Origin of the sequence: Pseudarthrobacter sp. 902506025, assembly GCF_040702325.1 — a bacterium.
Classification (GTDB): domain Bacteria; phylum Actinomycetota; class Actinomycetes; order Actinomycetales; family Micrococcaceae; genus Arthrobacter.
On the sequence record NZ_JBFBKW010000002.1, the window covers coordinates 675043 to 731597 of the forward strand.

The 56555-nt window shown below is 60.3% G+C and carries 46 protein-coding genes and 1 pseudogene (1 of these 47 running past the window's edge); 25 read left to right on the top strand and 22 right to left on the bottom strand.

Features of this window, described 5'->3' with window-relative positions; all coding sequences use genetic code 11:
• The 5 genes from AB0280_RS07015 to AB0280_RS07035 form a co-directional block, all read right to left on the bottom strand.
• Positions 1–315 carry the 5' end (the start) of an alpha/beta fold hydrolase gene (locus tag AB0280_RS07015; RefSeq protein WP_366366579.1) on the bottom strand. It extends 507 nt beyond the left edge of the window, so the window shows 315 of its 822 coding nt (coding positions 1–315); its start codon is at positions 313–315; its stop codon lies beyond the left edge, outside the window.
• Positions 316–434: 119 nt separating this feature from the next.
• The gene (locus AB0280_RS07020; RefSeq protein ID WP_366366580.1) at positions 435–1445 is read right to left on the bottom strand and encodes a sensor histidine kinase; all 1011 of its coding nucleotides are present in this window, start codon (positions 1443–1445) and stop codon (positions 435–437) included.
• Positions 1442–2131: a response regulator transcription factor gene (locus AB0280_RS07025; RefSeq protein ID WP_366366581.1), complete on the bottom strand. Its 690-nt coding sequence runs from the start codon at positions 2129–2131 to the stop codon at positions 1442–1444. The genes AB0280_RS07020 and AB0280_RS07025 overlap by 4 nt, the downstream gene beginning before the upstream one ends.
• A 5-nt stretch (positions 2132–2136) precedes the next feature.
• Positions 2137–2826, bottom strand: coding sequence for a DedA family protein (locus tag AB0280_RS07030; RefSeq protein ID WP_366366582.1), 690 nt, complete (start codon positions 2824–2826; stop codon positions 2137–2139).
• A 9-nt stretch (positions 2827–2835) separates the two neighbouring features.
• Positions 2836–3597 (bottom strand): phosphatase PAP2 family protein, encoded by a 762-nt coding sequence (locus tag AB0280_RS07035; protein WP_366366584.1) that lies wholly within the window; start codon positions 3595–3597, stop codon positions 2836–2838.
• A gap of 234 nt (positions 3598–3831) precedes the next feature.
• Here AB0280_RS07035 and AB0280_RS07040 point away from each other — a divergent pair, with 234 nt between their 5' ends.
• From AB0280_RS07040 to AB0280_RS07070, 7 genes are all read left to right on the top strand, one after another.
• A complete protein-coding gene (locus AB0280_RS07040) occupies positions 3832–4068 on the top strand; it encodes a hypothetical protein (protein ID WP_159633144.1) in 237 nt (78 codons plus the stop codon).
• A gap of 435 nt (positions 4069–4503) precedes the next feature.
• Positions 4504–5496, top strand: a complete 993-nt coding sequence (paaA, locus tag AB0280_RS07045) for a 1,2-phenylacetyl-CoA epoxidase subunit PaaA (RefSeq protein WP_159630929.1) — start codon at positions 4504–4506, stop codon at positions 5494–5496.
• Positions 5493–5870: a 1,2-phenylacetyl-CoA epoxidase subunit PaaB gene (gene paaB, locus AB0280_RS07050; RefSeq protein WP_366366586.1), complete on the top strand. Its 378-nt coding sequence runs from the start codon at positions 5493–5495 to the stop codon at positions 5868–5870. The genes paaA and paaB overlap by 4 nt, the downstream gene beginning before the upstream one ends.
• On the top strand, positions 5867–6727 hold the full coding sequence (paaC, locus tag AB0280_RS07055) for a 1,2-phenylacetyl-CoA epoxidase subunit PaaC (RefSeq protein ID WP_366366587.1): 861 nt from the start codon (positions 5867–5869) through the stop codon (positions 6725–6727). The genes paaB and paaC overlap by 4 nt, the downstream gene beginning before the upstream one ends.
• 5 nt (positions 6728–6732) lie before the next feature.
• Positions 6733–7254 carry a 1,2-phenylacetyl-CoA epoxidase subunit PaaD gene (gene paaD, locus AB0280_RS07060; RefSeq protein WP_275179827.1) on the top strand — a complete coding sequence of 174 codons (522 nt, stop codon included), beginning with the start codon at positions 6733–6735 and terminating at the stop codon, positions 7252–7254.
• Between the two features lie 10 nt (positions 7255–7264).
• Positions 7265–8491 carry a 1,2-phenylacetyl-CoA epoxidase subunit PaaE gene (gene paaE, locus AB0280_RS07065; protein WP_366366590.1) on the top strand — a complete coding sequence of 409 codons (1227 nt, stop codon included), beginning with the start codon at positions 7265–7267 and terminating at the stop codon, positions 8489–8491.
• 24 nt (positions 8492–8515) lie between these two features.
• Positions 8516–9304 carry an enoyl-CoA hydratase/isomerase family protein gene (locus AB0280_RS07070; protein ID WP_366366591.1) on the top strand — a complete coding sequence of 263 codons (789 nt, stop codon included), beginning with the start codon at positions 8516–8518 and terminating at the stop codon, positions 9302–9304.
• Between the two features lie 99 nt (positions 9305–9403).
• On the opposite strand, the gene AB0280_RS07075 is transcribed toward AB0280_RS07070, so the two are convergent.
• Both AB0280_RS07075 and AB0280_RS07080 read right to left on the bottom strand, forming a co-directional pair.
• Positions 9404–9865 carry an adenylyltransferase/cytidyltransferase family protein gene (locus tag AB0280_RS07075; protein ID WP_366366593.1) on the bottom strand — a complete coding sequence of 154 codons (462 nt, stop codon included), beginning with the start codon at positions 9863–9865 and terminating at the stop codon, positions 9404–9406.
• A 53-nt stretch (positions 9866–9918) separates the two neighbouring features.
• Positions 9919–11433: a sugar transferase gene (locus AB0280_RS07080; protein WP_366366595.1), complete on the bottom strand. Its 1515-nt coding sequence runs from the start codon at positions 11431–11433 to the stop codon at positions 9919–9921.
• Positions 11434–12643: 1210 nt separating this feature from the next.
• Here AB0280_RS07080 and AB0280_RS07085 point away from each other — a divergent pair.
• The 4 genes from AB0280_RS07085 to AB0280_RS07100 all read left to right on the top strand — a co-directional run bounded on the left by AB0280_RS07085 (position 12644) and on the right by AB0280_RS07100 (position 19045).
• Positions 12644–15418: a fibrinogen-like YCDxxxxGGGW domain-containing protein gene (locus AB0280_RS07085; RefSeq protein WP_366366668.1), complete on the top strand. Its 2775-nt coding sequence runs from the start codon at positions 12644–12646 to the stop codon at positions 15416–15418.
• A 245-nt stretch (positions 15419–15663) separates the two neighbouring features.
• Positions 15664–16254: a CDP-alcohol phosphatidyltransferase family protein gene (locus AB0280_RS07090; protein ID WP_366366596.1), complete on the top strand. Its 591-nt coding sequence runs from the start codon at positions 15664–15666 to the stop codon at positions 16252–16254.
• Complete coding sequence (locus AB0280_RS07095) at positions 16251–17531, top strand: O-antigen ligase family protein (RefSeq protein WP_366366598.1); 1281 nt, start codon at positions 16251–16253, stop codon at positions 17529–17531. Before AB0280_RS07090 ends, AB0280_RS07095 begins: the two co-directional genes overlap by 4 nt.
• Positions 17528–19045, top strand: a complete 1518-nt coding sequence (locus AB0280_RS07100) for a lipopolysaccharide biosynthesis protein (RefSeq protein WP_366366599.1) — start codon at positions 17528–17530, stop codon at positions 19043–19045. The genes AB0280_RS07095 and AB0280_RS07100 overlap by 4 nt, the downstream gene beginning before the upstream one ends.
• Before the next feature lie 100 nt (positions 19046–19145).
• Here the strand turns inward: AB0280_RS07100 and AB0280_RS07105 are convergent, their stop codons facing one another.
• The 6 genes from AB0280_RS07105 to AB0280_RS07130 all read right to left on the bottom strand — a co-directional run bounded on the left by AB0280_RS07105 (position 19146) and on the right by AB0280_RS07130 (position 28418).
• Positions 19146–19727 (bottom strand): glycosyltransferase, encoded by a 582-nt coding sequence (locus AB0280_RS07105; RefSeq protein WP_366366601.1) that lies wholly within the window; start codon positions 19725–19727, stop codon positions 19146–19148.
• Entirely contained in the window at positions 19724–20173 is a 450-nt protein-coding gene (pssD, locus tag AB0280_RS07110) for a PssD/Cps14F family polysaccharide biosynthesis glycosyltransferase (protein ID WP_366366602.1), read from the bottom strand. Before pssD ends, AB0280_RS07105 begins: the two co-directional genes overlap by 4 nt.
• Positions 20170–21522 carry a YveK family protein gene (locus tag AB0280_RS07115; protein ID WP_366366603.1) on the bottom strand — a complete coding sequence of 451 codons (1353 nt, stop codon included), beginning with the start codon at positions 21520–21522 and terminating at the stop codon, positions 20170–20172. The genes pssD and AB0280_RS07115 overlap by 4 nt, the downstream gene beginning before the upstream one ends.
• Positions 21506–22453, bottom strand: coding sequence for an NAD-dependent epimerase/dehydratase family protein (locus AB0280_RS07120; protein WP_366366604.1), 948 nt, complete (start codon positions 22451–22453; stop codon positions 21506–21508). The genes AB0280_RS07115 and AB0280_RS07120 overlap by 17 nt, the downstream gene beginning before the upstream one ends.
• A 106-nt stretch (positions 22454–22559) precedes the next feature.
• Positions 22560–25220: a helix-turn-helix transcriptional regulator gene (locus AB0280_RS07125; protein ID WP_366366606.1), complete on the bottom strand. Its 2661-nt coding sequence runs from the start codon at positions 25218–25220 to the stop codon at positions 22560–22562.
• A gap of 3 nt (positions 25221–25223) precedes the next feature.
• Positions 25224–28418, bottom strand: coding sequence for a LuxR C-terminal-related transcriptional regulator (locus AB0280_RS07130; protein WP_366366608.1), 3195 nt, complete (start codon positions 28416–28418; stop codon positions 25224–25226).
• A 313-nt stretch (positions 28419–28731) separates the two neighbouring features.
• On the opposite strand from AB0280_RS07130, the gene AB0280_RS07135 reads away from it, so the two are divergent.
• Genes AB0280_RS07135 through galU form a run of 6 tightly spaced genes read left to right on the top strand, consistent with a single transcriptional unit; the run spans position 28732 to position 34295 of the window.
• Positions 28732–29337, top strand: coding sequence for a hypothetical protein (locus AB0280_RS07135; RefSeq protein ID WP_366366610.1), 606 nt, complete (start codon positions 28732–28734; stop codon positions 29335–29337).
• 2 nt (positions 29338–29339) lie between these two features.
• A complete protein-coding gene (locus tag AB0280_RS07140) occupies positions 29340–29621 on the top strand; it encodes a PqqD family protein (RefSeq protein ID WP_366366611.1) in 282 nt (93 codons plus the stop codon).
• Between the two features lie 4 nt (positions 29622–29625).
• Positions 29626–30864, top strand: a complete 1239-nt coding sequence (locus tag AB0280_RS07145) for a PqqD family protein (RefSeq protein ID WP_366366612.1) — start codon at positions 29626–29628, stop codon at positions 30862–30864.
• A gap of 15 nt (positions 30865–30879) precedes the next feature.
• Positions 30880–32445 (top strand): polysaccharide biosynthesis tyrosine autokinase, encoded by a 1566-nt coding sequence (locus tag AB0280_RS07150; protein WP_366366613.1) that lies wholly within the window; start codon positions 30880–30882, stop codon positions 32443–32445.
• Between the two features lie 7 nt (positions 32446–32452).
• A complete protein-coding gene (locus AB0280_RS07155; RefSeq protein ID WP_366366615.1) occupies positions 32453–33355 on the top strand; it encodes a nucleotidyltransferase family protein in 903 nt (300 codons plus the stop codon).
• Positions 33356–33404: 49 nt separating this feature from the next.
• On the top strand, positions 33405–34295 hold the full coding sequence (galU, locus tag AB0280_RS07160; protein WP_366366616.1) for a UTP--glucose-1-phosphate uridylyltransferase GalU: 891 nt from the start codon (positions 33405–33407) through the stop codon (positions 34293–34295).
• Between the two features lie 10 nt (positions 34296–34305).
• On the opposite strand, the gene AB0280_RS07165 is transcribed toward galU, so the two are convergent.
• The 9 genes from AB0280_RS07165 to AB0280_RS07205 all read right to left on the bottom strand — a co-directional run bounded on the left by AB0280_RS07165 (position 34306) and on the right by AB0280_RS07205 (position 45571).
• Positions 34306–34719, bottom strand: a complete 414-nt coding sequence (locus tag AB0280_RS07165; protein ID WP_366366618.1) for a VanZ family protein — start codon at positions 34717–34719, stop codon at positions 34306–34308.
• A gap of 287 nt (positions 34720–35006) precedes the next feature.
• Positions 35007–35603 carry an LPXTG cell wall anchor domain-containing protein gene (locus AB0280_RS07170; RefSeq protein ID WP_366366620.1) on the bottom strand — a complete coding sequence of 199 codons (597 nt, stop codon included), beginning with the start codon at positions 35601–35603 and terminating at the stop codon, positions 35007–35009.
• 171 nt (positions 35604–35774) lie between these two features.
• On the bottom strand, positions 35775–37544 hold the full coding sequence (locus tag AB0280_RS07175) for a DUF4012 domain-containing protein (protein ID WP_366366622.1): 1770 nt from the start codon (positions 37542–37544) through the stop codon (positions 35775–35777).
• A gap of 107 nt (positions 37545–37651) precedes the next feature.
• On the bottom strand, positions 37652–38965 hold the full coding sequence (locus AB0280_RS07180) for a UDP-glucose dehydrogenase family protein (protein ID WP_366366624.1): 1314 nt from the start codon (positions 38963–38965) through the stop codon (positions 37652–37654).
• Positions 38966–39005: 40 nt separating this feature from the next.
• Complete coding sequence (locus AB0280_RS07185; RefSeq protein WP_366366626.1) at positions 39006–40442, bottom strand: sugar transferase; 1437 nt, start codon at positions 40440–40442, stop codon at positions 39006–39008.
• Positions 40443–40488: 46 nt separating this feature from the next.
• On the bottom strand, positions 40489–41463 hold the full coding sequence (locus AB0280_RS07190) for a GDP-L-fucose synthase family protein (RefSeq protein ID WP_366366628.1): 975 nt from the start codon (positions 41461–41463) through the stop codon (positions 40489–40491).
• Positions 41463–42491, bottom strand: a complete 1029-nt coding sequence (gene gmd, locus AB0280_RS07195) for a GDP-mannose 4,6-dehydratase (RefSeq protein ID WP_366366630.1) — start codon at positions 42489–42491, stop codon at positions 41463–41465. Before gmd ends, AB0280_RS07190 begins: the two co-directional genes overlap by 1 nt.
• Positions 42492–42534: 43 nt before the next feature.
• Complete coding sequence (locus tag AB0280_RS07200; protein ID WP_366366632.1) at positions 42535–43782, bottom strand: glycosyltransferase; 1248 nt, start codon at positions 43780–43782, stop codon at positions 42535–42537.
• Between the two features lie 649 nt (positions 43783–44431).
• On the bottom strand, positions 44432–45571 hold the full coding sequence (locus AB0280_RS07205) for a glycosyltransferase family 4 protein (protein ID WP_366366634.1): 1140 nt from the start codon (positions 45569–45571) through the stop codon (positions 44432–44434).
• A 263-nt stretch (positions 45572–45834) separates the two neighbouring features.
• Here AB0280_RS07205 and AB0280_RS07210 point away from each other — a divergent pair, with 263 nt between their 5' ends.
• From AB0280_RS07210 to AB0280_RS07245, 8 genes and pseudogenes are all read left to right on the top strand, one after another.
• A complete protein-coding gene (locus AB0280_RS07210; protein ID WP_366366636.1) occupies positions 45835–46713 on the top strand; it encodes a glycosyltransferase family 2 protein in 879 nt (292 codons plus the stop codon).
• Positions 46714–47054: 341 nt separating this feature from the next.
• The gene (locus AB0280_RS07215; RefSeq protein WP_366366638.1) at positions 47055–47897 is read left to right on the top strand and encodes a glycosyltransferase family 4 protein; all 843 of its coding nucleotides are present in this window, start codon (positions 47055–47057) and stop codon (positions 47895–47897) included.
• Between the two features lie 216 nt (positions 47898–48113).
• Positions 48114–49532, top strand: coding sequence for an O-antigen ligase family protein (locus tag AB0280_RS07220; RefSeq protein ID WP_366366640.1), 1419 nt, complete (start codon positions 48114–48116; stop codon positions 49530–49532).
• A 9-nt stretch (positions 49533–49541) separates the two neighbouring features.
• Positions 49542–49976: pseudogene (locus AB0280_RS07225) on the top strand (glycosyltransferase); the annotation flags it as partial.
• A gap of 27 nt (positions 49977–50003) precedes the next feature.
• On the top strand, positions 50004–50594 hold the full coding sequence (locus AB0280_RS07230; protein WP_366366670.1) for a glycosyltransferase family 4 protein: 591 nt from the start codon (positions 50004–50006) through the stop codon (positions 50592–50594).
• A 164-nt stretch (positions 50595–50758) separates the two neighbouring features.
• Entirely contained in the window at positions 50759–51928 is a 1170-nt protein-coding gene (locus tag AB0280_RS07235) for a hypothetical protein (RefSeq protein WP_366366642.1), read from the top strand.
• 257 nt (positions 51929–52185) lie between these two features.
• Positions 52186–53676, top strand: coding sequence for a polysaccharide biosynthesis tyrosine autokinase (locus tag AB0280_RS07240; RefSeq protein ID WP_366366644.1), 1491 nt, complete (start codon positions 52186–52188; stop codon positions 53674–53676).
• Positions 53677–55062: 1386 nt separating this feature from the next.
• Positions 55063–55908, top strand: a complete 846-nt coding sequence (locus AB0280_RS07245; RefSeq protein ID WP_366366646.1) for an MBL fold metallo-hydrolase — start codon at positions 55063–55065, stop codon at positions 55906–55908.
• Positions 55909–56555: the final 647 nt, after the last annotated feature.

The window sequence follows — 56555 nt, forward strand, 5'->3', positions numbered from 1 at the left end:
GCCTGAGGAAATCCCGTATACGTAGGGGTTGCCGCCGGCTTCGTTCAGTACCGCCTGGAGGTCCTCGATCTCCCGTTCCGTGGCGTAGGGCATGGTCTCGCCGCTGTCCCCGCGCCCCCGCCGGTCGTAAAAGTAGACGGTGAAGGAATCCCTTAGTTCATTCGCCAGCGCACGTGAGGGCCCGAAGTTCCGGCCGCAGAAGGCCCCGTCCACCAGGACCAGGCTGGGTCCGGTACCCATCCGCTCGACGCTGAGGGAGGTGCCGTCGGGCGACACTACGGCGGACACGGTGCCTGTTTCCTGGGTCTTGGTCATCGCAGTGCTCCATTCAGTGGCGGGCCAAGGGGCAGCCCAGCTTCTCGGGTCCAGCGTGCCGAGTCAAGGGTTTCGCGCCAGGATGGTGGAAAAGCGGGTCAGTCCGCACGTAGAGGGCGTCAGTCCCGGGCCAGGGGAAGCGTCAGCTGCATGGTGGTTCCGTCCGGTCCGGTGCGGACCACCTTCACGGTGCCGCCTGCCGCGGAGGCAATCTCGCGGACCAGGGCCAGGCCGATCCCGAAGCTCCGCCGGCCCTGCGCGTCGCCGGTCCGGCCGGCACGGACAAACCGGTCGAAGATCCGGTCCGGGTCCACGCCGCTGATGCCGGATCCGGTGTCGGAAACCCGGACCAGCGCGCGGGAACCCTCAACCGCGGCGGAGATGGTGATGCTTCCGCCCGCCGGCGTGTGCCCCAGCGCGTTGTCCGCCAGGGCCAGCACGGCCCGCCGGAACGAACTTGGGTCGATCCGCACCAAAGCCCGCCCGCCGCCGTCGAACATTATCTGGACGCCCTGTTGGCGGGCAAGGTCCTGAAGGCTGCCGGCCACGGACCGGGCAGCCAAAGCCACATCCACTGGCGCAAGGTCCGGTCCGGGTTCGGCCGCGGTCGCCGCCAGGAGCAGCTCGTTTACGATCCCGGTCAGCGTGGACGCGTCCTCCCGGATCTTCGCCAGGGCCTGCGCCGGTTCGGATCCGGGTTCGGCTTTGCGCTGGGCCAGCTGGATGCGGGTGTCAAGGATGGCCAAGGGGGTCCGCAGCTCGTGGCTGGCATCCTGGACGAACCGCCGTTGCCGGGCCAGCGCTTCCCCCAGGGGCCGGATGGCGCTGCGCGCGCTGAGCCAACCCACCACACCGGCCAGCACCACGCCGCCCAGGCCGGCAAGGATCATCCCCTCGATCAGGTCCCTGGAATCGAGGTAGGTGTACGGTTTGCCGGGTTCAGAAGCGGGAAGGACCGGATGGGCCAGCTTGTACATCAGGAAGGCGGTGGCCGCGGCCAGGAGGATGAGCACCAGCGCGGCAACCCCGGCGCTGATCCGCAGTGCCACCTTCAGCGACGCGCGGCGCAGGATATCCCGGTCCGGGTCGCCGGCGGCAGGAGGCGGGGTGCCTGGTCCGGGAGCAGTCATGAGGGGTTGCCGATCTGGTAGCCAACGCCGTGGACGGTGCGGATCACGGTCCTGTCGATCTTGCGGCGCAGGTGGTGGACATAGGTATCGATCACGCCGGGCTGGTCCGTCCCCTGGAAGTGCGCGGCGAGCAGTTCGTCCCTGGTGAACACCCGGTCCGGCTCCGCCGCCAGCGCGGCCAGCACCTCGGCTTCCTTTGCGGTCAGCGAGACGGTGTCGCCGTACATGGAGCGGACAGCGCGCGACGCCGGGTGGAATTCCCAGGTGCCGATGCTCACCTGCCCTGCGGGCGGGCCCTGTCCCGGGGGCGGACCGTAGCTGCGCGTCAGTGCGCGCAGGCGTGCAGCCAGCTCGCCGCCGTCGAACGGTTTTGTCAGGTAGTCGTTGGCGCCGGCGTCCAGGCCGCGGACTTTTTCGTTGGTGTCGCCCAGTGCGGTGAGGATCAGGATGGGGGTGCCGATGCCCTTGGCCCGCAGGGTGGTGATGAGGCTGATCCCGTCCATGACAGGCAGGCCGCGGTCGATCACCATCGCGTCCCACGGCTGCGTCAGCCCCAGGTGCAGGCCCTCCTGCCCGTTCGCCGCCAGCCGGACGGTGAAGTCGGGCTCCAGCAGCTCGGCAATCAGCGGACCCAGGACGGGATCGTCCTCCACCAGCAGCAGGGCCAGCCCCTCACCAGTTGTCATGCCGCCTATTCTTCCGCAGCGGCTTCCAGAGTTTCGTCAGTGGGCTGTTCGGCCAGCCGGTTCTTCCGGCGGCGCTTCAGGTACTCCACGATCCACGGCACCACGGAGACCAGGACCATCACCACGGCAATGACGTCGATGTTCTTGGCGATGATCTCGTAGTGTCCCAGCCAGGTGCCCAGGAGGGTCACGGACGTCGCCCAGGCCAGGGCGCCCACGATGTTCCAGAGCGTGAACGCCTTGTATTCGTAGCGGGCAATGCCGGCGGTGACCGGCGCGAAGGTCCGCACCATGGGCACAAAGCGGGCCAGGATGACGGCGGCGCCTCCATGGCGGCGGAAGAACTCTTCCGTGACGGTCAGGTGGGAGGTTTTGAGGATGCGGGCATCGTCCTTGAACCAGCGTCGGCCGAATTTGCGCCCCAGCAGGTACCCCACCTGGTCGCCGCCGACCGCGGCCGCGGTGATCACGCCGATCAGCAGGGGCAGTGCCAGGTTCAGTTGCTGGTGCAGGAGGCCGGCGGTGAAGAGGAGGGAGTCGCCGGGCAGGAAGGGGAACAGGACGCCGGATTCGATGAACACCATCGCGGCGATGACGCCCAGCGCGGCCGGGCCGAAGCCCTCCAGCAGGCCGGCGGGGTCAAGCAGCGACGGCGGGCCCGCAGCTGCTGCCAGGGAGGTCAAGAGGCTGTGCATGGCTGCTCCTTACGCCCGGCGGGAGGGGTGGAGGATCCTGGCGGGAACGCGTTCCACCAGGGCGGGGGCAAAGCGGTTCCAAAGCCCGGCGAGCAGGACGGCGGCGGCGCTGGCGGCGAAGAAGGAGGCCGCGACGTCAGTGGGGTAGTGGACCCCCACGTACAGCCTGGACCAGGCGACGATCAGCGCCACGGCGGCCCCGGCCACGGCAACGGGCTTGGCCCACCGGGTCCTGCGGGCCAGGAAGTAGAGGGCGAAGGCCAGTGCCACCGCGAAGCTGACGTGCCCGCTGGGGAAGCTGTTGGATCCGGTTTCCGGTGCCAGGGGGTCGAACAGCAGCGCCGGGTTGGGCCGCTGCCGGGCGAACAGGAGCTTGAAGGTCTCGCTCGCCACCCAGCCCGAGCATGCGGTGAGCCCGAAGGCAGCGGCGGTCACCAGGTCGCGTCGGAAGAGCCAGATGGCCAGGGCTGTGACCGCGATTAGGAGCAGGCCCACCACCGGGCCGAACAGCAGGTTGATCCCCATCGCCACCGCGGTCAGCACGGCAACGTGGTGCAGGCTGAGGTTTTGGTCAACGCCCAGTTCTGCGGTGGTGTCGCCGGGGACGAGTTGCACGGCAAGGCCCAGCACCACGACGGCGGCGCACAGCATTACGCCCACAGGCAGCCAGTGCCGGGGCTGGGGGAGTGCCCTGAACTGGGTGCCGACGGCCGGGGGTGCCGTGGGCGCGGTGTGCTGGTTCAGGCGGTCATCGTGGGCTGATCGGTGCATTTTTTCCTTGGGGAGGCGTGGCGTGGGGCGCTGTCCGGCCCGTCCTTCCACTCTCCCCCTTGGGTTTTAAGAAAGGCTTAAGAAGTGCCGGCCTCCGTGATGAACGTCCGCTTCGAATTGGCGCGGGCCGGCCCCATTCAGGGCTTTCAGCCCTAAGCTGCCGTGGCTGGCCGCCGCACACTGTTTCCAAGGGCCCGATCAGTCGGGATCGGCCCAGGCTCGGGAGGGATTCTGATGGACGTTCGGGTCGTGGAGTCGCTGGTTATGGCGGAGATCGGGGACGGCGTGCTGACCGCCCTGTACCCGGTGGAGCATTGCGCACGGTGGGAGTTCGGTCCCTGGGCTCCGCTGATGGGCTGGTTCAAGCAACGCCCGGGCCTGACCCGGATGCTTGGTGTGGCGCAGGTGGCCGGTGCCCTGGCTGTGGCCGCCACGTTGTCCAAGACCCCGGGGCGGGCCTGGAAGAAATAATCCCGGAGCTCCGGGCTTTCGCGCAGGCCGGAGCTTGAGGGCCCGGCCCGGCTCATCCTTCCTGGGTAATTGACTCCCCGAAGGCACCGCACCTTTCCGCTGCGCAGACTCATTCACGCACCCCATATTTGCCGGCGTGGGCGAGTATCGGCGTCAGTGATGAGTTTCCGCATCGACAGCCCGACAACTCAGGGGGCCGCGGGTGAGGTGGGGGAATGTACGACGTCGGTCCGCGCCTTTCGCGCGCAACGTGATGGGGCGTTGGTGGAAAGAGGGCGGGAGGTGATGGGGCGTTGGCTGAAGGTGGGCGGGAGGTGATGGGGCGTTGGCGGAAAGGGGGACACGCTTGACGCCTCCGCACGCTCCCGCATATCCTGAACGAACGGTCGGTAAATAATTCCGAGACGCCCGACAGGTCTTTGCATAGGAGCAACCATGGCAGCGCAGAACTTGCAGTCAGTGCCGGCTGAGCTAACCCCGGAAGAGGACGCCGCAGGCCAGGCCCACTTCGACCGGATCATCGCCGAGGACTCGCGCATCGAGCCCCGCGACTGGATGCCGGCGGCCTACCGCAAGACGCTCCTGCGCCAGGTCTCCCAGCACGCGCACTCCGAGATCATCGGCATGCAGCCGGAGGCCAACTGGATCTCCCGCGCCCCCAGCCTGAAGCGCAAGGCCATCCTTATGGCCAAGGTGCAGGACGAGGCAGGCCACGGTCTCTACCTCTACTCGGCAGCGGAAACCCTGGGCCAGTCCCGGGACAAGATGATGGACGACCTCATCGCCGGCAAGGCCCGCTACTCCAGCATCTTCAACTACCCGGCCCGTACCTGGGCTGACATGGGCGCCATCGGCTGGCTGGTGGACGGCGCAGCCATCTGCAACCAGGTCCCGCTGTGCCGGGCATCGTACGGCCCCTACGGCCGCGCCATGGTGCGCGTCTGCAAGGAAGAGTCCTTCCACCAGCGCCAGGGCTTCGAGATCCTCCTTGAACTCTCCAACGGCACCCCGGCGCAGAAGCAGATGGCCCAGGACGCCGTGAACCGCTGGTACGCCCCGGCCCTGATGATGTTCGGCCCGCCGGATGACGATTCCCCCAACTCCAAGCAGTCCATGGCCTGGAACATCAAGCGGTTCAGCAATGACGAGCTCCGAAGCCGGTTCGTGGGCATGATGGTGGAGCAGGTCAAGGTCCTGGGCCTCACCCTCCCGGATGACCAGATCCGCTTCAACGAGGACACCAAGAAGTGGGAGCACGGTCCGCTGGACTGGGACGAGTTCCACGAAGTCCTGGCCGGCCGCGGCCCCTGCAACGCCCAGCGCCTTGAGCGCCGGCGGGCAGCGCACGACGACGGCGCCTGGGTCCGCGAGGCAGCAGCCGCCTACGCAGCAAAACAGTCAAAGAAGACGAAGGAATACGCAGCATGAGCCCCCACGGCAACCCGGAAACCCCTGCAAGCGGCGCAGTCGAGATCAACCGCGAAGCCCCCAAGGCCAGCTCCTCACCGGATCACCACGACCGCTCCACCTGGGGCCTCTGGGAGGTCTTCGTCCGGTCAAGCCGCGGCCTGAGCCACGTCCACGCCGGCTCCCTGCACGCCCCGGACGCCGCCATGGCCCTCCGCAACGCACGTGACCTCTACACCCGCCGCAACGAGGGCGTTTCCATCTGGGTGGTCCCCGCTGACGCCATCGCCGCCAGCGACCCCGACTCCAAGGGCTCCTTCTTCGAGTCGCCGCAGGGCAAGGACTACCGGCATGCCACCTACTACACCAAGAGCGAAGGGGTGAAGCACCTGTGAGCGAAGCCAACGCCTCCGCCACCCGGATCACCCCCGGCAACGCCCTCCGCCCGGAGGACATCGCGCTCGAGGTCAAGACCGGCCTGGCCAAGCCCACCGAAGACGTCGCGGAGTACGCCCTCCGCCTGGGCGACGACGCCCTGATCCTCGCGCAGCGCCTGGGCCACTGGATCTCCCGGGCACCGGAGCTGGAAGAGGACATCGCCCTGGGCAATATCGCCCTGGACCAGCTGGGCCACGCCCGCAGCTTCCTCACCTACGCCGGCGCCGGCCTGCCCACCGAGGACGGCACGGCCAAGTCAGAAGATGACCTGGCCTACTTCCGCCGCGAGCACGAGTTCCGCTCCGTGCAGCTGTTCGAGCAGCCCAACGGGGACTTCGCCGCCACCATCGCCCGCCAGTTCGTGGTGAGCTACTACCAGTACGAGCTCTACCGCCGCCTCACCGATTCCACGGACGCCACCCTGGCCGCCATCGCCGCCAAGGCGGTGAAGGAAGTGGACTACCACCGCGACCACAGCACCCAGTGGGTCCTGCGCCTGGCCGGCGGCACTGACGAATCCCGCCGGCGGATGATCCACGGCCTGCGCACCATGTGGCCGTACGTCAACGAACTGTTCCAGGACGATGACCTGACGCAACGCCTCGCTGAGGCGGGTGCCGCCGTCGCGCCTTCCAGCCTGCGGGAAGACTTTGCCCGCCTGGTGGCGGACGTCCTGAACGAAGCGGAGCTGGAGGTCCCGGACGTGCCCGCAGCCCCGGGCGGCGGCCGGTACGGCAAGCACTCCGAGTACTTGGGCTACATCCTCGCGGAGATGCAGGTTCTGGCCCGCGAGCATCCCGGGGCCAGCTGGTGACTGCCGTGTACATCTCGGATTTCGAATCCCGGACCCGCACCCCGGAGCAGAAGGCCTGGGACATCGCGGCCACCGTGGTGGACCCGGAGATCCCGGTGCTCAGCATCGCGGACCTGGGCATCCTCCGGAAGGTGGACGTGGCGGGCGGCGAGGTCACCGTTACCATTACGCCAACGTACTCGGGCTGCCCGGCCATGGACGCCATCCGTGACGATCTCTACACCGCCTTCAAGAAGGAAGGCTACGGGGACGTGCACGTGGACCTGGTCCTGGCCCCGGCGTGGACCACGGACTGGATGACCGAGGCCGGCAAGCAGAAGCTGCAGGAATACGGCATCGCCCCGCCCAGCGGCAACTCCCGGGCCGGCGGCCACTCCGGCCCCATCCGGCTGAGCCTGGCCGTGAAGTGCCCGCAGTGCAACAGTCTCAATACCAAGGAACTCACCCGCTTCGGTTCCACGTCCTGCAAGGCGCTGTATGTGTGCCAGGACTGCAAGGAACCGTTCGACTACTTCAAAGTCCTGTAAGGAAGCCCCCATGCCTGTTGTCCGCCAGACCGCCGCCGAAGAGGCTGAGGTGACCGGCCGCCGTCGTCCGTCCTTCCATTCCCTTGCGGTGAAGGAGGTGCGCCGGCTCACCGACGATGCCATCGAGGTCAGCTTCCACGTGCCGGCCGAGCTCGCCGGCAAGTTCGACTACCTGCCCGGCCAGTACGTGGCCCTGCGCACCACGCTGCCGGATGAGAGCGGCGAGCCGAAGGAGATCCGCCGCAGCTACTCCATCTGCGCCGAGCCGCGCAGCTTCGCGGACGGCACCAGCGAGATCCGCGTGGCCATCAAGAAGGACCTGGGCGGGCTGTTCTCCACGTGGGCCAACGCCGAGCTGAAGGCCGGGGACACCCTGGACGTGATGAGCCCCATGGGCGCGTTCGTGTCCAAGCACGGCCGGGACGGGCAGGCCGTGGAGCAGAACGTCATGAACTCCATGAACCACCCGGAGGACCTGGCAGGGGAGGCGGGGAACTTCGTGGCCATCGCCGCCGGGTCCGGCATCACTCCGGTGATCGCCATCGCCCGGACGCTGCTGGCCGCCAACCCGGACACCCGGTTCGACCTGATCTACGCCAACAAGGCCGCCATGGACGTGATGTTCCTGGAGGAGCTGGCGGACCTGAAGGACAAGTACCCGCAGCGGCTGGCCATCCACCACGTGCTGAGCCGTGAGCAGCGGATCGCGCCGCTGCTCTCCGGCCGGATCGATTCGGAGAAGCTGCAGCAGCTGCTGGGCACCGCCCTGCACGCGGACGATGTGGACGAGTGGTTCCTGTGCGGGCCGTTCGAGCTGGTCCAGCTGTGCCGGGACACCCTGGCCGAGCGCGGGGTGAAGCCGGAGAACGTCCGGTTCGAGCTGTTCACCTCCGGCAAGCCGGACCGCCCGGAGGGCCACGCCGGCCGTCCGGTGGTGGTGGACGAGTCCAAGGAGACGTACAAGATTACGTTCAAGCTGGATGGCCTGCAGGGCGAGGTGGCCAGCCCCACGCACGCCCGCGAGTCGATCCTGAACGCGGCGCTGCGGGTGCGCCCGGACGTGCCGTTCGCGTGCGCCGGGGGAGTGTGCGGCACCTGCCGGGCCAAGGTGGTCACCGGCACCGTGACCATGGACGAGAATTACGCGCTGGAGCAGGATGAGCTGGACAAGGGCTACGTCCTGACCTGCCAGAGCCACCCCACCAGCAAGGAAGTCACGGTCGACTTCGACGTCTAATCCGTTTTCACCAGAAGGAGCCCCATGATTTCCCTTTCCATCAGCAACGGCATCGCCGAGGTAGTGCTGGACGCGCCCCACAAGCTGAACTCACTGGATGAGCAGGCGCTGCGGGATTTAGCACAGGCGTACGACGACGCTGCTGCCGCCGCCTCACGCGGTGAGGTACGGGCGCTGCTGCTGAGGGGAGAGGGCCGGGCCTTCTGCGCGGGCCGGGACATCGCCGGGGTCACCCCGGAGAATGACGACGCCGCCGCGTACCTGGGCGGGCTGGTGGAGCCTTTGCTGCAGAAGATGGCCGCATTCCCGGCACCGACGTTCGCTGCGGCGCAGGGCGCCTGCCTGGGAGTGGGGCTGGGGCTGCTGCTGGCCACGGACGTGGTGTACGTGGCCGAGAACGCGAAGTTCGGTTCGCCGTTCGCCAAGCTGGGGGCCACGCTGGATTCGGGCGGCCACTGGTACTTCACGGAGCGGCTGGGCATGCACCGGACGCTGGACCTGATCTACACCGCGGACCTGATCTCCGGCGCCGAGGCGGTGGCTCAGGGCATGTTCAGCCGGGCCATGCCTGCCGATTCCCTGCTGGAGTCGACGCGGGAGATTGTCTCGCGGGTGGCTGCCGGCGCCACGGGCGCCTTTGTTGCCTCCAAGGAGCTGGTGGCGCACATCCGCGACCAGCGGCTGGGCCTGTGGCAGGCCATGCAGGAGGAGAACGAGGAGCAGGCGCGGCTCTGCAAGACCGAGGACTACGCAGAGGGCTTCCGGGCGTTCCAGGAGAAGCGCGAGCCGAAGTTCACCGGCGGCGGCCGCTAAGCAACCCATCTGTAAATTATCGGATTTTTATAACTTCGGTGACTTTCACTGCTGCAACATCGCCACCTTTGATGACCCCAGTGGACCAGGTGCCCTGGATCAACCGATGCCGAACGACGGCTCCCTCCCGGCCTCAGGTGATCGTGTCAAAGCATCAAGAGCGCGTCGAAGCAAACTGCTCGACGTCTGGAGGCTGTAAGGAAAGTAGACAACTTCAACGCCTACCTCTCCGAAGCGCCGTTCGAGGTTCATTCCTTGGGGAGTACCTTTCCAGTCGTCGCCTTTGAAAAATACGTGGAACCCAACCTCTCGCCACGTATCAATCTTGTCCTGGAGGACTTCAGCCCTTGCTTCATCCACAAACTTGATACTGCCGACAATTTCCAAACGTTCTGCCAACGGAATTACGGGACGCTTACCCTTCGCCAGTTCAACGAGATCGTCGTCCACAACGCCGGCTATGAGGTAATCACACTGGCCTCGAGCATGCTTCAGGAGGTTAAGGTGCCCAATGTGGAAGAGGTCATAAGCTCCGGCTGCGTACCCAACTTTCAACGACATGGGTGGATCCCTTTCTGGTGGCTGGCCTTCGATGTGGCTCGGTGAATTTGGTGCTAGTACGCGCCGTGAGGCTTTAGGAGCACCCTTACGGTTTGAAGCATGATCAGCAGATCGCCGAGGAGGGACCAGTTCTCCACGTAGTAGAGATCCAGACGAATACTCTCCTTCCAGCTCAGGTCTGAACGTCCGTTCACCTGCCACAGCCCTGTTAGCCCGGGCTTGACCTTGAGCCTGCGGTGCAAAGCCTCCTCATATTCCGCAACCTCTGATGGGAGGGGCGGCCGGGGTCCGACGAGGCTCATGTCCCCCCTCAGGACGTTCCAAAGTTGCGGCAGCTCATCGAGGGAAAGGCGCCTGAGCCAATGACCTACCCGGGTCACCCTGGGATCGTTTCGCATCTTGAAGAGCAGACCGGCGCCTTCGTTGTGCCCTGCAAGTCCAACCAGCTCAGACTCGGCCGTCTGCACCATAGAGCGAAACTTGTACATCGTGAAGGTTCGTTCTCCGCACCCCACGCGCTCCTGCCGAAAGAACGCCGGTCCAGGGCTGTCCATGACGACCAGGACTGCCAAAATGACGAAGACAGGAGCCAGTATCACAAGGGCGCAGCTGGAGAGCACCACATCAACGATGCGCTTAACCACGTGCTTGCAGCCCCTGTACCGGGGCAGCTGCACATGAAAGAGGGATAGACCCGGGGCCGGGCAGGCATTGATTCGGTTTGCCGCTATGGTTGTGGGCCCGCTGGCAAGAATGAGGTGAACGCCGGTTTTTTCCAGGCTCCACGCCAAATCCCGTACAAATTCGTTGCCTCCGGGGACCGGGCCCGCGACGAAGACGATATCTGGCTCAGTGGCATCCAGAAACGGAGCCAACGATTTCACATCGGTGACCACGGGAACCTGCTGTCCGTCGACCACCATTGGGCCGTTGGCGTTCCGGGAGACGAGGGCTGCGCCGACGATGAGATACGGGCTCGCGGGCTTCGTTCGAATTTTTCCCATCATCTCCTCCACCTCGTTCCTCTCGCCGAGAACCACCACTCGGGACAGGCATCTGCCCGTGATCCTTTGCCTGGCCAGCCAGCTCCGGATCACAAAGCGGCCGCTGAGCACGCCGCCCAGCCCGAGGGCATAGGCAAGTGAAAAGAAGCCATGCTCCAAACCGTGCAGGGGCACTTCTGCGATCAAAGAGACTGCCCCAAAGGTTATGAACGAGGCACCCAGGACACGCTTGGACTCCTCAGAGGCGGATGCCGCAAGCCTCGGGTCCCGGCTTCTGTAGGCGTAGAGGCCCAGAAGCCAAAGGAGAGCGACTAAGGCGCAAGCGTAGCCGGCTAGGGGATGTGGGAAAGCTGCGGCCGCAAACCCGGTCGCTGCAGCAATGAAGCCAAGATCCGCAAGGGTGAGGATGGCGCGAAGTTTCCGTTCCCAACTACGGCCTGGGGTTCCGGTCGTGTCCCGCACTTCCTTTAACTGGAGGCCTTTGCCCAGATTCCATACGGAAGCTGCCCAGCCTTGAGCTACGCTCTCGCCAACCTTGGGAGTATTGGTGGGCATCGCTGTCATGACTAACCTTTCCCTCGAGGCGCATCGGTTCCGCTCTAGCTGGAACCAATGCCACCAACGTAGGGAGCGGGAATACGGGCGTCACGAGTAGGACCAACGCAATCGGCCACTTCCCGTACGTGAAAAATCGGCGTCGTCTACTCGCAAGCCTGAGCGGCTACTTGCTCACCGAGGCCTGCATACCCGTCTTTTTTATCCAGCCACGGGACATCGCTCAAATGCACAAAAGTCTGTTGATCGGCGCCCTCCCACGCGCCTAGCGTGACCAGATGGCGTTAGCCGAAGGACTACCAAACGGCCGGAAGGTGCTGAAATGAAACGTCGATCATCAGGGACACCGCGGAAACCTGCTCCCGGTGCACGGCCGCGAGGCAACAGCGCCCGGACAGTCACCATTGGCGCCCTTGGAGCGGTCGCGGCGGGAGCCCTCTTCGCGGGGCTGGCAGTGAGCGCACCGTCTGCTCCGTCTACACCACAGGCACCGGATTCGCAGCCTGCCGCGAGCACCGAGCTCGGGGCGGGAGTCCTTCTTGGCGGTAACGGTACCCAGACTGCGGTCAACACACCATTGGCGCCCAACGCGGCGGCGCAACAAGTGGCGCCGGCGCCCAACGCGGCAGCGCCACAACTGGCGCAGCAACAACCAGCAGCCCCAGGAGCGTCCGCTGCGCCTATCGCGGAACTTCAGCGGGCTCGGGCTGCCTTTCAAACGGCTTCGGCAAAGGCCTCGGCCCCAGGTCCCCGCCCCGACCTTGACCCTGACTCACGCCCCCCCATGCCGGACTTCACGGGTGCAGCCGTTGGCTCAGCCCTGGGCGAACTGCAGGGGAGATTCGATGAGTTCGCCCAAAACCAATGGGTTCAAACGGGTTCGGTCAAAGTCACAGGCTCTGAGCGGGTAGAAGTGGTCAAGATAGCAGGTGTTCCCACCCAACGGTTCTCCACCTGCATCGACTCAAGTGCGATTGAAATACGGGACGTAGCAGGAAGCGTTGTCCTCGCGGCTGCGCCGGCCGGGACGCGCACCGCTCTGAACATGTACGACATTCAGCAGCAGAAGGGGACATGGGTAGTGGTGGCCCATAGCTTCCCCAACTCGGCTGCGTGCTGAGCTGTCAGGAAAGGCAACATTATGAATATCCACAGCTTCCGGCCCGTGAGAAAGCACATCAAGCTCGCCGCGGCCGCGATAACGGCGGCGGTGCTCCCCATGACAGTAGTTTCGTCCCTGGCTCCGGCCGCAGCAGCGGACCAGGTCATAGTCCGTGACGGAACAACCCAGCTTCAGGCGGCAGCTTCCTGCTGGGAAATCAAGCAGACAACACCAGCCGCTCCCTCGGGGAGCTACTGGCTGCTAACCCCGCAAATGCAGGCACCTGAACAGTTCTATTGTGACCAAGAGACCGATGGCGGAGGCTGGGTCCTGATTGGCCGTGGCCGCGAGGGCTGGAAGGAGTTCTACCAGGGGGTGGGAACAACTGCGCAGGTCCGCTCCGCTGTGACAGGAACCGCCGCCTTCCAGCCGCGTCAACTTTCCTCCACCGTCATCGACGGACTCCTCAACGGGAAGTCCCCGGAACTTCTCCCTGACGGAATCCGGCTGCGCCGTGCCACCTCTACAGATGGCCTCAAGTGGCAGGAGACGAGGTTCAAAGTGACCAAGTTGCCCCGCTGGGTTTGGACAATGAGTGCTGAACGCCCCGTCAGCTCCTATACCTTCGGCGCGGGGACCTTCAGCGGTGGCTTGAACAGCAGCTTCGGTACGGACCAGAACTTGAATCGAGTGGTAACTTCCGAGGCCGCAGCGCAGCTTTACACGCAGGGATGGGCGTTTGGAAGCAACATACTTGGCTCCTCTGACGCATCCAGCTACCTTTGGTCCGCAAATGCCAGTACCGGCAACGCACGTCCCTTCACGCAGATGTATCTACGGCCCAAGCTCACCCAGGCCGACTTCACTTTTACTCCGGTTGGAGACAACGGTTACCCCGGCTATACCCAGCGCCCGTTGCCCCAGAACGGCGCTGAGTCCACAGTCTGGGGAGTCACGGGTTTGGCGAACGGACGCAGCGGGGAACTCAACACCGAGGTGCAGGACTTTGCCCAAGTGGGCAACACTATGTATGTCGCGGGAAACTTCCAGTACGTCCAGCGCAACGCGCAGGGCCTCGACAGAGTGGAACAGTCATACCTGGCCGGGTTCAATGTCGATACCGGCGAATGGCTGGGTTCTTTCCGCCCCGTGCTTAATGGCCAAGTCAAGTCCCTCGCTGTTTTGCCCAACGGCAAGCTCGTCGCCGGAGGTGAATTCAGCACGGCCAACGGCTCGCCGGCAGCAGGGATCGTAGCGTTGGACCCCACGAGCGGCGCAATCGACCCAACGTGGCGACTGCAACTCGAAAACCGCCTCACTGGCGGTGTTGTTCAAGTGCGGGGACTATCGATAAGGAACGACTGGCTGTACTTGGGAGGAGCCTTCACCCACCTGACCGGTGGTACAGCTACCAACCCAATCTACGCCCGCTCGGGCGCCAGGGTTCGTGTGTCGGACGGGACACCTGACGCGAACTGGAACCCCGCCTTCAACGGCACCGTGGCCGCAGTGGACGCAGCGGCGGACGGTCAACGGCTGTATGCGGCCGGCTACTTCACGGCCTCGAATGGTGCGGATGCCAACCGTGCGGCTGCAGTCCAAACAATTGCGGGTGCACCCTTGGCAACGCCGGCGTGGACCTGGACCCCTTCCGCTACACCGAGCTACCAGCAGGCCATCAAGGAGGTAGGCAGCAGGATCTGGTTGGGGGGCTCGCAACATAGCCTTTTCAGCTTTGACCCACAAACCTTTGCCCGGCTTTCCGGCAACATCACCAAGGCGGGCGGGGACTTCCAGCGACTTGCCACAGGAGACGGCGTCTTCTATGGGTCATGCCACTGCGGGAACTGGAATTACTCCAATGCCTTCACGTACAGCAACATCGGTACTCAGTGGACGTCCGCTGACCGTATCAACCTTGTCGGGGCCTGGGACTCCACGTCCGGGTCGTACATCCCCGACTTCAACCCAGTCATTAAGGGCCGGGCCGGCCATGGAGGCTGGGCGATGCTCGTGGACAGCCGGGGCAAGGTCTGGACCGGAGGCGATTTCGAGTCCTCCGTGACCACAAGCGGCTCCGGCCAATGGTCTGGGGGGTATGTTGTATTCGCGCCTCGTGACACCGCCGCCCCGGATACTCCGTCCGGCCTGACGGTCAACACCGATGGTGTCACGGACACGCTCACCTGGACCGCCGGGGCCGGGGACACCAGCGTCTACCACGTCATCCGCGGCGACCGCGTTATAGCCACCACCTCTCAAACCACCGCCAAGGTGCCTGCGCTCGCAGGTGGGCGCTACTCCGTCAGGGCAGCCGACGCCGCATCAAACTATTCGGCCAGCACACCCGTTGTAGTTGCACCCAAAGCGGCAACCACCCAGGAGCTGATCAAGGCCGGCTCGGACTGGAAGTACCGCTTTGCCACGGACGCCCCCGACCCTGCCTGGATAACTACGGGATTCGATGATTCCACATGGAGTTCCGGCACCGCTCCCTTAGGTTGGGGCAGCACAGGGATCGCCACGGAACTCACCTACACGGGAACGACCCGCCCATTGTCGAGCCACTACCGGAAGAGCTTTACGGTAGATGATCCGAGCAAGGTAACTGAAGTGAATATCGTGACGCGGGCGGATGACGGTGTGGTGCTCTACATGAATGGCAAAGAACTGACACGGGTCAATATGCCGACGGGGGCCATCACCAACAACACCTATGCGACGGCGGCACCCCGGACGAGTTACGCCATCTCCAATCCGGTTAAGGTGACGGTGCCGGCGTCCGCCCTGGCAGTGGGGGTCAATGTCATCACGGCTGAAGTCCACTCCGATTACAGAGCCACACCGGATCACAGCTTTGAGCTGTCGGCCACGGCGGTGTTGGCGCAGTGACCGCCCACAGCAACGCTGACAGGGGCAGGGGCTCGCGCAGGGACACTGTGGGGACGGGAGCCTTACCCCCTGTCATTGCGTTCCACCCACCACGGTCGAGGCTTTCATACGGGCAGGCTCTGGCTTTGCTTGACGGGGCCCAAAAGCCTGGCCACGGAGTTCCGGCCTATACCCGATGGGTTAACAGGCGGCTGGCGCGGTTCGCCGCGGCGGCTGCCGCAAGCCGGGGACTGTCGGCGAACGCCGTGACAATGGCCAGTGCCGCCTTTTCAGCCGCTGCCATTGTCTGCGTGGCGACGGCGCCCCGGCAGGCGTGGCTCGGCGTCCTCATCGCAGTGCTTTTGGCCATCGGATACATCCTCGATTCCGCGGACGGCCAAGTGGCACGGCTCACCGGTATGAGCAGCCTTGCGGGGGAGTGGCTGGACCACGTGGTGGACTCGGTAAGGGTGCCGGCAATCCACCTCGCAGTACTTGTGGGGATACTGCAGGCAGACATCCTGCCCAGGTGGACGATCCTGCTTCCACTGGCCTACACGCTTACCAGCGCAGGGCATTTCATGAGTCAAATCCTTGCTGAACAGCTGCGCCGGGGTCGGCTTGATGGCGACAACAGTAGCCCGAAAGCCGCGGGGACGTTGCGGTCGTGGCTGGTCCTGCCAACGGATATGGGCACCCTTTGCTGGGTGTTCATACTGTGGGGCATTCCACAAGTGTTCATTGCAGCTTATGGAAGCCTGTTCCTGGTGCAGCTGGTGGTGGTCGTCGCCTCCGTCAGGAGAAAATACCTGGCCCTCATGCCGATCCCGGTTGAGCAACGGGGACGGGGCGTGTGAGTCTGCAGGAGCAGGCAGGGCTTCAAGCAATCCGCCATCGAGGCCCCGCCGACGCTCCCCTTCCTGCTTGGCCGATGTACGTATTGCTGGCTGGGTTCCCGGTGTGGTGGAGCTTGGGTGCCGCCCCGTTTGCACCCCTGGTGGTGGCCCTGTTGATGGCCACCTTGATGGTGGTCAGGCGGCGTCTTGATCTCGTCCCCGGCGTAATGCCGTGGTTTGCCTTCCTGTTCTGGGCCGGCGGGACAGCTGTCAACCTGCCAACGGCCATCAGCGTGGTGGGCTTTGTCCAGCGCTACGGCAACCTTGTGGCCGTAGGCATCTTCATGCTGTATTACATCAACGCCCGCGAATCACTTAATCCCCGGAAGATCATCAACGGCGTTCTATTCCTTTGGGCGACTGTGGTGGTTTTGGGCCTGATTGCCACTCAGGTACCAGAGTTCCGGCTGACCACGCCGGTTGGTGCCCTACTGCCTAGAGCACTGACCTCGAATCCTCTCGTTTACGACCTGGTCTTCCCTCCCATGGCTGAAATACAGCAGCCGTGGGGGGCGCCGGAGCCGTTCGAGCGGCCGGCTGCGCCATTTCCTTTCAGTAACAGCTGGGGAGTGGCATTCGTGGTCATGACACCAGTCGCTGTCGCGTCGGTGGGCATTGTCCGGTCAAAGTGGATGCGTGCTCTGGTTCTGCTGTTGCTTGCGGCCTCGCTGATCCCCGCGCTTGCTACCGGCAATCGCGGGATGTTGATCGGAACAGCCTTGGCGGTTGTCTATGTCTTGCTGCGTATGGGAGCGCGGGGCCACTTACTTCGGGTGGCCGTTCTCGGTGTGGGGGCGGGACTGGCTTTCTTTGCCTTGGTGGCCAGCGGCCAGCTGGAGCAGATTCTCGGGCGCCAGGAGTACAGCGACAGTACCGGTGGCCGGTTGAGTATCTATACGGAAACACTGGCAGCGACCCTGGAGTCTCCGCTTATGGGGTACGGGGCACCCCGCCTCGACGAAACTATAGGCGTATCGCTGGGGACGCAAGGCTATGTCTGGCTGCTGATGTTTTCCTACGGTTTTGTGGGCTTGGGTTTGTTCGTGATCTTTCTCGCCGGCGGAATTGCCAGGACCTGGCGGGCTCCCGGCAACACGGGTCTTTGGTTGCACAGCGTCCCCGTGGCAGCTGCGGGAATTGCCAGCTTCTACAGCTTCGACGTAATGCAGATGGCGGTTGTGGCCTTGGTGATCGCCGTCCTCTTGAGGGCACGTTATATCGGTGAGGAGCTGCCGTGAACGTCCGGACTATGGTTTTAGCGACGCCTGCCCACAAGAAAGCCGGTGGCAGGCTGTTGCGGGCCGGCGCCGCAACTCTCGTGTGCGTAGCGGCCGGCGCCGTGATCGCCTTCGGCACAACACTGGTAGTGAGCAACAACCTTGGCGAAGCCGGCGCAGGTGTCTTCTTCCAGCTGATGGCCTATTTCTCCATCGCCACAGCCTTGGCAACGTTCGGTGCCGATACAGGGCTGGTGCGATCCGTGTCCGCGGCCGAGGCCCTCGGGCGGCAGCGCATCGTCGCACGCCTGCTTTTGACTGCATGCATTCCGGTGGCAGCCGCTTCCTTGTTGGTGGGCGGCCTTCTGTGGGCAGCAGTTGACCTGGACTTGTTGCCGGGAGGCGCAGACGGTTGGGTGGCGGAAGCCGTAAGGCTGGCCGTTCCTTTCCTCCCGGCCAGTGCTCTCCTTACGGCAATTTTCGGAGCCCTTCGAGGCTTCCACGCAGTGGTGACGTTCGCTGTGCTGCAGAATCTTGTGCTGCCGATATTGCGGCTTGCCGGAATCCTGCTGGTCCTGGCGTTGGGCGCAGGCCTGACTCAACTTGTGACGGCCTGGTCGGTTCCGGTTCTGGCAGCAGCCTTCCTTGCCGTCCTGGCTCTCCGCCGCGCCATGCGCCGTTCCCTCACTGGGCAACCCCGCGGGGGCCTTGATCCCTCAGGGATGGAAACTGCCCGCGGGTTCTGGTCATTTTCGGCAGCCCGCGGCGCCAGTTCCATGCTGGAGGTTCTCCTCGAATGGGTGGACGTGATTGCGGTCTTCATCCTGCTCGGCCCGGTTGCGGGCGGAGTGTATGGAGCCATCAACCGTTGCGTCCGCGTAGGGGTGATGCTGGACCACAGCGCCCGAATGGTAACTGGTCCTGTCATCAGTTCGGCCTTGGCAGTCGGCGATCTTGTCCGCGCGCGCCAGGTGTTCTCTGGAGCGACGCGACTGCTGATTCTTGGAGCGTGGCCTTTCTACCTGATCCTGATTCTTTTTGGGCCAGCAATCATGTCTATCTTCGGTGCCGGCTTTGCAGCAGGTGCCCCGGCCCTGCTCATCATCGGCCCCGCCATGCTGCTCTCGGTCTCCGCTGGTGGTGTGCAGAGCATCTTGCTCATGGGCGGGCACAGCCGGTGGCAGCTGTTGAACAAGACTTCGGCCCTCGCCGTCGCGCTGCTCTTGAATTTCACGTTGATACCGGTGTGGGGGATTGCCGGTGCTGCAACAGCCTGGGCTGCTGCCGTATTGGTGGATTGCGGCCTGGCCACCTACCAGGTGGCAACCATCATGAAGATCGTTGCGCCGTTGCGCGTCCTCTGCGTCCCCATGGCCCTGGCCTTCACGGTGTTCGGGCTGGGCGGCTTCGTTGCAGCGCTCCTGTGGGGCCAATCATTGGCCGCTCTGCTCCTCACCGTGGCCGGGGGCGGGTTTGTCTATGCTGCCGGCTTAGTCCTGCTATACCGTCGCGGACTGATCACGCTCAAGCTCTGACTCCCGCCCCACGGAGTCCGTTCTTATTCAGTCAACCGTGCAAACGCCATCGTGACCTGCCTCCATGGATGCAGGTCACGATGGCGTTTGCACAACTTGGCTATGCGGGGCGTTGGTGCTGGCCAAGCAGTTGCCCCAGACGTCGCAGCGATACCCTGCCTGCAGGGCGGTCTTGCAGGTCCTGGATGGCCCGTCCCAGGCGGAGTGCGGCCTCATGGGACCCGGAAGGCCGCGGGGCGGTGCAAAAGTCCGCCGGCCGGCAGATGGCGTGCTCAAGCTCGGCCCACAGGGACTCCTTTGTCTCTGCAATGACGGCCAGTCCCTGCCTCGCCAGCTGCCGCGAAAATTCGACCTGATGGTCGTCAACAACCTCCTTCAAATGTGCACGCCGGGGGACCGCTATGGGAATGTGGCCTGTGGCCAGTGCATCGAAAATGGAACCGGGCCCCCCTTGAACCACAACGATGCTGGCCGACGTGTAAAGATCAAGGATTTCTTGGTGGGAAACCATTGTCACCCCCTCCGCGATGTGCGGCGGATGGCTGTAGCCGTGCTGCACAAGGCAACTCGGGGGGGCGGGCTGGTGCTCCAGCCACTCATCGATCCACGAGACCAACCGGTCAAAGGGATGGTAATCCGTTCCAAGGGACACGACAGTTTCCGGCTTTTCGTGATTGGTCATAGCACTGGTCCTATGTTGATGGATTCAGGGTAGAAGCGGCGCTGCTCCTCCCATTGGATGCAAAAGAGGTCTGCCAGCGGATAGCAGAGTCTTCCGCTGAGCGTGGGAAGGTTCACCCTGTCGATGCATTCGATGAACACGGTCCTGATGCCCAGCAGCCGGGCGGCGACGAAGAATGGAACACTGACCCCCGCCCCAATGGAGACGACGACGTCAGGTTTGATGCGTCGGAGCGTGGGCACAGCAAGGCCAAGGTTGCGTATGGCGTTGGGAACGTTCCGGGTGGTTGGAAAGAATGCCCAGGTGACATCTTCGTCAGATAGTGCTTTCTCTGCATCTGCCTGCTTAAACGTGACCCAGGAGCGGTTGTGCTCTTGCCACCACTGTTGGAGGGGAACGATCTGGCCCAGGTGTCCCCCCGGCGAGGTCACAAAGAGTATCTTCACGCGCGTTCCTTCCGTTGCGTTTGGTCCTGGTCCCGGTCCGCGATCGGTGCGGTGGGGAGGGTAAGGAGTGAGCCGGCTTGCCGCTCTTCGCGCTGTTTGCCGTTGAAGGCATTTCCCAGCAGCACCCGCACCCGTATGGCGGTGCTGCCTTCCAGGTCTGCGTCCAGCTGCTGCAGGTCTTTGAGTTTGCTGCCGGAATAGGTCAGCATGACGACGGCATCCAGATGGTCGGCAAGGGCGGCGCGCCGGGCACCCGTGAGTTGCTGGTCGGTTTCGAAGAGGACCAGGTCGCGGTGTTGCCAGCCCTGCAGCGCAGATCCTGGCCACCCCTGGTCGATCTTGGCGGGATAGATGTCGGCCGGCCGAACCACTAGGACAGACAGCCCGGCGGCACGCGCCACCTCGGCCAGTCCATCAGTGAATTTCGGCGGACAGGGGGCCTTTCCAAAGGCGGACATCAGGCCGACAAGCGCCGGACCGCTTTCCCGTGCATCCAATGCTGGGGTGAGGCTCCGAAAGACCCACCTGATTCCTTCGGCGTCATCACCGTCAGTGACTTTGAGCGCGGGTGCGGAGGAGGTTTCAGCCAGCCTGTTGAGTGTCCGGACTCTTCCGTCCAGACGTTCCCGCATGAGGGCGGCCGCGATGCCCAGCAGAATTCCGCCGATCAGTCCGGCAACCAAGAAGGAAAGCGGGCTGAGGGAAGACGGCTGGGAAGGTGGATTGGCTACGCCAATGATCCGGCCTGGGCTGTCGGCCACCAGGGCGAAGTTTTGCCGTTGCTGGCTGGCTTCGGACAGCCGCTGCGCCTGTTGCTCTGTGGGGTTCGGGATCGCCGAGAGCCGGGCAATTTCTTCATTCAAGGCAGTGATGTATCCGGCTGCAAGGTCGGAGGCTCCCTTGGCACGGAACCGCAGGTAAGCTCCGGCCATGGCGTTGGCATAATCGGCGGCCTCCTGCGGGTTAGGCATCGTGACACTGACTTCCAGCACTTGGGACCCCGAGGGGGCGGCTACGTCCACCCTCTTTAGCAGGGCATTGGGAGCAGGGCCGGTTCCCAGTTCCTCGGCGGCCATTCGTGCCACTTCGTTTGATTCCAGAATGGCTCGTTCGGTATTGATGTTGATCTGTTGGTTGACAGCTGCCGTCGAGAAGGGATTCGTGGTCAGGGGCGAAACTGTCAGCGATGCCGTCGCAGTGTATTCCTGCTTCACCAGGCTACTGGCGGCTACAGATCCTGCGATGGCCAGTGCAACGGTAACCAACAGGATTAGCCACCGACGGGATACCTGTGCTGCCAGTTCTCTTAGCCGGACCGTGGCCGGGGGCACGTTACTGGGCTGTTTCATTGAGCACCTCCATGATGCTGTCATTGAGTGCCACCTCTGGTGCCCACCCGAATTCAAAATTAATGGCGGTTGTGTCTGCCCTGCCGGCGTCTGGTGGGTCGGGGGTGCTGTTGAGTTCATCCACAGGGGGAGCGCCCCGGAACCCGGCCAACGTAAAGACGCGCTGCAGGAGCGCGCCATTGGATATTCCCTGTCCGGACCCGACGTTGTAGGCAAATTCCTTTGGCTGTCCGTAGGCGAGCGCGCACAAGGCCCGGGCCACGTCCGCTGCGGAAAGGTAGTCGTAGACGGAGTCCAGCCGGGTCACCTGAAGCCGTTCCCTGCGGCCGGACCTCCACTGCTGGAGCTGGCGGCAAACGGACGGCAAAATATGCTGCACGGGCATACCTGCACCCAGAGGATTGAAGATCCTGGCCGTCACCACAGGCAGTCCAAAACTGTAGCGATATAAGCGCCCCAGGCTTTCTTCACGTACTTTGTCAACGCCGTACAGGCTGAGGGCTCCGAGGGGGCTTGACTCATGGACGGGTAGGTCAGCGTGGCGCACCGGACCATAGGCGGCGGCTGACCCGCACACCACGATGCTTCGGATACCAATGCCTGAGTTGAGTACCGTCTGCAGCAGGTTTCCCGTCATCGCCGTATTTGTAGGGATTCCACGGGCAGTCACCACGCCCGCACAGTTGATGACGACGTCGGGCCGTACTTTGGCAAGGGCGGCGGCGATGGAGGACGGCTGGAGCAGGTCAACATATTGCGTCCTGCGCGCAGTGAACCTGCAGGTTCGTGCGCCCACAAATACGTCGTCCCGATCCCCCAGCACATGGCAGACTGCCCGACCAATAAACCCTTCGGCTCCTAGCACCAGAGTCTTCACCGTGCCCCTCTCCTCGACTGACTCGAGCCTAGGAGCCGGTTGTGGGAAGGACACGAGTAGCGAAGACTCTGGTTTGGTTTATGGCTACCCGTGATGTGGGGCTGTGATACTCACTCCGGGGCCGTGACTACTTGGTACCCGGCGGCCGGGCCTGCCGGCTTCAGACTTTATGGAGTTCGGGGAATGCCGCAGAAGCCAGTAGCTCTGCCCGGCTGTTCACGCCAAGTTTTGCAAAAATCCTGTACAAGTGCCCTTCCACCGTCCGCGCGGAAAGAGAAAGCGTGCGCGCAATGTCACGGTTGGACTGTCCGCGTTGTGCCAAAGCGACGATCTCCCGTTCCCGGGTTGTCAGGCGCCCCGCCCGGGATGACTCGTAGGTGCCAAGCACATACGGGCCATCGAGCAGGGTCCTGTATTGCCGGAGCAGTGACTGGGCAGCACTGCGCCGGGGGCGGCCGGAAGGGGTATCGAGGACTGCGGCCGCCTGCTCCGCGCAGTCCACTGCCAGCAGGTGAAACCCTTCCCGCCGGGCCGCGGCCGCCGACTGCAGCAGGGCATCGGAGTCACCAGCCACCACCGCACGGGAGTAGAGCTGGAGGACGTGGGCCATTGGCCCGTCCATGGTCGATGTCAACGCCATCAGGTCGTGACCTGAGTTGACATGTCCGGTGCGCACCGCCAACGTCAGCGCGGTCCCTTGTGCCGCGCGGAATCCACTCAGTCCCGCCTGCTCCGCGAGCTCGCGGAGCTGCCGGCCGCCGTCGTCCGTTCGTTGTATAGCTGCCATGGCAGCTACCAGGTACGCTTTCCCACTGAGGAAGAGGCCAGGATCGCTGCAGGTGCCTTCCTGGGGGAAGGACTCGGTGCACTCGTCCACAAAATCTTCCTCACCGCACAGGGCAGCAGCGTAAGCCATGAATCCAAGGCCGAAGGGCAGAAGCTCAGCAAAGTGCCCGTGGCGTATCCCTTCAATCGCCGGGCGGAGTTGTTGAAGTCCCGCTTTGACGCGGCCCTGCCCAACTGCGAGGGCGCCTTGAAGGAGCTGGGCGGCGGCTCCGGAATAGATCATGTTCCTGGTGCAGCCGCGGAGGTAATCCGTGAGGCGGACTGCGGCTTCCTCCCACCGTCCGCCCAGGAGAAGGCCTTTCACGTGATGTATGTAAACAAAGTCGGATTCCATAGCGAGTTGCCGCGGATTCTCTTGGACCAAATCCAGAGCCAGCGAAGTGGCTGCGTTTCCTTTGTTGTATTGTCCCGCCCCGTTGAGCAGGTTGCCCAGCATGGTCAGGCACACCACCCGTGTTTTGATGTCGACGGCGGGCATGTTCCAGGCCATGAGGTTCAAAGCTTCCCCTAACTCCGGAGATTTTCTTTCCGCTGAATAATGGAGAACATCCACCAGGACGGTAATGGTATCCATGAGGGTATCGAGGGGGTAGGCAGCCCGAAGCCGGCTGATCCGGTCCGAGAGTCCCGTTATGGACGGAGCGAGCCTGGGCTGCTGACCAGGGTCGCTGGATGACTTGCGCAGTTGGCAGATCCACACGAGGGCCCGGACTAGCACAGGCAAATTTTCGGATTCAGCCAGGACTCGCTCCAACTGGTCCTTCGCCACGAAGCGGTGGCCCAGATGCGCGTGCGCAATCGCTGTTTCCAATAACAGCTCGTCCAGATCTTTAGACCCCTTGGCTGCAGCGGCAACGCGCAGCGTGAAACGGAAATCGAATTCCTCGTTGCCGGCACGTGCAGCCCGTACCAGCACCTGCGGCGACAGCGGTCCGCCACAGTCCAGGGCCCAGGAAACACGCCGGACCAGTTGCTCCGGAGAAACGTGATCAAGTGGTTCCCAGTATTTTGCCCGCAGCTCGAAGCTCCGGGCGGGAGAAAGTGTCCTGCGGAGTGCATCGGAGAAGACCGCGTTGGTCAGCCGCACCAGCCGGGGGCCTTCGCGGGAGATGGATACGAGTCCCTGCATCTCCAGGTTGTCCAGGTTGCTTGGAGACCCGTTGCTCTTTAGCATCTCAATGGTGACCGGCTCGGTTAAGGCTATGGCCTCAAGAAGTTCAAACTCCTCTCCAGGGCGCCGGGCCAGGCTGCCGCGCACGCGGGTCGAATACGGCTCATCGGTGCAGGGAGCCGAAGCCGAAAGCCAGATGCCATTGCGCTCGAACAGGCTTCCGTCGCCCCGTCCGTTCTGCAGCAGTGCTGTGATACATAGGGGATTGCCCCCGGACATATCCGCCACCATCGCACTCACGCTCTGCAAAACCTGTCCTTGAAGAACTTCCTCGCAGACAGTGTGGACTTCGTCCGGGTTTAGGGGTTCCAGATTGCATCTGTCCAGGAACCCGTCCGCCCAGAGTTCCATGAATTCCGCCGGCATCGATGACCGGGGTGAGAGGACGAGGATGCGGACGGTCTCTCCGGCAACCAGGCGTGCCAGCAGGGTCAGGGAACCGGGATCCAGCTCATGCGCGTCGTCAACGATAACTATGGGAACCCGGCCGCGTTCTGCCCGCTGGAGACGGAAGAAGCGGCTGATTTCCGAAAAAACCTGCTGCTGCGAGAGTGCCTGGCCCGACGTGGCACCGGAGAGGAAGGGCGCAAAGGCTGCGAACTCCAGCGTGGACAGGGCCGGTGTTCCGCTGATGATGAATAACGGATGCTCCCTTTCAAAGACGTTCCGGAGAGCCCGGACCAGGGTCGTCTTGCCCATTCCAGCGTCACCGAAGATGAGGCAGCCGCTGCGGTCCGTTGCCGTCAGGCTTTCAATTGCCTGCTTAATGGTGGCGGAGCGTCCTGTCAACGCAATGTTGTCCACGTGTCACCTTTCTCCGCTTGCACGTGCAGCATCGTTTTGAACCTGGTGTAAAAGGTCGCGGCCGGAGATCTGGAGCTTTGTGTAGGACTGGTACAGGTGACCTTCGACGGTCCGCACGGACAGGTGCAACTGCTGGGCGATGTCCTTGTTGCTGGCTCCGGCGGCGACCCTTTCCACGATGTCCCGCTCCCGGCTGGACAGGACATCCAGCCGGGCAAGGGCCGCCTGGGAGGGGGACTGTCCACGCATTCTGCGTTCACTGTCCGCTGCGACATTCAGGGCGCGCCGTGCCGTGGTCCTGTTGGTGTTCCTGACGGCCACATCATGCGCCGCGAGGGCCGCTTCCCGGCAGAAGCGCTCGTGGCCGAATCCCCTCGCCAGCTCCCCTGCCGCAAGTATGAGTTCGGGGTTTTCCGCCATGATGCCGGTGGCCAGGAGTCTGCATGCCTCCGCGAAAAGGCCTTGGCACCGCCGTGCGGCAGCGAGCAGGCGTGGAGCGCCGGCCACGTCGCCCGCCTGCACCATTGCGCTGAGGAAGAACAACTCCATGGAAGTCCGTCCTTCCGCCTGTTCCTCATCGGCGAGTTCCAGCAGCTCCGCGGCCACTCCAGGGCCGGCCTGCACCGATTTGGCGAGCGCGGAGAAGTATCTGACGTGGCTCCTGTACATGTAACCAGTTGCGGCCGGCCGTGCCTTGAGTTCCTGGATACGGGAGTTTGACTCCTGGAGGTCGCCTTGGAGTGCGTGCATATAGGCCGCTGCCGCGAGAGCGACTCCGAGGGCGCCTTCCATCTGCAGCATGCGTAGTTGGACGATGGCGGGTTCGAGGGCTTCGAGCGCTTGGCGCGATCTGCCGGCGTAGGCATGTACAAGGCCTGGGCCGAGTTCGCCCAGTCCGTGCAGCCATAAACTGGATATTGACGAGGGAGCAGGAGGGGCGGTAAGGAGATTCGCGCATTTGTTCCACATGCCGGCGGTGAGGTACACCATCAAGAGGTGCATGGATGACTCAGCCTGCAGGGGCTCCGCATGGTCTGAGAAGGCTATTCTTTCTGCCACTTCTTCCGCCACGCGGACGGCATCTTCCTGCCGGCCAATCATGGCCAGCGCTTCGGACAGCAGCCCTCCGGCCCGGAGCCGGAGTTCCTCACCCCTGCCTTGGCCGTGGACATAGAGCGTGGTGAGGTCGGGAATGGACTGGGCGTAGTGGCCTTCGTAGCTGGCCACTTCCGCTTCTGCCAAGGCCAGTTCGTTTTGGAGGGTGCGCATGGCCGCCGGGGACTCGGGCGGAGCGGCGCTTAGACGCTCGCTGAAGTCGCGCAGGTATCGATGTCCCTGCGCAGGTGCATCCTTATGGATGCAGATCAGCGACGCACGCCCAAGGAGGAACTCTGCTACAGCTGCGAGCGGCAGCCGGTCCAGGTGGTTTTCACTGAAATCTTCCAGTACCTGCTCCGCCTCCTCCTGCTGACTGAGCTGGAGCAGTGCGCATGCCTCGGCCAGTACGGCTGTCTGGCTGAGGTGTCGGCCGGGGTGGTGGGCCAGGAACCGGAGTGCAGCGCGTGCGTCGCCGCTGCGATTCGCGTCCTGGGCGGCTTTGAGTGCCAGGTCCGGGTCGAGCAGCGCGCCGGAGGAAAGGTGCCATGATGCGTATGCCCTGAGCGGCGCCGCAGCATCGGATGAGAGGTCCAAAGAACCCTCCAGGAGACGCCGAAGCTGCATGCTCCGCCCGGCCGGAACCTCGTTGCGAATGATGCCGGCCACGGCCGGGTTCTTCACGTGGATAGTTCCGCCGCGCGGCGACCCGCAGACAAGTCCGCTGTCCATGAGGGAGCTGATATCTTTGGGCCCGGCAACGGCGCGCAGGTTTTCCGCAGTGAGTCCGCCGGATAGTGCCAGCAGTTCGAGCACCGTGCGTTGTTCCTCGGCCAACCGGCTTAGTCGCGCTCCAATTACATCGGACAGTGGTTTGCCGGGGACGATCGACGCCGAGGCTAGAACGTAAGCACCGGATTCCTCCAGCAGGGAGCCCCCTGCCAGCTGCTCCACCAGCAGTGTTTTGAGTATGAGTGGATTGCCCGCGCTGTGGTCCCAGAGTGCCCTCGCGGCCAGGCGGGACACCCGGGCATTCAAGGCGGACATCATCCACGCTTCTGTCTGGGCCAACGTGAATGGCTGAAGCTCATGCAGGTCCAGCAGGCCGTCTTTCCAGAGCCCGGTCAAATCATCAGACAGTGCTCCGATGCCGGTACAGGCCACCACGGCCCTGGCCTGGCCGCTGCGGACCAGGAGCCCGACAATCAAAGCGGCCAGTCGGTCGAGCAGGTGGGCGTTATCAACCAGCAACACCACGGGCCGGCCTTTGGACCGGACCTGCAGCAGCTCGGAAAGCTGTGTGTAGACCAGCACCGGGTGGGTCGGCTCGGCGCCTTCCACCGCGTCAAGCAGGAACCGCAGGGCACCGTAATCGGTTCTGGCGCCTATGCTGCTGCCGCGTATCGGCACCCCATACATTTCCCGTTCCAGTTCCCGGCCCAGGCGTTCGAGCAGTACCGTCTTGCCGGAACCTGGCTCCCCAACAAGCAGCGCCCCGCCTGCCTTGGGGCCCACGGCCTCCAGTATCTGGGCCGTTGTCCGGTCCCGACCCACCAACGGAACGTGCTCAAAATCCGGGGCCGGCCGACTGCCGTGCTGCATGGTTGCGCGTATGCCCCACAGTTGATCGACATGCTGGTCCCTTTGCGTACTGGCATCGTCGCCGGCCGTCATCAGCAATGGGTACCCCCTTTGACGGTGCGCTTCAGGAACCGCACCCAACCCGGTGTGAGGTGCCATAGCGGACCACTTATGTTCCCGCATCGGCCATTTTCCTAAACCGATGGCGAAAGTTGTATCCCGGAGTCTATGGACCAGCCAAAATCGGTGTCTATGTGGAAAACCACATTCTGACCCCATGATTTCTTTTCTATAACGCGGCTGGGGGGACGGGGTAACAACAATCCGCAACGGGGCCGCCAGGGTGGTGCCGGACACGCCCCAGAAGCCGTACCCGTGGTAAGCGCAGGGGGCTGCGGGATGAAGCACCGGCGTACGACGACGCTGCTGCCGCCGCCTCACGTGGGGAGGTGCGGGCGCTGCTTCTGGGGGGGGGGGGGGGAGGAGGAGGGAGGGACGGGCTTTCTGGGCGGGCCGGGACATCGCGGCGGGGGTCGCCGGAGAACGATGACGCCGCCACCCACTCGGGCGGCCTGGCGGAAGTTCTGCTGGCCGCTAACGCGTTATGTGTGGGGAGACGGGCGTTCCAAGTAACGTGCGAGCCGAAGTACACGGGTTCCTCCCGCGAGCGGGCCTGTTCAAGATTCCTTGAAGGATTCTTGATAAAAAATTGCAGCGCGTTTGCAGAAAACTTTATTTGTGTTCGCGAGAGTGGGCGAAGCCGGGCAACACCGGCCACAGAGCGCTGCCGGTCTCAAAAGGCAGCCGCAGCTGGAAACCTATTCTGGGGGCACAATTGTCTGAAGTTTCGAACGCTGAAGTCGATGTAGAAGAAGAGGGCGGATTTAGTCGCCGTCGCGTTGTGGCGGGCGTGGCCTGGTCCCTGCCGGTTATCGCCACTGCCATCGCGGCTCCTGCTGCTGCGGCATCTCCACCGCCCATCAGTGCAACCGCAACTTGGTCTTACGGTGCTGCCCCGCAGTACTCCAAGATCGGAGGCGGGGGCAAATTATATGGCGGTGCAGCACCCGCCTCTCTTAGCCTGAAAAATACGGGAACCTCGGCATTTACAGGTACTGTCAGCGTCACGGTAACCTTGACCCCCAAGGGCACAGTACTTGTAGGAATCGGCGCGGAGTCTCTGGCGCCTGCTTCATCTTCTGGCTCCGTTACATATTCCCAGCACCAATCAACAAAGTCTTTTTCGTATAGTTTGAAGAACTTTGGTGTGGGTCAGACACAAGTCTTCTCCATCACGTATAACTACGAATCGGTCAATCCCAAGCCAACTGGTGTTTCCTATTCTTTTGCCATGGCCACAACGGTGGTTCTTACAGCAGACATCGGTGGTTCTCTTTCCCTGGCTCCCACCGTAAGTCCCGACCCCTATATCCAGTTCTAAATATGGTCTGGAAACGGGGCGGCCTGGTCGCAGAAGTTTGCACCAAACCACGGTCGCGTGTTGCTCTGCTGCACCTCGACGCAACCCAGCCCGTGGTCCTGGAGGGAACTGCTGCGATCATCTGGGACCTGATCGACGGGCAGCGAAGCGAGCAGGACATCTTCGCCGAGCTTGAGGCCATCTTCGAGGATCAGTCAGGTCAGATGCAGGCCCAGATTGAGGGCTTCCTGGCCAGCCTCGAAGGGCAGCGCCTGATTGAGGCCCACCACGGCGCTGGGCTCTAACGGCATGACAGCAACAGGCATTGAACGCGCGGATTGGCAGCAGCGCCTGCTTGAGGAACTGGCAAGAGGCAGTGACCTGCTGTCCCTGGACGTCCTGGGGCAGCAGTTTATGGTCCGCTGGGGCCGTGCAGTCAGCTGGCAACAGCGCATTAGCATGAACTCAGCTTGGGCTCGCTGCATCAGCACCGGTGAGCCTCAGTTGCCGCCGGTGCCACCGGAGCCGACGCCCGGGGCGCGATTCACTGCCTCTGTCACCGGCACATCCACCAACCACCCGGCTGGCACCTTCCGGTTGGAAGCCGGCTCCTTCGAAGAGTTGGCGGAGAACCTGACGTCCCGTCTAACGGTTGCCGCCATTCTGGCCAATGCCGGTGAACTGACCATGCTCCACGCCTGCGGCGTGGCGAATCCTGGTACAGGGGCGGTGGTGGCGCTGGTGGCCAGGTCTGGAACCGGAAAGACCACCGCAGCATCCGTGCTCGCCAGAAGCTATGGCTACGTCACGGACGAGACCGTGGCCATTGCCTGGGATGGCTCTGTAGTTCCCTACCCCAAACCGTTGTCTGTGAAGCAGGGCGCGGGCGCCCCCAAGCGCCAGGTTGGGCCGGACGAGTTCGGACTTCAGCTGGCCCCGGCTATGCCTTTCATCCAGTCCATCGTGCTCCTGAATCGGATTCAGGGGCACCCTGCAACCGCTCCCGTGCTGGAAAAGGTACCGCTGGCCGATGCCGTGCTCGCGCTGATCCCGGACTCGTCCTCGCAGGCAGAGGTCGTGGATCCGCTGCAGTCGCTTTGCCGCCTCATCGAAAGTGTTGGGGGAGTGTGGCAGATGACTTATTCGGAGGCCGCCGATCTTCCTGCGGCCCTCGAGCCCCTGTTCGGGCTGCAGCCGGTATCAGGGACAGCATGGGAACCGGCCGCAAGAGAAGCTTTCGAACCAGGGCACCTCTCAGCCGGAAGGGTCCAGCGCAGGGCCCTAAGGGACGCGGTGGCCATCGGAGATGACCTGCTGGTCATGTTGGACAACGAAGTTGTGCGACTGAGTGGCATTGGCCCAGCGATCTGGGAAGCCTGCGCCGGCCCGGCAAATTTGGAACAGATCACGAAACACGTCGTTGAGATGCACGGCCAACCCGAAGGTTACCGGACCGCCGTCACGGAAGCGGTGGAACAGCTCCTCGCAAAGTCGATTTTGGTCCGCGGCCGCACCGGAACGGCCCGCACCCCGCACGCAAGAACTTAAGTCAAAGGAACCACTATGACAGCAACAGCAGCTTCTGCGGAAGCACCTCCGGGCCTGGATCTGGCTGACTACCTGAATGTCTTTCGGGTGTACTGGAAGGCAATTGTCGCCTTCACCCTGCTTGCCACCCTGGCAGCCGCCGCATGGACTGTTCTCCAGCCCAAGATTTACTCCTCGGATTCCAGCGGGATTGTTGTCACGCCGGGGTCGGACAACGTGAGCCTGGCGCTGGCCGGTGACAGCCTGGCTAAGGCCAAGGTCAAGAACTACGAGTCGGTGGCCAAATCGCGGCTCGTCGCGGACCGGGTCATCCAAGCCCTGGACCTGAAGACGACTGCCGATGCCCTGCTGGGCACCATCAGCGTCAAAGTGCCGCTGGACACGGCCGAGATCAGGGTCACCGCACAATCCAAAGATCCTGCCACTGCCCAGCGCGTGGCCGATGCCTGGGTCAACGGCCTCGCCGCCCAGGTGGAGGCGATCGAGACGGCGCCCTCCGCAGATCTCGCGTCAGGTGCTGGAACAACGCCCGAGGCCGGGGCCTCAGGGAGCACAGCCACGGCTGTCCGTGTCCTGCCACTCGGCAAGGCCGTCCTGCCCACCAGCCCCACGTCGCCTAACACCAAGCTCAACCTGGCCCTCGGCGCTCTTGTCGGGCTGGCCTTGGGTGTGGCTTACGCGTTGGTCCGGCGGCACTTGGACCGGCGGATCCGGAAGGCTGCGGACATTGAGCGAAGGTTCGGCGTTCCCGTCATTGGCATCTTGCCGGTGGACCACCGCTTGGATGGGAAGAGCACCATTGTGGATGCGGGAACCGCAGCACAACTTCATGATGCTGGTGGTGCCATGGCTGAAGCCCTCCGCGAGCTGCGCACCAACCTCAGCTTCCTTGACGTGGATCAGCCGCCGCGGATCATCGTGGTCACCAGCTCACTGCAGGCAGAGGGAAAATCCACTGTCACGGCCAATCTGGCAGTCACTATGGCGGCAGCGGGTGAAAACGTGGTGGTGGTCGACGGCGACCTTCGGCGGCCCACGCTGGTGGACGTCTTCAACCTTGTCCCCGGGGTAGGGGTCACCGACGTGCTTACGGGCACCGCCGAGCTCGCTGATGTCCTCCAACCCTGGGGCGCGCTGCCTAACCTTTCAGTCCTGGGATCTGGGCGCATCCCACCAAACCCCAGCGAGCTGCTCGGATCCCGGGCTATGAAGAATATGCTCGATGCCTTGGCCAAGGATGCAGTGGTCCTGATCGACGCGCCGCCGCTTCTTCCCGTGACGGATGCTGCCGTCCTTTCCCGGGCAGCAGACGGTGCCATTCTCGTGATTCGCGCCGGCAGGACCACCCAGGAACAGCTGGACCAGTCCTTGGGCAACCTTGAAAAGGTCAAGGGGCGGGTCTTGGGAGCTGTTCTCAACTACGTTCCCACTAAAGGCACGGACGCTTACTCCTATTACGGGACTTATACCTCGGCGCCCGCACCGTCGCCTGAGGAACCGGAAGCGGTCGACGATTTTTCCGCTGCGGATACCCGCGGCACATTGGAAACCGCCCTCGGCGGCCGTAGGGCCAGGATCTAGGCGCGCCATGACTTCCACCGGCCACGAAGCTCAGCTCAGGATCCCGGAGGGCGTGCTCCTGGGCCATGCCCTCGTGGGGCGGCTGGCGGACAGCTTGGGCATTCGAGTCTTCTTTATCAAGGGACCAGCCAGTGTGATTCAAGGGCTGCGCAAAGCCAAAATATCTGCCGATGTGGACGTTTTCGTGGACCCCACCAGGATAGAGGACTTGCTGCAGGGGCTCTATGAACGCGGATGGCGGCAACGCCCTGTCGACCCGGATGATAGGACGTTCCCAAAGCACTCGGTCACGGTCCACCATTCAGCGTGGCCCTGTTGTATCGATGTCCATTTTCGCTTCCCTGGGATGGAAGGAGCCGCCCATGAGTGTTTCACGGCGTTGTGGGCAAACACTGTCCACGTGGAGCTCGCAGGGCAACGGCTTAGGGTCCCTTCGAAGGCTCTTGGCATCTTGTTTCTGGCGTTGCACGCACTACGGTCGCGCGACCTGCCGGCCTGCCGGGAGGAGCTTGAGTACTTAGCCGTGCTCACGTGGCGGGAATCATTGGCGGAGGCGCTCCTGGAGCTCGCTTCAGCCACGGGCGCCTTGGCGGCCGTCAGGCCCTTCCTCGAGGGTCTTCTGCCCGAAGCCACTACCGCGGTATGGCCTGAGCCCTCGCGAGAGTGGCACAACCGTGTTGCCGCGCAGGCGCCTGGGAGCGCCCGGCTCATTGCCATCGCGCAGGCATCTTGGAGGGACAAATCCCGTATGCTTTGGGCTGCGATCTTTCCACCGCGGGAAGTGCTACTCAGCGCAAATATCTACGCCGACATGTCTCTTCCGGGACGACTTGACCAGCATGGTGCCCGGTGGTGGAGGTTTCTACGTGCAGCTCCGCGCATGGTGCGAAACCTTCGTGGCCTCCGATGACTTCGCTTCCAATTCCCGATTAGACCAACAAATTTGTTAAGGTTCACCTATGACTACGGGGAAAGCTATAACCAAAGCCGTCATTCCTGCTGCCGGATTGGGAACACGCTTCCTGCCCGCCACCAAGGCAATGCCGAAGGAAATGTTGCCGGTGGTTGACCGCCCGGCCATCCAGTACGTGGTGGAGGAAGCGATCAACGCTGGCCTCTCTGACCTGTTGATGATTACGGGCCGCAACAAGCGTGCTCTGGAAGACCACTTCGACCGGGAACCCGGCCTCGAAGCCGCCCTGGAGGCCAAGGGCGACAAGGACAAGCTGGGACTGGTGGAGTACGCCTCCAATCTGGGCCCCATCCACTACGTCCGCCAGGGCGAGGCCAAGGGCCTGGGCCACGCTGTGCTCTGCGCCAAGCAGCACGTGGGTGACGAGCCCTTCGCCGTGCTTCTGGGTGACGACCTCATCGACGAGGCCGAGGACCTGCTGAGCACCATGATGGAGGTGCAGCAGAAGACCGGCGGTTCGGTCATCGCTCTGATCGAGGTTGATCCCTCCCGGATCAGCGCTTACGGCTGCGCAGACATCTCAGTCGTTGAAGGCGAGGACTACGTCCGTGTCAACAGCCTGGTGGAGAAGCCTGCTGTTGCTGACGCGCCGTCCAACCTGGCCGTTATTGGGCGCTACGTGCTTCACCACAACGTGTTCAACGTCCTGGAGAACACGGAGCCGGGCCGCGGCAACGAGATCCAGCTGACCGATGCGCTGCAGACTCTTGCCGCTGGCGAGGGCGAAGGCTCCGGTGTGTACGGTGTGGTCTTCAAGGGCCGCCGATATGACACCGGTGACAAGCTGAGCTACCTCAAGGCCGTCATCACCCTCGCGTCCGAGCGCGTGGAATTCGGCGAGGACCTGAAGACCTGGATGAAGGGCTTCATCGGGTAATTCCGAGGCTTTACTTTTCCTGGGAGGTCCGTTGCCGGAAGGCGGCGGCCCTCCCTTCTTGCATCGACAGGGCGGCCACCAAGGCGCCGATGACAGCCCCTGAAGTATTTGTCATGACGTCTGACGGGCTTGCAAAACGATCGTGAAGAAACAGGAACTGTCCCAGTTCTATGCAGCCGGAGATGAGCATGCCGAACGCGCCGATTTGCCACCATTTTTTAAGTGGAAAGGCCAATGCGGCTACAAATCCGACGGGAATGAATAGGGCGATATTTGCTCCGGCCTCTACAATGGTGTAGTTGATCCAGCGGGGAACGCCGTGGTGGTGCAGGAATCCCAGCGTGGCCGCGAGTTGTCCTGAGATGGGCTTGTCCACGGGTGACGGCCAGAACGCGACAAGGGCCAACGGCACCGCCATGGCCATGAGAGTAGTCTGCCACAGCCTTTGGTTACGTAGGTGCTTCAACAAGGCCTCAGGGCGTCCGCAGGGGGGCGAACACCGCAGTTCTCAGGGAGCAGGCCGCGAGGAGTACGAGAAGGGCGCAGCCCACCACCTGTGGACGGGGGAGTGGGACGGACAAGTCGTACTCCCGTGCTGTTCTGCGCCAATGTCTTCCCATAGTTCAAATAATTACCACACGAAGCAAAAGGTGGGTGCATCCCCGCTTTCGGAGATGCACCCACCTTCGTTGGCGTTATGAACCCTTCTACTTAGGCGGGAAGCTCAGCCTTGGCGCGGCGGCGAACCACTACAACGGAGGTTGCGCCGGCGGCCAGCGCGCCAGCGCCAACCAAAGTCCAAAGGACCAAGCCCGAGTCGGTGCCCGTGTTGGCAAGGTTTGAGCCAGCCTTAGCCACAGCTGAGTTGTCGTTGGCAACCAAGGCGGCGGGGGTGACCTTCACGACGACGGGGCCAACGGTGACACCGGAGGTTTCACCCGTGGCTGTGATGGAGTAGGTCCCAGGTTCGTTGATGGCGATCGGCAGGGAGAAAGCACCCTGTGAATCAGCTGTGGTCGTGAGAGTCTGTGCCTCGGCCACAACGTTGATTCGGGCTGCAACGGCGCGGCTGCCGGCGATGTTGGCGCCGTTCGACGCCGGAGCCTGCCCTGGCGTCACGCGGATGATCAGTCGTTCACCGGCGAGGAAGCCCTGGCCGCGGAAGACGAAGGATTCGCCCGGGCCGACGGTGCCGTCAGAGACAGCGGCCTGCGGCGGAAGTGCCGGGTAGGTTGCGGCCATGGCCGGAGCGGAACCAATGAGTGCGATGGAGCCAGCAAGTGCGAGCGCGGCGATTGATTTCTTCATGTGTGTCCCCCCGGAGACGTTTAAGTTTTGATTACCCGATTTTGGGGAGATGTCCCCTCCGCACGAGACCAAGTGCGGAACCACGGATAGATATCCCAAGTAGAAGGTACCATCCCGGAACGGGTGTAACCAACCTCAATCCAATCGGTTTACATAGTGTTAACGCAATGGTCACTGGCCCTCGCCGCAGGAAGTGGTCTCCGTTGGCAAGATGACTTCCTTTACCTGCTGAATGGTGGGTGTGACAACTAAGTTAGGTTCGGCGTGCTGAACGATTTTGCCAAAAGCGAACTCCACGGTTTTGGTCTCACCAGGAGCGAGTTGCTGGGCGACGATTCCAACTGGTCTGTTGGCATGTAAATAGGGGGCAAAAGGAGCCTTTTTGCCGTTGAGCATGGCGGATTCCACGTTTGCTTGCGCCGGGCCGTAGGCAACGATGTTAGTTTGCACCGTGCCTGGGGTAACACCATAAATGCCTTCACCGGTGACATATGCGGGCAACGACGTAGCAGCGTCCGGCGACGCAGTGTTAGTGCTCGTTACGCGAACCCTAGTCTTTTCGTAGCCATCAATGGGGCATTCTTTGATGAGTTGAACACTGCGCTTTACGTAGTAGTCCATCTTGGCGCCCGTACCGTCGTTGAAGTAGACGCCAAACTGGGCAGGGGAAACGCTCGGCCCGGATACAGCGCCACTCAATGCGTACTTGGAGATTACGGCCTGTTCGGAGTTGTCCGCAGACCAAATCAGCACTCGCCCTTCTTCTGTGCCTCGCGTAATACCTGCGATCAGGCCCTTCGCTTCTCCTTTACCGCTGGAAAGGGCAGAAAAGATTTCTTTAGCCACGCCGGCAAAATATTCGTCTTGCGACTTTGGTTGCTTGATTTTCGCGTATACGTCAGAGAGCAGTGTCGGCACAACATTGTCCCCGGTCAAATCGGTCGGCAAGCCAGCTGCCTTCACGGCAGCAAGTTCGGGACCATTAATTACAACTGGGCCTGTGGACTGCAATATGTAACTGAGGACGATCGGGTCGATGGATATCACGCCATCCAGGCGTTGACCAGTTTTCTTCTCCCACATGGCCCGTGCGGTACCGGCAGCGGTGGGGAAGTCAGGTGTTAGGTTCACGTCCTGCATGTACTTGCCCAATCGCGACGTGTAGATCTGTTGCTGCTCCGGTTCAACAGGAAGATTTGGAACGAAGGCCCCCAAGTCTGCAGCACTTGTCTGAGCGCCAAGCGAAAGCTTGCCTTTATCGAGAGTCAACACAGCGACGGCGCCGGGTATGCCGCCAGACGCCCGCGCTTCCGCGTTGTTCTGTATGATGAGCAAGTAGTTCTTGGTGCTGTTGCCCCCAAGCATCGCGGGTGCAAGCGTGGCGGCATCCGCGGCGGAATTAAGGGTACTAACTGCTTGCTTCAGCTCTGCGTTTGCCTCCCGTAGGGGCGCCGCAATTTGGGGCATGAGTTGTAATTGATCGATTGAATCGAGTCTTTCAGACGATGCTCGAACGGCGTATGAGGCTGACGATACACTCGGAGCGGCGGCTTTTAGTGGGGCAACGTTGCTGCCCGAACTGCTTGGTAACAGGCTGTCCCAGTGCAGGGATTCGTAGACGCTTACAAGAGGGGCTAGACCCAGGTTCACAACGTCGTCGGCAGATCTTGCAATCTCAGTGACGGCACTCGCGTTCGGGCCGAGGAGTGGTATTCCTGACGATAACGTCCATATCGGATCATCGGCGGCCTCCCGAGCGCTGGAGGTGTGCTGACGAAGCCTAGCCACGGTACTGGCGGCGGCCACTTCATCTGAAGCGAGGATCTCTTGCTTGAGCTGCGGGATGAGTGCCGTGGCGGCTCTCAGCTCGGTCTCCACCGTATTGGCTCTGATCGCGAGCCAAGCTGCTCCTGTTGCCAGCGCCGCGGCCAGGACGATCATTGGGATCGCCAACCTCAGAACTCGCTTGAGCCTACCCCTTGACATGTTCCCTTGATCTGTTCGCTCTTCAGACATTGTTCTTTTTTCGCGATTCTCGGTGTCCATTGTTAGGGACGACCGAGTCCACGGTACTTCCACCCCGCGGTGCGCCACTTGGTGGAATTTAGGACGTTTCTGCCATCCAAAATCCTGGGAGTTGATACAAGGGCTGCTGTCACGTAGGGATCCAGGTCTCGGTAATCCTGCCACTCGGTTAACAGCAGAACCGCGTCGGCTCGCTGCAATGCACTGTCAGTCGAATTTACGTAGTTCAGGTCTGGGAAACGACGGGCGGCATTGGCGAGTGCTTCAGGATCTGTAACCGTTACAACAGCGCCTTGTAATTGCAGCTGAGCAGCGATGCTCAATGCGGGCGAATCGCGGACGTCATCGCTTTCCGGCTTAAAGGCAGCACCGAGAACGGTGATGCGCTGTCCCAGCAGAGAACCACCGCAAAGTTCGCGCGTTAGTTCTACCACCCGTACCCTACGACGCATGTTGATTGAGTCAACCTCGCGTAGGAACGCCAATGCTTGGTCGGCGCCGAGCTCGCCGGCTCGCGCCATGAACGCCCGGATGTCTTTCGGAAGGCATCCACCCCCGAATCCGATACCAGCGTTGAGAAACTGGCGACCGATCCTACTATCCATGCCTATGGCGTCTGCCAGCAGGGTAACGTCAGCCCCGGCAGCGTCGCAGAGTTCAGCCATGGCGTTGATGAACGAGATCTTCGTTGCAAGAAAAGAGTTTGCAGCTGTCTTCACTAATTCCGCGGTCGGTAGATCCATGACAAGTCGCGGTGTACCAGTTTCTAAAGGTGCAGCATAGACTTGGTCCAATAGATGAACTGCAGGATGATCCTCGGCGCCGCTCAGGACGCCATACACAAGTCTGTCAGGCTGAAGGGTGTCCGACACGGCGTGCCCTTCACGGAGGAACTCTGGATTCCACAGCAATTCTGCCGAAGGTTCAGCACTCTGAACAACCTCATGTAACCTCGCTGCCGTGCCAACTGGAACGGTCGACTTACCGACGACGATGTCGTCGGCTGACAAATACGGCAGCAGTGTCCTGGTCGCCGCATCAACATAAGACATGTCGGCGCCGTTCTCACCCTTCTTCTGGGGAGTACCCACGCATATGAAGTGCACGGAGCTCCCTTTCGCGGCGGACATGTCAGTCGTGAAAGTGAGGCGCCCTGTAGTCTGTACCTTCTTCAGTAGGGCTTCTAATCCTGGTTCAAAGAACGGTGCCCGGGCTGCAGCCAGTTCGGCAACCTTGTTTTCGTCCACGTCGATGCCCACTACCTCATGGCCAAGCTCTGCCATACAGGTTGCATGAACGGCTCCCAGGTAGCCACAGCCAATAACCGAGATTCGCATTAATAGTGTCCTTTCCCCGGCGGTTACTAGCCGCGGAGACCTAATAGGCTCCAGCACCTCGGAATACAGCGCGGAAGGTCTTCATGAGGATAAGTAGGTCGCCGGCCAACGACCAGTTCTCCACGTAGTACAGGTCAAGCCGAACGGAGTCCTGCCACGAGAGGTTGGAACGGCCGCTGATTTGCCAGAGTCCAGTGAGACCTGGCTTAACAAGGAGCCTGCGGCGAACGTCTTGCTCGTATTCCTCGACCTCTGAGGGGAGAGGAGGGCGGGGACCTACAAGACTCATCGATCCCGCGCAGACATTGAAAAGTTGGGGCAATTCATCAAGACTAAACTTTCTCAAAACGCGCCCGACCGAGGTCACTCGCGGGTCATTTTTCATCTTGAAAAGTACACCGTTTCCCTCATTTCGGTCCTTGAGGAGGATCAGCCTTTCTTCGGCGTTTGTGACCATGGAGCGGAACTTAAGCATTTGAAATGGCTTTCCCTCCATGCCCACACGACTCTGCCTGAACAGCACGGGACCCTGATCCTGGATCTTGATTAGAAGGGCGACGGTAGCCATAATCGGCAGTAGGGCGACGATGAGGACCGATGAAACGCTGATGTCGAAAAGACGCTTTGCCACTCGCTGACCGCCCTCCAACGTAGGTGTGGTCACGTGAATAAGCGGGAGCCCAGCCACCTGTTGAGTATGGATGCGCGGGCCTGCGATGTCCGTCAGCGCCGGCGCCATAATGAGTCCTACGTTGCGTGCCGCAAGTTCCCAGCCCAAGTGGCGTAAGACCTGTGGGTGCAACTGCACACCTGCTGAAACTGCAACGGCGTCAGCGCTGCATGCTTCGATTGCTGCCACAATTGACGCTGCGTCAGGTAGGTTTCCTACGACAGGTAATCCAGACTCCGGTTCAAGCGAGGGAACCCCAGGAACGTTGGGCGTGTATACGGCAACAGGCTGGTAACCGGCATGCTTGGCGGATCGGAGAGACCGAGCAAGGTGGGCAACAGCGCTGGGACCGCCAAGCAACATAAGTCGTGACATACTCTGGCCCAGTTGTCGGTCCACGTTCAGGTGTTGCCTAATGAGCCAACGCGCCAGGAGTAGGCCGCAAAGCCCTGCCGGCAAAGCCACTCCCACATAGCCGCGGGCCGTGTCGAGTTTGAGAACGTAAGACACGATTGCGACCAGACCGAACAGCCACAGCGATGCGGCCGCAACACGTTTATATTCGTCCGGACCCGCGCCTAAAATCCGGCTTTGTCTGCTGTTCCACGCCCCTAGCATCACCCACCAAGCGAAAGCAAGAATAGGCGAAAGCCATGCGTAAATAGCTTCTTGCCCCGAGACGACGAGATCCGATCCCCATCCAAAACGGACGACGTAAGCACCAGCAACGGCCCATGCAATCACGAACGCATCGATTATACGCAATTGCCGGCCACAGCTTGCCCGCCAGTCGCGCACATCTTTCACCAAAGTCCCCCACCTTTTGAGCTTTTGAAATAGGCAGCCTTTACTCCTAGCTGCGGATATTGTCGATGTTCGCCCGATACCAGGCGACAGTCGAGCGTATTCCCTCTTCGAGGTCTATGGACGCTTTCCACCCAGCTTCTGACAGTTTCGAGACGTCAAGGAGCTTTCTAGGCGTACCATCAGGCTTGGATTCGTCCCACTCAATCCTTCCCGCGTAACCAACAGCGTTCGCGACGATCGATGCTAGTTCTTTGATCGACACGTCCGATCCCGTTCCAACGTTGACCTGAGAAGGGCCGTCGTAGTTCTCCAGCAGATGAAGGCATGCATCCGCCATGTCGTCCACGTGCAGGAATTCTCGCAACGGCGATCCCGTTCCCCAATTTGTTACTGAAGTAGCGCCGGACTTGGCCGCCTCATCATAGCGCCGGATGAGCGCGGGCAGAACGTGAGATCCCTCAGCGGAGAAATTGTCTCCCGGTCCGTAAAGGTTGGTTGGCATAGCAGATATCCAGGGCAACCCGTACTGGCGGCGCACAGCCTGAACCTGCGTAATCCCTGCGATTTTAGCGATCGCGTACGCATCATTGGTCGGTTCCAAGTGACCCGTCAGGAGAGAATCCTCACGAATCGGTTGATCTGCAAACTTGGGGTAGATGCACGAGGAGCCAAGGAACAGGAGCCGCTCGACGCCATGTTCACGCGCAGCATCCATAACGTTCGTCTGTATCCGCAAGTTGTCGCTCAGAAAATCAACTGGGTAGGAGCTGTTGGCTAGAATGCCACCGACTTTAGCCGCAGCCAGCACTACATAGCGGGGCTTGCTGTCGGCAAAAAATGCGTAAACCGCTTCACGATTCTTGAGATCAAGCTCGGTCGACGACCGACCTACCAGGTTGACAAACCCCTCACTCCTGAGCTTTCGCCAGATCGCGGATCCCACGAGGCCGCGGTGTCCCGCCACATAAAAGGTTGATTCCCTATCCAATTTGTCGGCAATGGACTCGACATGGTCTGACACTAGTTCTTCCAGCTTTCAAGGTTCACGGTGTCAATCCAATGGTTGCCGGCGTGCTTGAGAGCCTCGATGTCGGCATCGACCATGATGCGTGCCAACTCAGGCGTGTGGACTGACGCCTTCCAACCAAGTTTTTCCTGCGCCTTTGATGCATCACCGACTAGTGCATCTACCTCTGTAGGCCTAAGGTATCGCTCATCGAAGCGCACGTGATCTTCCCAATTCAGGCCTGCATGCTCGAAGGAAATTTGAAGGAAGTCCCGTACTGTGTAATTCCCCCCGGTCGCGAGCACAAAGTCGTCAGGTTCGTCCGCCTGAAGCATCCGCCACATTCCCTCGACATATTCGGCGGCGTACCCCCAGTCGCGGACCGCGTCCAAGTTACCCATATAGAGCAAGTCTTGCTTACCCGCCTTTATGGCCGCGACGGCGCGCGTGATCTTGCGCGTCACAAAAGTTTCGCCTCGTCGGGGCGACTCGTGGTTGAACAGAATCCCGTTGACCGCGAACATGCCGTACGCCTCACGGTAATTTTTGGTGATCCAGTAGCTGTAGACCTTCGCCGCGCCATACGGCGACCTAGGGTAAAAGGGCGTTTCTTCGTTTTGCGGAGGAGGAGTCGCACCGAACATTTCGCTTGAAGACGCCTGGTAGAAGCGAGTTTTGATCCCGGACATACGGACAGCTTCCAGGAGCCTGATAGTACCGACACCCGTTGTGTCGGCGGTGTGCTCTGGCTCATCGAACGATACGCGAACATGCGACTGAGCGGCCAGGTTGTAGACCTCGTCGGGATTGATCTCCGCAAGTAATGTCACAAGCCGAGCTCCGTCACTCAGATCTCCATAGTGAAGGAACAGCTTGGCTTTGGGATCGTGAGGATCAACGTAAAGGTGGTCAACTCTTGTGGTGTTGAAAGTTGAGGCGCGCCTGATAAGGCCATGCACCTCGTAACCCTTGGAAAGTAGTAGTTCTGCCAGATAAGAGCCGTCCTGGCCTGTTATTCCCGTAATTAGTGCGCGCTTGGTCAAGGTACCCCCAGAAAATTGATCTTAAGTGCAAGAGTCGCCCGTCCTACCGGCGGCGCGACCACGCGAGACTCGTTATGAAGTCATCATACTTGGCGATCGCCGTTGACTCTGCCAATGTTTCGTGGCGAAAGCGCAGAGCGTTGGTCGCGAGTTTGGCTGCGATGCTAGGGTCACGGGCAATTGATTCTGCCATCTCGACCAAAGCGACTGGATTTGCAGCGTCCACTCGAACGCCGCCCCCGGATAGCTCTACCTCAGAAGCTGTGACGCTACCAGGGTCAGTCGCTGCAATGACAGGGACGCCGGCATTGAAATAGGAGGTCAGCTTGCTGGGTACAGCCATGTCTCTAACTCCGGGTAACTCGTTAACTAGGAGGACATCTGCTGCTGCGAGCGCCAGTTGAAAATCCCTATCCGGTAGTGGATCAATGAACTGAATCTTTTCGATCCCCGCAGCCAGCGATTCCAAGCGGTGGCGCTGGTTCCCGTCACCCATCAGAACAAAGCGGACGCGACTTGCTTTGGAACCGGCGAAAGCCGCGGCGTTCACAACATTTTCGAGCCCCTGCTTTTTCCCGATATTTCCGGCATGAAGGACGATGACGTCGTCGGCGTGCCAACCAAGCCGATGTCGCATCTCACTTGTACCGGAGCTAGAAGAGGGCGGCAGGTGGGTCCAATTGCGAATAACGCGGATGCGTTCAGGAGGGACTCCGAGAGACCTGACCATATGACGCTTGAATCGCTCATGAATGGCCGACACCCCGTCAGCGGAGCGAATAACCTTGGATTCGAACGACGACGCGAGGCCCGCCAATCTGCTTCCGCTGTCGCCGCCCGTTTCCACGATTCCCCGGCTGTACAAGTCTTGGATCCAGATGCCGACCGCCGCGCGACGAGGTCCTAGACGCGCTCGTACAATGCCCAGAGCGCTGGAAAAAAGTGCCGGACTGATGACAAGGACTACGTCGGGCCGGTTCCATCGTGCCAACAGGAGGCGCAAACCAAAGCTAAGCTCCATATGCAGGCGTGATAGGGCACTGGGATTTCTTGGAATGTAGTGCCTTAGACGCTGAACAGAAACTCCGTTGATGATCTCTTCTCGTTTCCATCCCGAGTAGTCATCCCGGAGTTTCCACTCTGGATAGTGGGGATAGCCGGTTACAACATGAACTGAATGTCCTGCTTCGACCAAGCCCTCTGCCAAACTAGTGGTGTAGGGGGCGTTGCCGGTGGGCTCAGGAGCATAGTTGAGTCCTAGTATCGTTATTCTTAAGCGTGCTGCATCCATGCCCCAAGAGTAGTTGAGCCTCGGGGAAGCTTGCGCCTCGTCCTTTGGAGATGTAAATGAATCCACCTGAGTCAGCAGAAAACGCAACGAGCCAGATCCCTGTCATTGATCTTCAATCGGCTCCCGGGGCAGGAGAAGCCTGGGACAGGCCTCGATGGATCGTATACGCGTGGGCGGTAGCTGAAATCCTCTTCGTATCGAATCCATGGCAAGTCTCGTCTCGACTGCGCGTCGCTGTGCTGAGAGCCTTCGGAGCCGAAATTGCAGCTGATGTCATATTCCGACCCCGTACCCGGGTGAAGTTTCCGTGGAAACTTCACGTTGGTCATTCGTCTTGGATCGGCGAAGGGGTGTGGTTCCACAATCAGGATCACATCTATATCGGAAACGACGTCGTCATTTCACAGGAAACGTTTCTCACCACCGGAAGCCATGCCTACCGTCGGGACATGGCCCTCATCACCAGACCCATAATCATTGAACCGGGGGCATGGATCACCAGTCGATGCGTAGTACTAGGCGGGGCCAGCATAGGACGATCGGCTGTTGTTTCGCCTCAATCAGTTGTGCAGGGTCGCGTAGAAGCGAACAGCGTCGTGAAATCTTCAAGCCTGGTGAATGTTAGTCGCCGCTTTGACACTCACGGTGCCTAATTCAAGGTGCTTGTCCGAGTCCCGTACAGTTCCCTGAATGCACGTTCCTGTTGCGAGTGCGAGAGTTCAGATTCTCTAAATGCGGCTGCCCCTTCGCTGGCAGCAGCATATTCTTTAGGTCTTGAAAGTAAGAAATGAACGGCATTTGCGATAGCCGACGAGTCATTGTCCGGCACTACGATTCCTGCCTTATAGCGGCGTACCTTCTCAGCCAAGGCGGCAGATTCTGGAACTACGACCGGTTTCTCGCAGGCGATCGCAATAGCCAATACGTTCCCCCATGGTTCCCGCTCGGAGGGCAGAACGAAGACGTCACAGGCCGCAACTCTGGCTGTTACGCCAGAAGAAGTCAACGTTCCTTCATAAGAGAGGTTTTCGGCCCGTTCAATTGCGCGCGTGACAACACTCAAGTCCCCCTCGTCCGGACCAACCACAGCGTATTTCTCTTCCCAGCCCTTGGCACGGGCGACAGCCGCAGCGTCCACAAATAGGTCCACACGCTTACGTGGATGAAGACGTGCGATGAAAAGGACGTCACCTTTAGGTAGGGTCCTTGTCAGCGGAATCTTCAGGTCTAGGGGAAGGGGATTCCCTAATATCTTTATCTTCTGCCTTTCGTCCCCGAACCATGTGACTAAATCGGTTGCCTCGACAGAAGTTAGCGCAACTGTTACATGCGCGCGTCGAAGTAGCGGTCGCAAAAAGAAGTCCACAGCCTTGTGCCCCATACTCGTACGTGACGTCATCATGCCGTGAGTCTGAACGACTAGACGTTTCCGCAAAATAAGGGTGAACACCACCGCAGAGATGGGAATCAACTCACGAGCAACAGAGACGTGCGTGACTTCCGACTTCCATACCTCGATTGCTAGGGCTTTGAGCGCGCGAAGCGAGTGTAGACCCATGAAGCCAGGCAGTGGCAAGACCCGTCTTACCGGATGAAAGGCGATACGGACAGCCGCGTCGTTCGTATCTGGAATCGGCTCATCGCCCTCGAGGAACCCAGAAAAGAGAACACAATCAAATCCGATCCCCGAGGCTAGTACCGTCTGCCTGAGCGATGTATCGTAAGGGCCGCCATACTTGCCTGTGGCGCTTGCTAGCGTCACGACATTTAAAACTCGTCCAGAAATCACCGGCGAATTCCACTTTCTACTTAGGTTCTGCTCCCGGATCCACGGACCTAGCGCGTAAAAGCGCGCAACATACCGCCCGATAGGGGGTGGGGGTACGAGAGGGCAAATTTTTTCGGCGTCTTGCTGCCGTGTTCAACTTACCAAGCAGTACTGAATACTATGACTAGGATAGCAGCGCGCCAGCCTGCTTCCCAGGTACGCACCGCTCGGCTTGCCGGGCCGGCCTCGACGTGAGTGGCTGCACTCCCCAAACAAGGATCTAAATGGAACGCATTAGTGTCATCGCTACAGTTTACAATCGCGTAGAAACTAGTCTCCGATGCTTTCGCTCGCTGCAGGAACAAAAGGGGTTTTCCGCCGAATTTTCGCTCGACTACTTTGTCGTAGACGACCTCAGTAAGGATGGAACACCCGCCGCTCTTTCGTCGGAATTTCCAGAAAATATGCATTTGATATCCGGATCAGGCGACTTGTTCTGGTCCGGCGGAATGGCGTTGGCTCACACAGAGGCCTCCAGGGAGGCTCCGGATTGGATTCTCTGGGTAAATGACGACGTAGAATTGTGTTGCGACGCTGTCACCAGACTGCTTGCTACAGCACGGGAATCTGGTGACGACTGCATAGTTGTTGGAGCTATGCGGTCCGCTGTGGACTCCGCGACAACGTACAGTGGAATGTTGAAAACGAGGCCTTGGCCTGGCGGCCTTCAGATGATTTCCCCTGAGGAAAAACCGTGCGTGGTCGACGCATTCCACGGCAACTTAGTCCTGATTCCTCGAAAAATCTATGAGGTTTTGGGTGGGGTTGACGGTCGCTTTGCGCACGCCTATGGGGACATCGACTATGGTCTCCGTGCGAAAGCGAGAGGTTTTACCTCGGTACTAGCTGCTGGTTATTTTGGAACATGTGAAACTAATCCCGTTAGTTCCACCTGGGTGGATAACAGCCTGCCTTTCTTGCAACGAGTTGGACTACTTTTTGGCCGAAAGGGATATCCATTCCGGAGCCACGTCCTGTACAACAGAAAGCACGGTGGTAGAGGGTGGCCCCTTTACGTTGGTGCTTCGTACGCAAAGGCTCTGAGTAAGATACTGATCTCTCACGTGCGTCAGGTTAGCCCTACAAAGCAGAGTGCTGAATAGACATGACCCATCCCATGCGTGCACTCCATGCAACCAATGTGTACCACTATGACCATGTTCTCATGGCGATGCAGTCGACGTTTGAATCGGTAGGACTGGTAAGACGATTTGAAGTCACTGAAAACGAACTCAGTCGCTTCGCGAAAATAGGTGTGCCACAGCATTTACTTGACGTACTGAGCAGAAGGGCCAGGGAGCCCTCCGAGGGCCAGCATGTAGTCCATTCTTTAGGTTCCGCGCAATTGGTACTGCCTTCTCTGACACGCTTGGGTATGCGGGTTCACCCTGCAGCTATACGACATGTGACAGCTGCTTACGCGCGGAAGGCCTCGATTGCAGCCATGAACTACGATTTCCTTCATTTTTCTGAAGGGCTGGGCTACAAGGCGCTCCAAAAAAAGGAATTTAGTTTTTCTATTTGCGAGCGACGCAACTTCCATCACGCGGTTTACGAACAAGAGATTGAAGTTCTAGAAAATTATCCCATAAATGGGAGGCCCGACCCCATCGGTGACATTCTCAACTTTGAATATGAGCGGTCAAATTTCATCCTAGTATATTCGGAGGCGGCAAAGTCTTCATTTGTAGAACGTGGCTACGATCCAGATAAAGTGCGTGTCACTCCCATCGGAATTGGGCCTCAGTTACCGCGAAAGGCAATGAGGCGAAACGCAACGTCGTTGCTCTATGTCGGGCGATCCGACGCATTCAAGGGCCTGGATGTAGCCGTGGCAGCCGTCAAGTTACTAGGACATCCCTTCCGCCTCACGGTTGCAGGAGTGATGTCACCCGAGGTTAAGAGCTGGCTCTCAGCTCAGAAGGCTGTGGATTATGTTGGAGTCCTGAGCAAGCGTGAGCTTCGGGATGCATATTCTTCTCATGGTGCAATCATCCTCCCATCCATTGAATCTTTTGGCCTGGCGCCAGCAGAGGCGGTTTACCATGGGCTGCCCCTTGTATGTAGCGATCAGACGGGAATCGCGGAGTATCTGCCAGAAAGCCACAAACGGATAGTTTTCGGGCGCGACCCCCAAGCCTGGGCCTCGGCAGTACTGGAAGTGTGCGGGCGTCCGGGTAGTATCGATCCCGCGGCGAGCGCAGCCATTGATTCTGCCTTTGCTGCTCTCTCATGGAGGTCTGCTGCCGAAAAGCTGAGGTTGCTTTACGATTCTGCAATCTACTAGGGGTGGTGGTTCGTCGTATCTCTTCCACGACAAGGCTCACGCTCAAAGGCAGTGGGACTTCTTTGTTGCTCGCTCGAAGCGATGTGTAGACTGAACTGCCAAAGGGCCGACATTCTCCTTCCCGCGGCCTGAGAGTATGGGTGCATCGGCGCCGAAAGCGTGAGTGGATGCCGTGTGTGGGCGACTACGAGGCGGCTTAATGGGTGGAGCGATTTGGTGAAGGAAGCCGCATTGAAAAGTAGGACGTCTATAGTTGCGCGCAATTCCGGATGGGGCAACGTTATCGACGCCCTACCGCATGGACTTATGGGAACGCCGCAATTTGTATCTGTTTTGACTCTGATCTACGTTCATTTGTGGATCATAGAAGGCGCAGTTCGAAAATGGGTGCCTGGCACAGAGCAAATCATGTATATCGCCAGGGACGCCATCATGGTGGCCGGCCTCATGGTTATCGTCCTCTTTAGTCGAGTACGGAATCGAAAAAGTGGTATCTTTCTTTGGCTCCTAGCACTCTTGCTGGTCATTCTCTGTGGCATCCAAGTCATCTCTGGAGTGGTGTCCCTAAAGGTGGCTGTTGTTGGATTGCGAAGTTACCTTGCTCCAATCTTGTTGGCCTACGCCGTCTGGATTCACGGTGGTGTTGACCTTCTCACAAAGGTGACTCGCGTAATTATTTTCTATGCACCAGTTGAATTAGCTCTCGCTGCTGCCCAAGTGATGAGCAGTAAATCCGCTTGGATTAACAAGGAAGTGGGCAGCGATGTTGCCTACTTTGTAAATGGCTCTATCGTTCGCGCTAGTGGAAGCTTCAGTGCCCCCTCAGGGCTGACACTATATGTTCCGCTCAGCCTGGCAGCGTGTTTGTGGGTGCTTCACCAACGTCGGCATCGCAAGTTCTTAGCAATTATAGCGCTAGTATCTGCACCCATAATAACGCTTATTTCCGGAGCTCGGGGGACCGTCCTGGCTTTTAGCGTAGTTCTTTGTGCCTATGGTGTTTATCAGTTGCTCTTACGCAGGGGCGCGGGTGTCAGGAATGTGGTTCTCATTGCTTTTCTTACCCTAGGCTTGTATTTTGTGGCTAGTTCAATATTTCCTGCCGTGTTTGAGTCCTTTTTTGCCAGATTCGACAATGCTTCAAGGAGTGAGGACACCGGAGACAGAGTCTTGAGTCAAATTTTCGATTTCGCGCTGGTTTCTCCCACGCTGCTGGGCGAGGGGGCTGGAAGTCACAGTATGGCCGGCATATCAGTGGGTTCAGCCGGTCCATGGATCGAAACCGAGAGCTTGAAGTGGGTCGCCGAACTGGGATTCTTTGGCACTATTCTGGCGTATACGAGAATCGTCGCATGCCTTGGACTCTGCGTTGCATTGGTTCTGCGCTTCAAGGACAGGCCTCTCGCTTCTGTCTTGCTCGCGGCTTGCCTGGTCCCCGTGGTTCTGTACGGTCAAATCACCCAATTCCCTTCGGCTCAGGCCTTCTTCTCCATTTGCATGTCAATGCTAATTCTAAGTTTTCGGTTTATGGGAGACCAGAATACTCGCGACTGTGCGGGAACTCTCCCGGCTACCACGGGGTTTTCCAGTGGGCCGAATGATGCCGGATCCGGTTCTGGCCGTATTTGCAATTAGGAATGAAACTTGAAAATACTCCTCGTTTCGCATGGGTTCTCCCCAGATGTTGGTGGCATAGAAGCTATGTCCGAGATTCTCGCACGAGGATTTAGCTCGGCCGGGCACGAAGTTGTCGTTATGACTCGGAGCGCCTCGACGACCTCGCGCCAAGATGACAACTTAACTTACAAGGTGTCGAGACGGCCGGCGCTCCGCCAAGTCGCAAGGCTCGTTGCGAATGCGGATGTAGTTTTTCATAACAACATTTGCGTTCGGTACGCGTGGCCGATCCTTCTATACCGTCGGCCCTGGGTCGTGGCCACCCACACTTGGATAAGGCGGAACGATGGACGACGGAGCCTGGTGGACCGGCTTAAAATTTTGGTCTTGCGCTTAGCGACAAGGATTTCTGCGAGTTCAGCACTAGCGCAGGACAATGGATTGCCGTCAGTCGTCGTGCCCAACGGCTATGACGCTGGGCTCTTTTGCATGAAGTCCGAGGTGGACCGCATTCCCGGATCGCTGGTTTTCGTGGGGCGGTTGGTTCCCGGAAAGGGCGTCCATGTGCTCTTGCAGGCTCTTCATCAACTCAAGCAAGAAGGTATCCAGCCGCCACTGACAGTCATTGGAGACGGGCACCAGAGAGCTATTCTCGAGAAGCTGACTGAGGTCCTGGGCCTCACGGGTCAAGTCAGCTTCTCAGGAGTGGTAAAAGGCGAGAAATTGGTTGAGGTATTGAATAGACACGACATTATGGTTATCCCGTCGGTCTGGAACGAACCTTTTGGCGTGGTTGCCCTTGAGGGTGCTGCCTGCGGATGCTACATAGTCGGAACAGAGAACGGTGGGCTACCTGAAGCCATCGGCAATTGCGGTACCGTCGTTCCTAACAACAACGCGGATGCACTCGCCAACGGTATCCAGCATGCTCTCCTGAGGCCGCCACGAGGGGAAGATTTCTCAATTTCGCGAAATCAGCACCTAGAACGACACACTCCGGAAGCAATGGTAAATGGTTATCTCGCTATTCTGATCGACGCGCGTCGTGAATACGGGTCTTCGACAACCAAGGCAGGCTAGTGATTTCCTCTAAAGTGTCACAAGTCCAGGCCCGGCATATGCGTCAGTCTCCCCGTCGCTTTTCCGGTTTCAAAAAGTGGACTCCGATCCTACTCAAATTCGTTTCCACTCAAGGAATTGTCCAGATTCTGGCCTTCGTAACGGGACTTGCGATAGTGGGAGCCATGGACAAGGAGTCTTACGCTCACTACACGGTCATCGTGGCCTTATTGGCGGCCATGACTGCCCTCTCCGAGTCGGGGCTTTCTAGTGTCCTGCTATCCATGGGAGGTCGTTTTAGGAATGACCGACTTCGGATGAGTTCCTTGTTCGTGGGAGGATTACGCTTCCGCCGCAAGCTTGGCGTCGCGGTCGGTGTTCTTGGTAACCTAGTGCTTTTGTTGGCACTGATTCAAACTGGGTCGAGTCTTGTCGCTTCGCTCCTTTTCGCGCTGCTTGCAACCCTTACTTTTATACCAATTCTTTCTAAAGGCGTTTACCAGGTCCATCTCCGACTTGTCCAAGACGTCAAGACCCTTCAACGTGTTGCCCTTGCTTCTGCCACGGTTCGATTTGCTCTAGTCATGCCGCTCGTGATGTTACGGCATGCTGATGTTTTTGTATTGTTGGTTATAGGACTCGTGACCGCAATTCTCGAGGCAGCATTGCTGAAACGCAAATCTAATCGTGAAATTGATTACAGTGCACCCGTACTTCAGGCTGATGTTCGCAGGTTCTCGAAAAGCCTAAAGCAGACTATGCCGATGAATTTCCCATTCGTCCTGCAAGGGCAACTTTTGTACCTCTTTTTGGGCTTAGTCGGGGGTGCCTTCGTGCTTGCTGACATAGCCGCGTTGTCTCGATTCGGTTTGGTATTCGCCGTTCTAAACGCCGTCTTGACAGACATAGGCGCCGGTCTGTTAGCAAGGTCGGGCGCGGCTGGTTCCGGAGTTCTCCGACTGTATGCCAAAGTCCTTGGCGCCTATTCGCTTTGCGCTGTTTTCCTCGTGGCAGTTGTTGCCATTTTTGCCGATTTTCTGGTGCATGTTTTGGGTCCGCAGTATGCTGGCCTTGAGTTGCCTTTGATTGTCGTGGCAGTGGGTTCCGCGTCTATAAATATTGGGAATGCGCTCGTTACCCTAAATCATTCCCGTGGGTGGCTTAAGTGGAGTTGGATTTTTTTGCCTATGACCGCTCTTTGGTGCCTATCTGGCTTGTTCTGGTTCGATCTAGGAAACGTATTCGAGGCAGCTCTCTTCATGGCATCCCAAGCTGTTCCGCTACTTGTGACGCAGTTCATCTGCTTATTGTCGGGTTCGCGTCTGGAATTTACCCGTCGCGCAGCGGACACGTAGAAACTAGTAATACCGGACCCAAATTAGGCTTTGGGCTTGATACCCCTCCATGACAGCCTGTCTGTCGGCGCTCCGCAGCGGTGATTACAAAGAATTCGCGCAGTATCACACGCGCCCCACCGGGTGCGTGAGCGGGTCATTGGGTGGTCGGGGTGGGTGAAGAAAGGCCGGTATAATTGTTCCAACAGCGCAAAACTCGCCGTTCTGGTGGCACTCTCTCTGGGGCTGCCATAAGTCTCTACAGGGGGGACCCCAGCTTGGATATCCGGGACTACCTACGTATTCTCCACCGCAACTGGATTTTGATTGCGGCACTGACGCTCTCGGGGGTGGTCGTTGCGGGCGGAGCCTCGATGCTTATGAAGCCCACCTACATGGCCACAACTCAGTTGTTTGTCGCGGCACAAACCAGCGGGTCGCTAGCAGAGCTGCAGCAGGGAAATACCTTCAGTCAAGCGCGTGTGCAGTCGTACGTGAGGACGGTAACTACTCCGATCGTTTTGCAACCTGCGATCGACCAGCTTGGACTCGATGTTCGACCTGATGAGTTAGCTGCCAGAATCAAAGCCACCAGCGATGTAAACACCGTCATCATAAACATATCGGTGACGGACTCGTCCTCAGTTCGTGCAGCAGCTACAGCAGAAGCTGTAGCTGACAGCCTGATAAGAGTCGTCGACGTCCTGGAAAAACCAAAATCCGGTGGTCCTACGGCAGTTTCGCTCTCAGTCATTGAACCCGCACAGGCGCCTATGACTCCGTCAACACCTAATACTCGGGTGAATCTCCTGATGGGACTGATTCTCGGATTGGTAATTGGTGTCACGTCGGCGGTGTTGAGGACTATGCTCGACAGTAAAGTAAGAGGCGAGGATGACCTGAAGCAGGTCACGGACGCTCCGTTGCTTGGTGGCATTGCGTTTGATCCGGACGCCGCAAGGAAGCCGCTACTGACACAGGGAACTCCCCAGAGTTCCCGAGCCGAAACGTTTCGACAGTTGCGGACGAACCTGCACTTCGCGAACGTTGCTGGGCATGCCAAGACCGTCCTATTGACTTCTTCGCTGCCTGGCGAAGGAAAGACGACAACGGCCACTAACCTCGCAATATCTCTAGCGCAAGCTGGACAGACTGTGTGCCTCGTGGATGCCGACTTGCGGCGGCCAATGGTTGGCGACTATCTCGGTCTGGACAGATCTGCTGGGCTTACAACCGCTCTTATAGGCCAGGCCCATGTAACTGATTTGCTTCAGCACTGGGGCGACGACAATCTCTTTGTCCTGACGTCCGGGACCGTCCCTCCAAATCCCAGCGAACTTCTGGGCTCGGATGCGATGAAGGACCTCTTGGAAGAGCTTGAGAGGGAATTTGACACAGTCATAGTCGATACGCCACCCCTTTTGCCAGTCACTGATGCTGCCGTGCTGGCGCAACACGCAGGTGGTGTAGTACTGGTGGTCGGATCTCAGAAGCTGAGAAATCAGGACTTGGCTAAGTCGTTGAAATCACTGGAGTTGGTCGGTGCGAACTTGCTCGGAATTGTCTTAAACCAGTTGCCCTCCAAGGGGCCGGACGCTTATGCCTACACCTACTACGGCAGCAGCACTGACAATCGGCCTACTAGTTTGGCGGGAAAAGGCCGCAAGAGTGAGCGTGCTGACCCAGTGGTTGAAGATGAGCCCATGGTGAGAGAACCGGACGAACGAGCCGCTGTAGCGTTTCCATTCAAGTCTGGGATGGGTCAGTAGCGGCTTATCTCGAGCCTTGAACATACTTTGTTCATCATTTTCAGCGTTGGGCTGCTGGCTACGCGCGCCGTGTTTTGGTCCTCGCTACGCCAAACAGCGAATCGATACTTTCGGTACTGCGGGGTGGTATCGGAGGCGGTGGCCGATACCCCGGTTCAACCCCCAGGCGCACACCCACCGCCGCCGTCATCCGTGCGTCTCCAGCAGCGCGGTATTTCCGTTTCCACAGCTTTAGTCCAGCTATTGGGGATCTCCCTAGGTACACTTTCTGGCTGTAATTTCCGGTGCGGAGTGGCGCGGCAGGGAAAATGTCAGAGGCACTATGAATTGCTAGCGACTAAGCAACCAGCAACCAAAAGAGACCCTGACCTGTCTAACTCTTTGTCTTGTTCCGGGGCAGGTAGTGGACATGGGCCGAAGCGCTGTGCTCGGAGCGGATAGCATCCACGGTCGTGCCGTAGCCGCGACCGCTCCGGGCCTGGTCCGGCACGTCGACGCAGGTCACAATCTTGCCGAGTTCCCTGACAGCGGCGTCGTCACGGCGGGGCACGGGCGTCGGCAGGTTCCGGCTTTATGATGCTGTCTGTTTGGGCCGGCCGGTGCCCTGATTTGGGCCAAGCGTGTCGAGCGCTGCCTACGCCCGGACTGTCCCCGATCCCAGTTTATCGAAGAGCGTCCGTTAGCACCTCCTGGTTCGTGGGGAAACGAGATCCCTTGGGCTAGCGTTACTGCGCCGTCCGGCACTTCACTTCTCATAAAACAGGCGTAAATCAAAGGGACGCTTAGCGAGTACTGCAACGCCGCCAATTATTTTTTGATCGTGGTGTTACTGCATCGGAATTTTCCGGTCGTGGCGCGGGTGATGATCCCCGCCTTGATCTCGTTCCACCATCAGCAGACGGTACGGTATAACCCCTTCGTCTCTGGTCACCTAGCGGTTGGGACCGGTTCTTCGAGTGGACGCGGATCTTTCCCTCGGGAAGCCCGACCCGAAGTCCCCCTCGCTCAGAGGTGAAACCAGAAGCTATGCAACTACTACCACCCATACCCCAGCGGAACTTGGCATCAGATGTATTAAGCGAGTTCGTGTGCTCTTAGTGAGAATGGGAGTCGGCAGTCCCCATCCATTGCGGCAACGGTACCAGGCGGGTTCGTAAGCGTTCCGTTACTGCTGCTGTTGGTTCCATCCTCACTGTGGTTGTTTCGGAGCCACTCAAAGCCGTCTATTGTACTCAAATCACGCTATGGCAGGGGTGAACGCTGGCCCAATCTTCGAGTTTGAATCGTTTTCCTGACACTACTATCGCGATCCCTCAGACTCGCGTACGCCAAGTACAATCGGGTCAAGAATAAGGCTTGTTGCTTTGCGGGAGGTACGGATCAACCATGTTCGAATGGCTTGAGGTCGGGGCGGACAACCACGTAATAACGACTAAAGGCTCCCTGCTGAATACGGGCCTGATCGTCGGGACAGAACGGGCGTTGGTGATCGATACTGGCTGCGGTCCCCGCCAAGGTCGCGAGATCTTGCATGCCGTCAGGGAAAAGACTGACCTGCCGCTCGTTGTTGTCAACACCCATGCGCACTTCGACCATTTTTTCGGAAATGCTGTTTTCGCCGCCGCCGGAGTGACAGAGTTCTGGGCTCACCAGAATTGCGCCGTGGAGATTGAGCAGCGCGGCGACTTGCAGCGCCGCCACGTAGAAACGATTGAACCTGAGATGTCCGCTGGCGTTGGAGAAAGCGTTGAACTCGTAGTGCCCAACGCCATCGTGAAGGAACAACCCGTCTTAGTCGACCTAGGGGGCATAACGGCGACCCTCTTCTACCTCGGCCGCGGGCATACGGGGGGTGACCTGCTGGTCGGGACGCCAACAACTCTTTATGTTGGTGATCTTGTGGAACAGGGCGCCCACCCCTCCTTTGAAGACTCCTACCCTGAGGAGTGGGCGGAAGTTCTTCGACACGTTTCCGCGCTGCGCCGCCGTTATGAGTTCCTGATTCCAGGACACGGTAAGCCGTGCAGCGACCAATACGTAAAGACAATGGCCGATACCATGACGACCGCTGTGCGGCAGGCCAGACAGCCCATCCGTGATACCCCCAATGACGCCACCAAAGCCATTCCCGTGTTGCCCTACGGTCCGGAGCAATCCCGTTGGTTCATCAAGCGGCTCCAAGAGACCAGGCGAAATTCGCAGGAAGCACATAGCAAAATGCGTTTTTCCTGACTGTCCGCGGTGACGGGTTCTAGCATCGGCGGATAGGCTGAAATTTAGTGACCCGGCTAGCACTCGATTACTACAGGAGTCTGGATAGACAGGTAGCTAGGGCTACCTGTGGGTGGAAGATGCATGGCACTGCTCGGCCCAATTAGCATCCCGAAGGCCTAGGGGAGACGTTTGACAGGCAGTCTCGTGTCCTCACTTGACGTGACTTGTCAATCCATGTGTCACGTGCTTAGGTCAAGAGCAGTAAGAAAGCTTATGACCGATGGAGATTATTGTGGCTTTGTCCGACTATGTCCTAGCGCTGGGCGCGCTTCTGGGCACGCTGTTAGTACCTTTCGTTGTTCTTCACCAAATGCTGCGGCTGAAGCGCCGCGCATTGCGGGTGCCCATCCGGCCCGCATCCGCATCCGCACCCAGAGGTAATCAACGCTGACTATGCCGTATGTCGACATCAACCCCCACAAAGGCCGTCCCAAATGGGTGGGCTACGCCATACTTGCACTTCTTCTGGTGCTCTCTATGGCCGTGGTCTTGGCCGCTCTGCTTCAGCACGGGACTGCCCCGGGTTTTGTTGACTCCTTGACCTAGCGAGCTTGTGCTCGTGGAAGGATGTTGACCATGCCCACGGCTTATGGGGCGGAGTTCCG

Bases quoted from the DNA above. Each gene is read 5' to 3' on its own strand.
- AB0280_RS07105 (WP_366366601.1), bottom strand. From the start codon at position 19,727: ATGACCAATCACGAAAAGCCGGAAACTGTCGTGTCCCTTGGAACGGAT.
- AB0280_RS07025 (WP_366366581.1), bottom strand. From the start codon at position 2,131: ATGACAACTGGTGAGGGGCTGGCCCTGCTGCTGGTGGAGGACGATCCC.
- AB0280_RS07150 (WP_366366613.1), top strand. From the start codon at position 30,880: ATGACAGCAACAGCAGCTTCTGCGGAAGCACCTCCGGGCCTGGATCTG.
- AB0280_RS07235 (WP_366366642.1), top strand. From the start codon at position 50,759: ATGGACAAGGAGTCTTACGCTCACTACACGGTCATCGTGGCCTTATTG.
- AB0280_RS07085 (WP_366366668.1), top strand. From the start codon at position 12,644: ATGACAGTAGTTTCGTCCCTGGCTCCGGCCGCAGCAGCGGACCAGGTC.
- AB0280_RS07215 (WP_366366638.1), top strand. From the start codon at position 47,055: ATGAACTACGATTTCCTTCATTTTTCTGAAGGGCTGGGCTACAAGGCG.
- paaE (WP_366366590.1), top strand. From the start codon at position 7,265: ATGCCTGTTGTCCGCCAGACCGCCGCCGAAGAGGCTGAGGTGACCGGC.
- AB0280_RS07040 (WP_159633144.1), top strand. From the start codon at position 3,832: ATGGACGTTCGGGTCGTGGAGTCGCTGGTTATGGCGGAGATCGGGGAC.
- AB0280_RS07020 (WP_366366580.1), bottom strand. From the start codon at position 1,445: ATGACTGCTCCCGGACCAGGCACCCCGCCTCCTGCCGCCGGCGACCCG.
- AB0280_RS07175 (WP_366366622.1), bottom strand. From the start codon at position 37,544: ATGATCGTCCTGGCCGCGGCGCTGGCAACAGGAGCAGCTTGGCTCGCG.
- AB0280_RS07075 (WP_366366593.1), bottom strand. From the start codon at position 9,865: ATGTCGTTGAAAGTTGGGTACGCAGCCGGAGCTTATGACCTCTTCCAC.
- AB0280_RS07035 (WP_366366584.1), bottom strand. From the start codon at position 3,597: ATGCACCGATCAGCCCACGATGACCGCCTGAACCAGCACACCGCGCCC.
- AB0280_RS07030 (WP_366366582.1), bottom strand. From the start codon at position 2,826: ATGCACAGCCTCTTGACCTCCCTGGCAGCAGCTGCGGGCCCGCCGTCG.
- AB0280_RS07210 (WP_366366636.1), top strand. From the start codon at position 45,835: ATGGAACGCATTAGTGTCATCGCTACAGTTTACAATCGCGTAGAAACT.
- AB0280_RS07080 (WP_366366595.1), bottom strand. From the start codon at position 11,433: ATGACAGCGATGCCCACCAATACTCCCAAGGTTGGCGAGAGCGTAGCT.
- AB0280_RS07200 (WP_366366632.1), bottom strand. From the start codon at position 43,782: ATGGATGCAGCACGCTTAAGAATAACGATACTAGGACTCAACTATGCT.
- paaA (WP_159630929.1), top strand. From the start codon at position 4,504: ATGGCAGCGCAGAACTTGCAGTCAGTGCCGGCTGAGCTAACCCCGGAA.
- AB0280_RS07165 (WP_366366618.1), bottom strand. From the start codon at position 34,719: ATGGCCATGGCGGTGCCGTTGGCCCTTGTCGCGTTCTGGCCGTCACCC.
- AB0280_RS07140 (WP_366366611.1), top strand. From the start codon at position 29,340: ATGGTCTGGAAACGGGGCGGCCTGGTCGCAGAAGTTTGCACCAAACCA.
- AB0280_RS07170 (WP_366366620.1), bottom strand. From the start codon at position 35,603: ATGAAGAAATCAATCGCCGCGCTCGCACTTGCTGGCTCCATCGCACTC.
- AB0280_RS07145 (WP_366366612.1), top strand. From the start codon at position 29,626: ATGACAGCAACAGGCATTGAACGCGCGGATTGGCAGCAGCGCCTGCTT.
- AB0280_RS07230 (WP_366366670.1), top strand. From the start codon at position 50,004: ATGAAGTCCGAGGTGGACCGCATTCCCGGATCGCTGGTTTTCGTGGGG.
- galU (WP_366366616.1), top strand. From the start codon at position 33,405: ATGACTACGGGGAAAGCTATAACCAAAGCCGTCATTCCTGCTGCCGGA.
- AB0280_RS07115 (WP_366366603.1), bottom strand. From the start codon at position 21,522: ATGAAACAGCCCAGTAACGTGCCCCCGGCCACGGTCCGGCTAAGAGAA.
- AB0280_RS07070 (WP_366366591.1), top strand. From the start codon at position 8,516: ATGATTTCCCTTTCCATCAGCAACGGCATCGCCGAGGTAGTGCTGGAC.
- AB0280_RS07155 (WP_366366615.1), top strand. From the start codon at position 32,453: ATGACTTCCACCGGCCACGAAGCTCAGCTCAGGATCCCGGAGGGCGTG.
- AB0280_RS07130 (WP_366366608.1), bottom strand. From the start codon at position 28,418: ATGTCCCGGCCCGCCCAGAAAGCCCGTCCCTCCCTCCTCCTCCCCCCC.
- paaB (WP_366366586.1), top strand. From the start codon at position 5,493: ATGAGCCCCCACGGCAACCCGGAAACCCCTGCAAGCGGCGCAGTCGAG.
- AB0280_RS07245 (WP_366366646.1), top strand. From the start codon at position 55,063: ATGTTCGAATGGCTTGAGGTCGGGGCGGACAACCACGTAATAACGACT.
- AB0280_RS07180 (WP_366366624.1), bottom strand. From the start codon at position 38,965: ATGCGAATCTCGGTTATTGGCTGTGGCTACCTGGGAGCCGTTCATGCA.